Origin of the sequence: Pseudoalteromonas sp. SG41-5, assembly GCF_014164495.1 — a bacterium.
GTDB classification, from domain to species: Bacteria; Pseudomonadota; Gammaproteobacteria; order Enterobacterales; family Alteromonadaceae; genus Pseudoalteromonas; species Pseudoalteromonas rhizosphaerae.
In genome coordinates, this window is the sequence record NZ_JACJFH010000024.1 from 1 (window position 1) to 54,713 (window position 54,713).

At 40.5% G+C, this 54,713-nt stretch carries 46 protein-coding genes and 7 tRNA genes; 30 read left to right on the forward strand and 23 right to left on the reverse strand.

Annotated elements, in window-relative coordinates:
* Positions 1 to 314: 314 nt before the first annotated feature.
* The 4 genes from H5232_RS08430 to H5232_RS08445 all read right to left on the reverse strand — a co-directional run bounded on the left by H5232_RS08430 (position 315) and on the right by H5232_RS08445 (position 3,121).
* Positions 315 to 391, reverse strand: a tRNA-Val gene (locus tag H5232_RS08430).
* Between the two features lie 138 nt (positions 392 to 529).
* Positions 530 to 606 (reverse strand) — tRNA-Val (locus H5232_RS08435).
* A gap of 111 nt (positions 607 to 717) precedes the next feature.
* Positions 718 to 1,788 carry a DUF3080 family protein gene (locus tag H5232_RS08440; RefSeq protein ID WP_182793940.1) on the reverse strand — a complete coding sequence of 357 codons (1,071 nt, stop codon included), beginning with the start codon at positions 1,786 to 1,788 and terminating at the stop codon, positions 718 to 720.
* Positions 1,766 to 3,121 carry an MATE family efflux transporter gene (locus tag H5232_RS08445; RefSeq protein WP_182830774.1) on the reverse strand — a complete coding sequence of 452 codons (1,356 nt, stop codon included), beginning with the start codon at positions 3,119 to 3,121 and terminating at the stop codon, positions 1,766 to 1,768. The genes H5232_RS08440 and H5232_RS08445 overlap by 23 nt, the downstream gene beginning before the upstream one ends.
* 176 nt (positions 3,122 to 3,297) lie before the next feature.
* Here H5232_RS08445 and H5232_RS08450 point away from each other — a divergent pair, with 176 nt between their 5' ends.
* Entirely contained in the window at positions 3,298 to 3,927 is a 630-nt protein-coding gene (locus H5232_RS08450; protein ID WP_182739764.1) for a riboflavin synthase subunit alpha, read from the forward strand.
* 18 nt (positions 3,928 to 3,945) lie between these two features.
* Here the strand turns inward: H5232_RS08450 and H5232_RS08455 are convergent, their stop codons facing one another.
* Positions 3,946 to 4,149: a CPXCG motif-containing cysteine-rich protein gene (locus H5232_RS08455; RefSeq protein ID WP_145233067.1), complete on the reverse strand. Its 204-nt coding sequence runs from the start codon at positions 4,147 to 4,149 to the stop codon at positions 3,946 to 3,948.
* 183 nt (positions 4,150 to 4,332) lie between these two features.
* Entirely contained in the window at positions 4,333 to 5,193 is an 861-nt protein-coding gene (locus tag H5232_RS08460) for a fructosamine kinase family protein (RefSeq protein WP_182739765.1), read from the reverse strand.
* Positions 5,194 to 5,324: 131 nt separating this feature from the next.
* Here H5232_RS08460 and H5232_RS08465 point away from each other — a divergent pair, with 131 nt between their 5' ends.
* On the forward strand, positions 5,325 to 6,020 hold the full coding sequence (locus H5232_RS08465; RefSeq protein WP_182830784.1) for a DUF445 domain-containing protein: 696 nt from the start codon (positions 5,325 to 5,327) through the stop codon (positions 6,018 to 6,020).
* Positions 6,021 to 6,077: 57 nt separating this feature from the next.
* Here H5232_RS08465 and H5232_RS08470 read toward each other — a convergent pair whose 3' ends face one another.
* Positions 6,078 to 6,443, reverse strand: a complete 366-nt coding sequence (locus tag H5232_RS08470) for a DUF3718 domain-containing protein (RefSeq protein WP_149982345.1) — start codon at positions 6,441 to 6,443, stop codon at positions 6,078 to 6,080.
* A gap of 351 nt (positions 6,444 to 6,794) precedes the next feature.
* Between H5232_RS08470 and H5232_RS08475 the strand changes: the two genes are divergently transcribed.
* The 3 genes from H5232_RS08475 to H5232_RS08485 all read left to right on the forward strand — a co-directional run bounded on the left by H5232_RS08475 (position 6,795) and on the right by H5232_RS08485 (position 10,313).
* A complete protein-coding gene (locus H5232_RS08475; RefSeq protein WP_145233071.1) occupies positions 6,795 to 7,580 on the forward strand; it encodes a hypothetical protein in 786 nt (261 codons plus the stop codon).
* A gap of 96 nt (positions 7,581 to 7,676) precedes the next feature.
* Complete coding sequence (locus H5232_RS08480; RefSeq protein WP_182739777.1) at positions 7,677 to 9,059, forward strand: amidohydrolase; 1,383 nt, start codon at positions 7,677 to 7,679, stop codon at positions 9,057 to 9,059.
* A gap of 12 nt (positions 9,060 to 9,071) precedes the next feature.
* On the forward strand, positions 9,072 to 10,313 hold the full coding sequence (locus tag H5232_RS08485) for an amidohydrolase family protein (protein ID WP_145233072.1): 1,242 nt from the start codon (positions 9,072 to 9,074) through the stop codon (positions 10,311 to 10,313).
* Between the two features lie 148 nt (positions 10,314 to 10,461).
* Here the strand turns inward: H5232_RS08485 and H5232_RS08490 are convergent, their stop codons facing one another.
* Both H5232_RS08490 and cspD read right to left on the reverse strand, forming a co-directional pair.
* The gene (locus H5232_RS08490) at positions 10,462 to 12,684 is read right to left on the reverse strand and encodes an NADP-dependent isocitrate dehydrogenase (RefSeq protein WP_145233392.1); all 2,223 of its coding nucleotides are present in this window, start codon (positions 12,682 to 12,684) and stop codon (positions 10,462 to 10,464) included.
* A gap of 729 nt (positions 12,685 to 13,413) precedes the next feature.
* Positions 13,414 to 13,629, reverse strand: a complete 216-nt coding sequence (gene cspD / locus H5232_RS08495) for a cold shock domain-containing protein CspD (RefSeq protein WP_054204685.1) — start codon at positions 13,627 to 13,629, stop codon at positions 13,414 to 13,416.
* 209 nt (positions 13,630 to 13,838) lie between these two features.
* On the opposite strand from cspD, the gene clpS reads away from it, so the two are divergent.
* Positions 13,839 to 14,147 carry an ATP-dependent Clp protease adapter ClpS gene (gene clpS, locus H5232_RS08500; protein ID WP_179959204.1) on the forward strand — a complete coding sequence of 103 codons (309 nt, stop codon included), beginning with the start codon at positions 13,839 to 13,841 and terminating at the stop codon, positions 14,145 to 14,147.
* A 69-nt stretch (positions 14,148 to 14,216) separates the two neighbouring features.
* Entirely contained in the window at positions 14,217 to 16,481 is a 2,265-nt protein-coding gene (gene clpA / locus H5232_RS08505; protein WP_145233074.1) for an ATP-dependent Clp protease ATP-binding subunit ClpA, read from the forward strand.
* A 176-nt stretch (positions 16,482 to 16,657) separates the two neighbouring features.
* Here the strand turns inward: clpA and infA are convergent, their stop codons facing one another.
* From infA to trxB, 5 genes are all read right to left on the reverse strand, one after another.
* Entirely contained in the window at positions 16,658 to 16,876 is a 219-nt protein-coding gene (gene infA, locus H5232_RS08510) for a translation initiation factor IF-1 (protein WP_002962494.1), read from the reverse strand.
* 90 nt (positions 16,877 to 16,966) lie between these two features.
* Positions 16,967 to 17,671: an arginyltransferase gene (locus H5232_RS08515; protein WP_182830775.1), complete on the reverse strand. Its 705-nt coding sequence runs from the start codon at positions 17,669 to 17,671 to the stop codon at positions 16,967 to 16,969.
* The gene (aat, locus tag H5232_RS08520) at positions 17,664 to 18,380 is read right to left on the reverse strand and encodes a leucyl/phenylalanyl-tRNA--protein transferase (protein WP_145233076.1); all 717 of its coding nucleotides are present in this window, start codon (positions 18,378 to 18,380) and stop codon (positions 17,664 to 17,666) included. The genes H5232_RS08515 and aat overlap by 8 nt, the downstream gene beginning before the upstream one ends.
* A 178-nt stretch (positions 18,381 to 18,558) precedes the next feature.
* Positions 18,559 to 21,372, reverse strand: a complete 2,814-nt coding sequence (locus H5232_RS08525) for a bifunctional aconitate hydratase 2/2-methylisocitrate dehydratase (RefSeq protein ID WP_182717360.1) — start codon at positions 21,370 to 21,372, stop codon at positions 18,559 to 18,561.
* Between the two features lie 326 nt (positions 21,373 to 21,698).
* On the reverse strand, positions 21,699 to 22,649 hold the full coding sequence (trxB, locus tag H5232_RS08530; protein ID WP_138562378.1) for a thioredoxin-disulfide reductase: 951 nt from the start codon (positions 22,647 to 22,649) through the stop codon (positions 21,699 to 21,701).
* Between the two features lie 288 nt (positions 22,650 to 22,937).
* Between trxB and pssA the strand changes: the two genes are divergently transcribed.
* From pssA to H5232_RS08545, 3 genes are all read left to right on the forward strand, one after another.
* A complete protein-coding gene (pssA, locus tag H5232_RS08535; protein WP_182830776.1) occupies positions 22,938 to 24,263 on the forward strand; it encodes a CDP-diacylglycerol--serine O-phosphatidyltransferase in 1,326 nt (441 codons plus the stop codon).
* Between the two features lie 147 nt (positions 24,264 to 24,410).
* Complete coding sequence (locus H5232_RS08540) at positions 24,411 to 24,863, forward strand: GNAT family N-acetyltransferase (RefSeq protein WP_182830777.1); 453 nt, start codon at positions 24,411 to 24,413, stop codon at positions 24,861 to 24,863.
* Positions 24,864 to 25,394 (forward strand): GNAT family N-acetyltransferase, encoded by a 531-nt coding sequence (locus H5232_RS08545; RefSeq protein ID WP_182731288.1) that lies wholly within the window; start codon positions 24,864 to 24,866, stop codon positions 25,392 to 25,394.
* A 109-nt stretch (positions 25,395 to 25,503) separates the two neighbouring features.
* Here H5232_RS08545 and H5232_RS08550 read toward each other — a convergent pair whose 3' ends face one another.
* Together H5232_RS08550 and H5232_RS08555 are read right to left on the reverse strand one after the other, a co-directional pair.
* The gene (locus H5232_RS08550; RefSeq protein WP_182731289.1) at positions 25,504 to 26,286 is read right to left on the reverse strand and encodes a nucleoside-binding protein; all 783 of its coding nucleotides are present in this window, start codon (positions 26,284 to 26,286) and stop codon (positions 25,504 to 25,506) included.
* 75 nt (positions 26,287 to 26,361) lie between these two features.
* Entirely contained in the window at positions 26,362 to 27,675 is a 1,314-nt protein-coding gene (locus tag H5232_RS08555) for a Na+/H+ antiporter NhaC family protein (RefSeq protein ID WP_145233394.1), read from the reverse strand.
* A gap of 271 nt (positions 27,676 to 27,946) precedes the next feature.
* Between H5232_RS08555 and dapB the strand changes: the two genes are divergently transcribed.
* From dapB to H5232_RS08580, 5 genes are all read left to right on the forward strand, one after another.
* Positions 27,947 to 28,744 carry a 4-hydroxy-tetrahydrodipicolinate reductase gene (gene dapB, locus H5232_RS08560; protein ID WP_145233082.1) on the forward strand — a complete coding sequence of 266 codons (798 nt, stop codon included), beginning with the start codon at positions 27,947 to 27,949 and terminating at the stop codon, positions 28,742 to 28,744.
* Positions 28,745 to 28,951: 207 nt separating this feature from the next.
* Positions 28,952 to 30,088: a glutamine-hydrolyzing carbamoyl-phosphate synthase small subunit gene (gene carA, locus H5232_RS08565; RefSeq protein ID WP_145233083.1), complete on the forward strand. Its 1,137-nt coding sequence runs from the start codon at positions 28,952 to 28,954 to the stop codon at positions 30,086 to 30,088.
* Positions 30,089 to 30,104: 16 nt separating this feature from the next.
* Positions 30,105 to 33,323, forward strand: a complete 3,219-nt coding sequence (gene carB / locus H5232_RS08570; protein ID WP_149982336.1) for a carbamoyl-phosphate synthase large subunit — start codon at positions 30,105 to 30,107, stop codon at positions 33,321 to 33,323.
* Positions 33,324 to 33,372: 49 nt separating this feature from the next.
* On the forward strand, positions 33,373 to 33,849 hold the full coding sequence (greA, locus tag H5232_RS08575; RefSeq protein WP_145233085.1) for a transcription elongation factor GreA: 477 nt from the start codon (positions 33,373 to 33,375) through the stop codon (positions 33,847 to 33,849).
* A 128-nt stretch (positions 33,850 to 33,977) separates the two neighbouring features.
* Positions 33,978 to 35,024, forward strand: a complete 1,047-nt coding sequence (locus H5232_RS08580) for a S66 peptidase family protein (RefSeq protein ID WP_182830778.1) — start codon at positions 33,978 to 33,980, stop codon at positions 35,022 to 35,024.
* A 74-nt stretch (positions 35,025 to 35,098) separates the two neighbouring features.
* On the opposite strand, the gene H5232_RS08585 is transcribed toward H5232_RS08580, so the two are convergent.
* The 7 genes from H5232_RS08585 to H5232_RS08615 form a co-directional block, all read right to left on the reverse strand.
* On the reverse strand, positions 35,099 to 36,610 hold the full coding sequence (locus H5232_RS08585) for an OmpA family protein (RefSeq protein ID WP_182830779.1): 1,512 nt from the start codon (positions 36,608 to 36,610) through the stop codon (positions 35,099 to 35,101).
* 91 nt (positions 36,611 to 36,701) lie between these two features.
* Positions 36,702 to 37,106, reverse strand: a complete 405-nt coding sequence (locus tag H5232_RS08590; protein ID WP_182830780.1) for a hypothetical protein — start codon at positions 37,104 to 37,106, stop codon at positions 36,702 to 36,704.
* A gap of 1 nt (position 37,107) precedes the next feature.
* Positions 37,108 to 38,022 carry a zinc dependent phospholipase C family protein gene (locus H5232_RS08595; protein ID WP_182830781.1) on the reverse strand — a complete coding sequence of 305 codons (915 nt, stop codon included), beginning with the start codon at positions 38,020 to 38,022 and terminating at the stop codon, positions 37,108 to 37,110.
* A 389-nt stretch (positions 38,023 to 38,411) separates the two neighbouring features.
* Positions 38,412 to 40,034 carry a PKD domain-containing protein gene (locus H5232_RS08600; protein ID WP_182830782.1) on the reverse strand — a complete coding sequence of 541 codons (1,623 nt, stop codon included), beginning with the start codon at positions 40,032 to 40,034 and terminating at the stop codon, positions 38,412 to 38,414.
* Between the two features lie 463 nt (positions 40,035 to 40,497).
* Positions 40,498 to 41,403, reverse strand: coding sequence for a YbjQ family protein (locus H5232_RS24175; protein ID WP_259400117.1), 906 nt, complete (start codon positions 41,401 to 41,403; stop codon positions 40,498 to 40,500).
* 594 nt (positions 41,404 to 41,997) lie between these two features.
* Positions 41,998 to 42,074, reverse strand: a tRNA-Pro gene (locus H5232_RS08610).
* 106 nt (positions 42,075 to 42,180) lie between these two features.
* Entirely contained in the window at positions 42,181 to 42,801 is a 621-nt protein-coding gene (locus H5232_RS08615; RefSeq protein WP_145233087.1) for an arylesterase, read from the reverse strand.
* Between H5232_RS08615 and H5232_RS08620 the strand changes: the two genes are divergently transcribed.
* The 15 genes from H5232_RS08620 to H5232_RS08690 all read left to right on the forward strand — a co-directional run bounded on the left by H5232_RS08620 (position 42,802) and on the right by H5232_RS08690 (position 54,685).
* A complete protein-coding gene (locus tag H5232_RS08620; protein WP_145233088.1) occupies positions 42,802 to 43,515 on the forward strand; it encodes an ABC transporter ATP-binding protein in 714 nt (237 codons plus the stop codon).
* Positions 43,505 to 46,006, forward strand: coding sequence for an ABC transporter permease (locus H5232_RS08625; RefSeq protein WP_182830783.1), 2,502 nt, complete (start codon positions 43,505 to 43,507; stop codon positions 46,004 to 46,006). Before H5232_RS08620 ends, H5232_RS08625 begins: the two co-directional genes overlap by 11 nt.
* A 121-nt stretch (positions 46,007 to 46,127) precedes the next feature.
* Complete coding sequence (gene ruvC, locus H5232_RS08630) at positions 46,128 to 46,652, forward strand: crossover junction endodeoxyribonuclease RuvC (RefSeq protein ID WP_145233090.1); 525 nt, start codon at positions 46,128 to 46,130, stop codon at positions 46,650 to 46,652.
* A 1-nt stretch (position 46,653) separates the two neighbouring features.
* Positions 46,654 to 47,271, forward strand: coding sequence for a Holliday junction branch migration protein RuvA (ruvA, locus tag H5232_RS08635; RefSeq protein WP_145233091.1), 618 nt, complete (start codon positions 46,654 to 46,656; stop codon positions 47,269 to 47,271).
* Between the two features lie 7 nt (positions 47,272 to 47,278).
* Complete coding sequence (gene ruvB, locus H5232_RS08640) at positions 47,279 to 48,286, forward strand: Holliday junction branch migration DNA helicase RuvB (RefSeq protein ID WP_145233092.1); 1,008 nt, start codon at positions 47,279 to 47,281, stop codon at positions 48,284 to 48,286.
* Positions 48,287 to 49,233: 947 nt separating this feature from the next.
* Complete coding sequence (gene tolQ / locus H5232_RS08645; RefSeq protein ID WP_149982328.1) at positions 49,234 to 49,938, forward strand: protein TolQ; 705 nt, start codon at positions 49,234 to 49,236, stop codon at positions 49,936 to 49,938.
* Positions 49,925 to 50,359, forward strand: coding sequence for a protein TolR (gene tolR / locus H5232_RS08650; RefSeq protein ID WP_149982327.1), 435 nt, complete (start codon positions 49,925 to 49,927; stop codon positions 50,357 to 50,359). The genes tolQ and tolR overlap by 14 nt, the downstream gene beginning before the upstream one ends.
* A 1-nt stretch (position 50,360) precedes the next feature.
* Positions 50,361 to 51,287 (forward strand): cell envelope integrity protein TolA, encoded by a 927-nt coding sequence (gene tolA / locus H5232_RS08655; RefSeq protein ID WP_149982326.1) that lies wholly within the window; start codon positions 50,361 to 50,363, stop codon positions 51,285 to 51,287.
* A 9-nt stretch (positions 51,288 to 51,296) separates the two neighbouring features.
* Positions 51,297 to 52,655 carry a Tol-Pal system beta propeller repeat protein TolB gene (gene tolB / locus H5232_RS08660; protein ID WP_149982325.1) on the forward strand — a complete coding sequence of 453 codons (1,359 nt, stop codon included), beginning with the start codon at positions 51,297 to 51,299 and terminating at the stop codon, positions 52,653 to 52,655.
* 35 nt (positions 52,656 to 52,690) lie between these two features.
* Positions 52,691 to 53,233, forward strand: a complete 543-nt coding sequence (pal, locus tag H5232_RS08665; protein WP_149982324.1) for a peptidoglycan-associated lipoprotein Pal — start codon at positions 52,691 to 52,693, stop codon at positions 53,231 to 53,233.
* 12 nt (positions 53,234 to 53,245) lie between these two features.
* Positions 53,246 to 53,989, forward strand: a complete 744-nt coding sequence (gene ybgF, locus H5232_RS08670; RefSeq protein WP_149982323.1) for a tol-pal system protein YbgF — start codon at positions 53,246 to 53,248, stop codon at positions 53,987 to 53,989.
* A gap of 168 nt (positions 53,990 to 54,157) precedes the next feature.
* Positions 54,158 to 54,233, forward strand: a tRNA-Lys gene (locus tag H5232_RS08675).
* A gap of 81 nt (positions 54,234 to 54,314) precedes the next feature.
* Positions 54,315 to 54,390: transfer RNA gene (locus tag H5232_RS08680), tRNA-Lys, on the forward strand.
* A gap of 72 nt (positions 54,391 to 54,462) precedes the next feature.
* Positions 54,463 to 54,538: transfer RNA gene (locus tag H5232_RS08685), tRNA-Lys, on the forward strand.
* Between the two features lie 71 nt (positions 54,539 to 54,609).
* Positions 54,610 to 54,685: transfer RNA gene (locus tag H5232_RS08690), tRNA-Lys, on the forward strand.
* Positions 54,686 to 54,713 lie beyond the last annotated feature (28 nt).

Here is a 54,713-nt window from a genome sequence, read left to right on the forward strand (position 1 = left end):
TTAGTGATTAAGATTGGTACGACTGAGTGGATTCGAACCAGCGACCTGTGGACCGGGTGATTAAGAGTAGGTAGTGCTTTTTCTTGATATAATTTCTATTTATGAATTGGTACGACTGAGTGGATCCGAACCGCTGACCTTTGGACCGGGTGATCAAGAGTAGTTAGTGCGCTAATCAACTGAGCTAAGGTTTACGAATTGAGGATTTTAGTGATTAAGATTGGTACGACTGAGTGGATTCGAACCAGCGACCTGTGGACCGGGTGATTAAGAGTAGGTAGTGCTTTTTCTTGATATAATTTCTATTTATGAATTGGTACGACTGAGTGGATTCGAACCACCGACCCCTACCATGTCAAGGTAGTGCTCTAACCAACTGAGCTACAGTCGTACAATATATTTGAATGGGACTTTTACTTAAATTTGGTACGACCGAGTGGATTCGAACTACTGGCCTCCGGACCGGGTGATCAAGAGTGGGTAGTGCTTTTTCTTACGATAGTACTTTTATTTAAAATTTCCTTAAATTTGGTACGACCGAGTGGATTCGAACCACCGACCCCTACCATGTCAAGGTAGTGCTCTAACCAACTGAGCTACGGTCGTATCATAAATTTAAGTTTTGCTAATTGCTTAACAACGGTCGCTAATATATAGCGTGCGCTGAAGTGAATCAAGCGAGAAACGCTTTTTTTAGTTCGTTTGCCGTTTTTTTATTCATATTGGGCTGATTTCACACGTTTTATAAAATTTTTGCCACCAAATAACGTGTGTTTTGGTGGAGTCTTTAAATGCTGTGAGTATATTATTTGGCTGTGCTGGGCTTAGTAATGCCGTTAGTTGCGGTTGTATTGGGCTGGAGTCTTGCCATAATGCTTGATACAACGGCATTAGGCGCTCTAAAGCACCTGATAGTTGAGCCTGATAGGGTTGTAACTGCTGCAAGTAATACTTCTTGAATACGTTGCTGAGGATCTGTGCTTGGCGTTTATTTTTTAGCGGGTTGCATAGTGTGCTTAGCTCAATATTCGCTAAAAAGTTACTAGTACTATTATTTAGCTGTGTTTGTTGGCGTACTGCGCTTATTAAAGCTTGATTGAAGTTAAACTGGCGCAATTGCGCCAGTAGCGGATAGAGCGCTTTAGAGTCTATTTGTGCATATTGCTGCTGTATTATTTGCTGTTTTAAATTCACTAGGCTTTGCAGCGCAAGTTCGGTTTCTACAAGGCCGGCTAAGTTTGTATCAAGTGTATAGCCGGTTAGCTGCCATGTGCGTTTTAGTTCTGGGTCTTTATAAAGTAGCTGCTTGAACTGATCTAATAACTGTTGTTTTTTATTATGTAATTCGTTACTTATGGCTTGATAACTTTTTGAATCAGGTTCTAGACTATCTAAGCACTGTGGTGCAAATTGAATAAATTGAATCTGGTATATTAACTGGCTAGCAGGAGAGGCGAGTTTTCCTAGTTGACTATTATGTTCAGCAATAAGGGTATTGAGTTTACAGTGTGAAAGTTGTGCCAGTTGCAATATGCTCAACTGTTGTGCATTTGTTGGTTTATTGTTGCTAACAGCTGATAGCGCAACATTGGTAAGTTTTGCTGTATCAGGAGTTGGCTTGTCTAACGCATTCGCGAGCCGCTGCTGATATTCTAAATACACATCAGCGGGTTTATCTGTGCATGCACAAAGTAGCAGTAAACAGCAAAGTAAACTACAAAGGTAACCAAACCGTGACGTTTGGTTACCTTGTTGGTGCGATTTTTTAAGCGCTTTTAAGTGGTTCATGTTTGAATCTATTCGCGACAGTGAGCATTAATAACACTGCGGCTACACTTAAGCCGACGATGATACCTACCCAAAAACCATGCGGGCCCATTGCTGGCACTATTAAATCGGTGCGTGCTAAAACAAAACCCAGTGAAAAACCAATCAACCAGTAAGATATAAAGGTTATATACGAAATCGGTGCTGTGTGTTTTAAACCCCTTAATATACCGTTGGCAGCTACTTGTAAGGAATCAGGTAGTTGATAAATACACGCTAGAATCATGATTGACGTTGCTAAGGCAATAACACGTGCATCATCTGTATAAAGTTGACTGATCACGTCACGGCCAAAGAAGGTTATGGCAGCAAGTATAACGGCAATGATCATGGCTAGAATATAGCTTGTTGAAATAGCTTTTTTAAGCTGCTGAAAATGATGTTGGCCGTATAAATTGCCAATCCTAATACTGATCGCAATAGATAAACTCAGTGGCATCATAAACAGCAAGGTTGTGACACTTGCAGCAATCTGATGGCCGGCTACCGCAACCGCACCTAAGTGCGCAATAAATAACGGAATACAGGCAAATAAAGTGACTTCAAAAAATGTAGCAAGTGAGATTGGTATGCCCACCTTAGTAATTGCCCACATGGTTGGTAATTGCGGTGCTTGAAAGTTTGCTAATAGTGTTTTGGCATCTACTTTTTTACTTAACTGGCAATAAATAACTTGTGCGATGGCCATTGCAGTAAATACCAATGCGGTGGCAATCCCACAGCCTGCACCACCGAGTGCTGGCATACCAAACATACCGTGAATAAACACATAGTTGGCTGGGATATTGATGGCTAAACCAATTAAGCTGATATAAAAAGCCGGCTTTGTCATCCCCATGCCTTCGGTAATATTACGATAAACACTGAATACTAAAAATCCAATAATGCCCCATTTTACAGAATGAATATAGTCATAGGCCATATTGGCAATAGCAGGGCTGGTATCGAGTTTGAGAATAATAATATCGGCAAAATAGGCAATAGATAAACCGATAACACTCAATACACCAGCTAGGTACAAGCCTTGTTGAAAGTAATGGCTGATGCCGGTTTTATCGTTAGCGCCGGAAAATTGCGCAATTATGCCAGTCAGGGCTAATAATATGCCTTGCAGAGCCAACATGGCGGGGTTCCATACGCCGGTTGCAATTGACAATGCTGCTAAATCGGTAGGACTCACTTGTCCTGCCATGATGGTGTCGACCACTGACATTAAAACTAAGGTTACTTGTGCTAAAAAAACGGGGATTGCCAGAGAAACTAACCGTTTGGCTTCCCAACTACAAAAAGTCATATCACTTACTACGTAAACTGAAGAGGCAGATAGTGTAATCGATAAAGCACAGAATCAAAAATTATAGCGATGAGTCAATGTTATTGGTTACAGTAATAATAACGTGGATCGGGTAAACTAAAGCGTTAAATAATATGAATAGTATCTACTTTAGGTAATAAAAGGTGAATTGATTTATGTTTACAGGAATTGTGCAAACACAAGCGACGGTGATTTCGACTAACCAGCAGCAAGGTGTGATGCGTTTAGTGCTCGCTGTAGCAAAGCAATATGTTACAAAACTTGAGTTAGGTGCCAGCGTTGCCATTAATGGTTGCTGTTTAACGGTTGTTAAAGTAGAAAATATCTCTGATCAACCGCTTGCTCAGGTTCACTATGATGTAATTGACGAAACATTACAGTTAACTAACTTAGGAAAGCTTATTGCTGGCAGTACCGTTAACTATGAGCGCTCTATGACTTTTGGTACTGAGTTAGGTGGGCATATTGTATCTGGTCACATTCACTGCACCGCCCAGATTGAAAATATTATTCATACACAAGATAATTGTAAAATACAGTTGTGCTTACCAAGTAAATGGCAAAAGTATGTGATGTATAAAGGTTTTGTATCAGTCAATGGCGCTAGTCTCACGGTCGGTGAAACCGATGAGCAGGGCTTTTGGCTGCATTTGATCCCAGAGACATTAGCTATTACCAATATTGGTAAGGCTGTAATTGGTGATGCGCTAAATATCGAAGTTGATCAACAAACTTATACCATCATCAATACGGTCGAAAACTACTTACGGCAGCAGGCTTCGTAGTCAAATATAAATGCTAGGCTAAAATATTTGTTCGTCATCGCTGTCTATATGTAACTCTACCTTGCTGTTAGCATAGTCAATATGCATATTAAAATGGATAGGGTTACAGCATGCTGCGCAATCTTCGAAGTAATCTTGATCGCCATCACTAGCATCAAGGGTAATATGAATATGATGGCCACAATGTGGGCAGCAGATCCGTTGTGAGAGTTGGTTTTTCATAAATGATTCAACCTTACAAAGCAGAGCAATAAAAGGTAATTATTTATCGCTGCTGATAAATGGTTATGCCCCCCACAATTGAACGCTAGCGCCTGTCATTGCTGGGGTTGTTCAACATTAAGCGATACCTAAATATAGTCTGCTTTATTCATTTATGACATCTATTTGACAATAAAAACGACCTTATTTCAGTAGTAGTTCTATTTTTTGTTTAGCTTCAGTAAGATAGTGGCCGGCAAAGATATTTGCATGATTTAAAATAGGGTAAAGCTGGTAAATTAACTTACGTTGCTCATAGCCCTGTGTTAGTGGGTAATGCTTGTTATAGGCGATGTAAAAAGCGTCAGGTAAAGGAGCAAACAGCTCGCTCATGGCAATATCAACTTCCCGATCACCATAATAGCAGCTCGGATCAAATACACTCGGTACTGATTGAATAAATCCCATGTTGCCACGCCAAAAATCGCCATGCAACAATGATGGTTTTACGGTATGACCATGTAGCATGTCTTTTATCAGGGCGACAAAGTAATCTTTGTCAACGAGATCAATGCCTTTTTCATGCAGTAATTGGAGCTGCCAGCCAATGCGCTCTTCGGCAAAAAATATATTCCATTTTTTATGCCAGCGATTGGGCTGAGTTGTTGGGCCAATAAAATTATCCTGATCAAAACCAAACATGGCTTGGCGATGTTTCAGATGCAGGCTTGCAAGGTGGCTACCCATAATATGCCAGTTGGTATGAGGTTGTTGGTCAAGTTCAAGCCATTCTAAAACGATAAATGAAAACTCAATATTAGCACCTGTAGTGATACAATCTGGCACCATAAATAAGCTCTCTTTAGTGAGCAGTTGTAAATTGTGGGCTTCGTTTTCAAATCGCTCTAAGTCACTACGATGGGCTACTTTTACAAAATACTGGTGTATACCATCACTGAGTTGAAATAATTTATCGTTATTAGGGCTTTGCAGTTGGCGTTTTATAGTGTGTTTAAAGTCAAAATGCATAGCTTGGCTTATCTGTTCGTTAACCGTATTCCACATAGCATTGTTCACCTTTTATACAGATAGTTAAACTATGGCAAAAAGTAGTTAAATAAACAAACTCTTGAGAGTAAAATTAATATTTTGTAAGCGCGCGCTTAGATTTATGCAACAACCAAGTGGAGAGAATGATGAATAAAAGCCTTATTACCAATGTAATTGCCGGGATTTTAGTGGTGGCGGGTTTTCTATTTGACCAAGCAATTGTACTGTCAATCGGCTTATTTGCACTCTCAGGCGCAGTGACTAATTTACTCGCAGTGCATATGTTATTTGAAAAAGTACCTTTGTTATATGGGTCGGGCGTGATCCAGCTGAAGTTTGCAGGGTTTAAAGTGGCGATTAAAAATCTTATTTTAACCGAGTTCTTTTCAGAGCAAAAAATATCTCAATTGTTAGGCAACAAAAATATCAATGTTGATCTACAGCCAGTGATCAATGAAGTCGATTTAAATCCTGCTTTTGATAGCTTACTTGACGTTATTGAGCACTCCCAATTTGGTAGCATGTTAGCGATGTTTGGTGGTAGTGCCACGGTTGAGCCGATGCGCGAAGCATTTATTGACAAAATGCGTGGTTCATTACTTAATATGAGCGAAACCGATGAGTTTAAAAGCTTGGTGAATGAAAAATTAACGCAATCAGGACTCGCAAGTGATTCGTTGTTTAACACGGTTTCTGGCTTAGTTGATGAGCGTTTAGACGAGCTGACACCAAAAATGGTCAAAGATATTATACAAACTATGATCCGTGAGCATTTAGGCTGGTTAGTTGTATGGGGCGGGGTATTCGGTGGTTTGTTTGGCCTGATTGCTGCAATTATATAAATTAATTTTAAGCAGGCCAACGACTCGCCTGCTTAAATTTGATATTGCTTAGCCATACTACTTAGAACCGGCAACAACCATAATTGTTTGTTGGTCTAGTTTTGCTAAATCTTGAATTGAGGTACCCGTTGTCGTTTCAAGGTTTAGATACTTTGCCGTTTTATTAAAACCGTAAGTTCCCGCAAATTTTGCGATACTCAAGTTGTTACAACGTAGTTTATTGGTTACGGTTGTTTTGCTAATACGTAAGTCTTTCATTGTTGCATAAAGTTGCAAACGTTTATTGGAGCTCACAGCCATACAAATTTGAGTGCCAGGGCTATTATCAGCTGCAACAAATTGTGCTGCTTCAGTATTGGTTGTAGTAAGTGCTGCTGAGCTTAAAAGTAACGTTGTACAAAGTGTAGTTGTTAAAGTATTCATCATCATTCTCCAGTGGTTTGGTATGTCTGCTTGTTGACGAGTTAAATATTAGCTTTATTTTTAAATAAAGCTGTAAATGAAAATCGACAAGATGTAACACCGTGTGTGGATGTGTTTTATAATAACTAACTATCTGATAGTAAATGATTTAATGTGTGTTTTTTGACATGTTTCAAACAAATTATTTTTCACTTTTTTTATTGCTTTTGGTTGTTTTTCAATCTGCTTTCATAGGTTTTACATGCTATTTACTTTAGAGTCATTGCACTTTGTTGTGCAGCATTACTGACATATTTTTCAACCCTGTTATGATCGTCTTGATTATCAAATACCTGTCTATTAGGAGACTCTGTGAGTAAAACATTGGCGAGTTATTATCAGCAAGCATACGCCTGTGAACAGCATAATTTTAACCGTTGCTTTTATTGTGGCTGTGAAGCGACTGAGCGCGATCATTGCCCGCCATTGCATATGCTACAAAGCATTATTGATTTAGGTGAAGAAGCTGAGTTTATTAGTATTCCAGCGTGCTATGAATGCTATGCAATATTGCATAACGAGCGCTTAATGACGATTGATGAACGCTTTACTAAGTTAAAAAACAAACTCGGTGCCAAATATGCTAAACCACTGCGGGTTTATAATATGTGGCATGAGAATGAACTTAGCGATATGAGTGATGAGTTTGCACATAGCATTAAAGCGGGTATGGCGTTAGGAAAAGAAGCCGCAGAGCGCTTGGCGTTTAGTGGTTTTAGTTATGCAACCGAAGAAGCCAAGGTCACAGTGCGAGAAAAAACGGCTGAGTTTGATGTCGAAGGCGCCATTTTTACTGATTTTAAAGAAGCTTTAAATTATTGTATTAGCGAATTAAAAGTACAAAAAAGTGATTTTTATAAAATTTTAGTAGAAGACTACCAAGGTGATTTTAATAAAGCCTTGAGTCAGTATCGTCATCGTCACGATAAAGTGACTGCCGCTAAAGATGGCGATTGCCTAATTAAGGATTTTTCAAAATTGCATAAACAAAATTCAGACTTCGTAACTCGAACTGTTAAGCACTTTATTAGTAAAGATCCAAGTTTGACAACAGAAGCTGCACTTGAGCAACTGTATAACAATTATATTAAGAAATAACATTCATCTTATATAAATGCAGCTCTAGCTGATTTTTTAGCTTTATGTTGTGTGTTTATATAAAGTAACAAAAAAACAACAACAGAGACTAATATGATGCAAAAATTTGCTCCTTCATTGTTGGTTGTTGCACTTGGTGTGGCGATTGCCGGCTGCCAAGACAACGGCCCACAAGACGACAAAGTAACAATCAATAAAAATCCATATCCAAGTACCTATAAGGTACTTAAATCAACCACGACGCTTATCACCAATGCAACAGTACTAACAGGTACAGGTGAGCGTTTAGAAGAAGCCGATGTATTACTTGTTGACGGAAAAGTGCAACAAGTCGGTAAAGATCTAACTGCACAAGCTGATTTGACTATTGATGCACAAGGTAAATGGGTTACACCTGGGCTTATTGATGTACATTCACATTTAGGAGCATACCCAAGCCCTTCTGTTGAATCTCATCAGGACGGCAATGAAATGACCAGCCCAAATACTGCCGAAGTGTGGGTTGAGCATTCAATTTGGCCGCAAGACCCTGGCTTTAACCGCGCGCGTGAAGGCGGTATTACCGCATTACAAATTTTACCCGGCTCAGCTAATTTATTTGGTGGTCGTGGGGTTACTTTAAAAAATGTTCCATCGCACACGATGCAGGGTATGAAGTTCCCTGACGCACCGTATGGTTTAAAAATGGCCTGTGGTGAAAACCCTAAGCGTGTTTACGGGCGTAAAGGGGTATTACCATCAACACGAATGGGCAATATGGCCGGTTATCGTGAGGCTTGGATAGGCGCCGCTGAATATAAACGCGCGTGGGATAAATACGATGCTGATTATGCAGCAGGTAAAAATCCAGAGGTGCCGCATCGTGATATTAAATACGATACATTGCGTGGTGTATTAGAAGGCGAAGTTAGGATCCACAATCATTGTTACAAAGCAGAAGAAATGGCAATGATGATTGACCTTTCAAAAGAGTTTGGTTATCACGCGGGTACTTTCCATCACGGTATTGAAGCATACAAAATTGCTGATTTACTTGCAGATAACGGCTCATGTGCTGCGCTTTGGCCTGATTGGTGGGGCTTTAAAATGGAAGCTTACGACATGGTACAAGAGAACGTAGCGATTGTTGATGCGGTTAAAAATTCTTGTGCTGTTGTTCATTCAGACTCTGACACCACTATCCAGCGCTTGAATCAAGAAGCCGGTAAAGTAATGTACCGCGCTAACGATAATGGGTTTAATATTTCAGAACAGCACGCAATTAAATGGATCACTTCGAATGCTGCAAAATCGCTAGGTATAGCTGATAAAACCGGTTCACTCGAAGCTGGCAAACAGGCTGATGTGGTAATTTGGAATCAAAGTCCGTTTAGTGTTTATGCTAAAGCTGAGCAAGTATTTGTTGATGGTGCGAAAGTGTATGATCGCTACGATGATACATTCCAAGCACAAAGCGATTTTATGTTAGGTCAAAAATAAGGAGTAACTAGGATGACAAAATTAACACATTCATTTTCACTCTCGCTAGTTGCTGCTGGTTTGTTAGCAAGTACTGCGGTGAACGCCCAATCAGTCGCGATCATCAACGCCACTGTTCATACCTCAACTGAGCAAGGTATTTTACAAGGCGCTAGCATCATCATGGATGAAGGCAAAATTATTGCTATTAATCCTGCAACAGTCGAAGCTGATACGATTATTGATGCCAAAGGGCAAATTGTTACAGCTGGATTTATTGGCAGCATGAATCAGTTAGGTCTAGTTGAAGTGGGCGCTGTTGCTGGCTCTCGCGATGCTGGCGATGATAAAGCGGGGATCGATTTTGATCCAAGCCTAGCATTTAATGCTCACTCAAGCTTGATCCCGTATGCACGTAAAGGTGGCATCACCCGTGATGTGATCACCCCTCATGGCGGAGAAAGTATTTTTGCAGGCCTTGCCAGCGTAGTTGATTTAAGCGGTGAGTTTGACAGTGTTAAGCAAACGCAAGTCGCGCTGGTAGTTAATTTAGGTGAGAAAAGCAAAGGCTCGCGCGCAATGTCGCTGAAAAACTTGATTGATAAGTTAGCAGCACATCAACAAAAAGCCAGCAAAAAAGATAAAAAAGACGATGCTGTACCAAGCACTGAAGATAAAGTGCTCGATAAAGTATTAGCGGGTGAAATGCCACTATTAGTAACGGCTTCTCGCGCCGCAGATATTATTGAGCTAATCAAAGTAAAACAACAGTTTTCACTTAATTTAGTGATTGCAGGCGCACAAGATGCCGTGGTTGTAAAAGAGCAATTAGCGCAAGCAAATGTTCCAGTCATTGTAAGTTCTATGGAGAGCTTGCCAGGCAGTTTTGATTCGCTACATGCGAGTTTAGATAATGCAGGCAAACTCGAAAAAGCAGGCGTAAAGGTGTTGTTGTCGATCGCAGGCGATGCCAGTCACAATGTTTATCAATTGCGTTTTGACGCGGGTAATGCGGTTTCTTATGGCATGACACAAGCGGGTGCATTAAAAGCGATAACAGCGAATGTTGCTGATGTATTTGGAATTAATGCCGGTAGTGTGGCGGTAGGTAAAGCTGCTGACTTAGTGATGTGGAACGATGACCCATTTGATTTTACTAGTCACGTAACTAAAATGTTTATTAACGGCGAAGAAGTTTCAACTGAAGCACGCCAAGATAAACTTCGTAAGCGTTATACTACTGACTCAGATATGCCTCGCGCATATACTAAGTAACTACGTTCAGCTTAGTAACTTGAACAATTTAAAGGCTGCATTTGCGGCCTTTTTGCTTTTTGTATCAGTGAAAAATAAAACATTATTTAAAAGCCACAAAAAAGGCGCTCACTTTAACAGTGAGCGCCTTTTAAATTTAAATCGATACTTATACTAGTTTAGCTAAGATATCGTTAAATGTTGTGCTAGGGCGCATTGCTTTAAATGCTGCATCATCATTTGGTTGGAAATAACCACCGATGTTTACAGCTGGGCCTTGTGCATCGTTAAGTTCGTTAACGATTTGTTCTTTGTTGGTTTCTAAATCACTGGCGATTTGTGTGAACTGTGCTTTAAGTTCACTGTCATCGTTTTGCTTGGCAAGCTCTTGCGCCCAGAATAAAGATAGGAAGAAGTGAGAACCACGGTTATCAATTTCTTTCACTTTACGAGACGGTGATTTGTTTTCAGCAAGGAAAGTACCTGTTGCTTTATCAAGGGTATCAGCTAGCACTTGTGCTTTGTTGTTACCAGTATTTACAGCTAGGTGCTCAAGTGATGCCGCAAGTGCTAAAAACTCACCTAACGAATCCCAACGTAAGTGGTTTTCTTTTTCGAATTGTTGAACGTGCTTCGGTGCTGAACCACCCGCGCCAGTTTCAAATAAACCGCCGCCATTCATAAGTGGTACGATTGAAAGCATTTTTGCACTCGTACCAAGCTCAAGAATTGGGAATAAATCAGTTAGGTAATCACGTAATACGTTACCTGTTACTGAAATAGTATCTAGGCCATCTTTAATGCGTGCAAGAGAGAATAGGGTTGCTTCAAGTGGTGCAAGTATTTGAATATCAAGGCCAGATGTATCGTGGTCTGGCAAGTATGCGTTAACTTTTTTGATTAACTGTGCATCGTGCGCACGGTTTTCGTCAAGCCAGAAAATAGCAGGGTTACCGGTAGCGCGTGCACGGTTTACAGCTAATTTAACCCAATCTTGGATTGGTGCATCTTTAACTTGGCACATGCGCCATACATCGCCTTGCTCAACAGTGTGTTGTAGCAATACGTTGTCAGCACTATCAACAACACGGATCACACCGTTTGCTGGTGCTTCAAAGGTTTTGTCGTGTGAACCATATTCTTCAGCTTTTTGTGCCATTAGGCCAACGTTAGGAACGCTACCCATAGTGGTTGGATCAAATGCACCGTGTTCTTTACAGAAATCAATTGTTGCTTGATAAACACCAGAGTAACAACGATCAGGAATGACAAAGCTAGTATCTTGTAATTTACCTTCACTGTTCCACATTTGACCGCTTGAACGAATTGCAGCAGGCATAGACGCATCGATGATCACATCACTTGGTACGTGTAAGTTAGTGATACCACGATCAGAATCAACCATCGCAATTGCAGGGCGTGTAGCATATACAGCGTCAATATCAGCTTCGATTTCAGCGCGTTTAGCATCGTCTAATGTTTGGATTTTAGCGTAAACATCACCAAGACCATTATTAACATCAACACCTAGCTCAGCAAATAAAGCGCCGTGCTTAGCAAAAACGTCTTTATAGAATACTTTTACCGCATGACCAAAGATGATTGGATCAGATACTTTCATCATGGTTGCTTTCATATGTAATGAAAACAGAATGCCTTTTTCTTTTGCAGCATCGATTTCAGCCGCTAAGAAAGCTTGTAGTTTCGTAATACTGATTGAAGATGCGTCAATCACTTCACCAGCAAGTAATGGCGTGCTTGCTTTAAGAACAGATACGTCGCCATTTTCAGCAACGTGCTCAATACGTACATCAGTAGCAGTATCAAGCGTTACTGATTGCTCAGAGCCAAAGAAATCGCCTTCGCTCATGCTCGCAACATTTGAAGCAGAATCTTTGCTCCATGCACCCATTGAATGTGGGTTGTTACGTGCATATTCTTTTACAGAGCCAGGAGCACGACGATCAGAGTTACCTTCACGTAATACTGGGTTTACAGCACTACCTTTGATTTTGTCGTAAGTTGCTTGAATTGCTTTTTCTTCATCTGTTTTAGGTTCAGCAGGGTAGTCTGGCAGTGCGTAACCTTTTGCTTGTAATTCTTTGATAACAGCACGTAATTGTGGAACTGATGCACTGATATTTGGTAATTTAATGATGTTTGCTTCAGGTTTTTTAGCCAGCTCGCCTAATTCAGCAAGCGCATCACCAATACGTTGTTCTTCAGTTAAATACTCAGAAAAGTTAGCAATAACACGACCCGCTAAAGAGATGTCACGTGTTTCAACTTCAACGCCTGCGGCATTAGTGTATGCTTGGATGATCGGCAGCAAAGAGTATGTTGCTAGTGCCGGAGCTTCGTCTGTTTTAGTGTAGATAATTTTTGATGTCATCATCATTCCTAGATAGTAGGCGTAAGAGCCATATTCAACAATGCAAAGAAATATCATCGCCATCATGCGTGCACGACGTGACAATGATCAGTCAGTTAGGTGTTAATACTGTTGATTAAATAATCACACCTGACGAACTGTATTTAATTTTATGTTATTTATAAACTAAGTAAATTAGCCATTAGCCTAATTATTAGTGTTTAAAGGGCCTTTTGAGGCTGCTTTTAAGCACCTAAGAGTGTAACAAGCTTGGCAACAAAGGGCTAATAACAAATATATACCCAAACCATCTCAAGATGCGAGTTTCAGTTGGAATTAAAAGCGATTTAGGCAAGGCATTGATTGCAAATAATAGTGGTTCTATTGTTAAAATCAATAACGCAGTATAAATCGCTTTTAAACCAACCCGTTGGGCGTTTCACAGGCACTTACTCTCATCGTTGTTACTTCTTAAAAGGGACTGCCATTGTTGCAAAGTAACGCCTTGATATTAAGCCCCTGTGAAACGCTGGATTCTGCATCTTGAGGTGGTTTGGGTATAACATGGGGGTATTAAAAAAGAATTTCAAGAGGAAGGACAGTTTTTGTTCATTCTGTACGTTTAATTTCTAATAGATTAAAAATGCCAGCTTTGAATCTGAATGTACAATTTAGTTGGGATTAAATAAATTTAGAGGAATTAAGCGAGGATCTTTATAGGTCGCTCGCTTTAGTCGAACGTCTAAACAACTACACTAACTCTTCGTTAGGCGCTATATTAGTCGCATGCATGCCTTTAGGGCCTTGCTGCAATTCGAATGTTACATCTTGACCAGCTTTAAGTGTTTTATAACCGTCCATTACAATCGTTGAGTAATGGGCGAATATATCATTCTCGCAGCCGTCTTCTACGATGAAACCAAAACCTTTGGCATTATTGAACCATTTGACTTTACCACAAGCCATACTTCTACATCCTTCTATAAGTTGACTAATTTAGTTATTCTAAACCGTATAGTTTGATAGACTGACTAAGGTTTAATCAATCTACAACTGACTGTAGTTTATTTCGCCGATCAGTCAAGTGTTTTAAACTATTTTTTTAACATTTAATTTATTTTTTATTCAAGTTTGCTTGAGTTCCAAAGACAAGACTATATTTAATTATGAGTGGCATGAAAGATTCAGGTGTTTTAGATACGGTTCGCGATAGTGAGAAGCAAAAACTGCAACCACCGCGAAAATACAAAGTCATTTTAAATAATGATGATTACACGCCAATGGACTTTGTGATAGAAGTACTAACGACGTTTTTTAATATGGATAGCGATAGAGCAACAGATGTGATGCTGCAAGTTCATCAAAATGGTCGCGCAATTTGCGGTGTTTATACCGCAGATGTAGCGTATACCAAAGTTGAACAAGTAAACCGTTATGCACGAGATAACGAGCATCCACTGCTATGTAGTTGTGAGCAGGAATAATACCAAGGTAGGGTGATCAAAATACCCATCACAACGGTATAAAAATATTATCTCAGTAAGGGGTTGCTAATGCTAAACAAAGATTTAGAACTAACTTTAAACGCGGCGTTTCGCGAAGCGCGTACACGTCGCCATGAATTTATGACTGTAGAGCACCTATTACTTGCCCTACTTGATAATCCATCGGCTGGAGAAGCGCTACACGCCTGCGGGATTGATATGGCAGCATTAAAAGCTGAGCTATCAGAGTTTATTAATGAGACCACTCCAGTCATTCCTGATTTAGAAGAAGAACGTGAAACTCAACCAACACTTGGTTTTCAGCGGGTATTGCAACGCGCAGTATTTCATGTGCAATCATCGGGTAAAAACGAAGTAACAGGCGTCAATGTGCTGGTTGCCATTTTTTCAGAACAAGAAAGCCAAGCGGTTTACTTGCTGAAAAAAGCTGATATCTCGCGACTAGATATTGTGAACTTTATATCTCATGGTATCTCTAAAGCAGACGATGACATGGGCGGTGAAGATGCTGATGACATCCATGAAGAAGTACAAGCCGTTCAAGGCGAAGAGCCAAGTAAATTAGAAAACTTCACGTCTAATTTGAATGTACTCGCCCGTGAAGGGAATATCGACCCATTGGTGGGCCGTGATAGTGAAGTAGAGCGCACGGTACAAGTACTGTGTCGTCGTAAAAAGAATAATCCGTTATTAGTTGGCGAAGCTGGGGTAGGTAAAACTGCTATTGCTGAAGGTCTAGCGTATCGCATAGTGCATGAACAAGTACCCGAAGTGATTGCCGATGCTGTGGTGTACTCGTTAGATATGGGGGCATTACTTGCTGGTACTAAATACCGCGGTGATTTTGAAAAGCGCTTTAAAGCATTACTAAAAGAGCTTCAGGCGAAACCTGGCGCTATTTTGTTTATTGATGAGATCCATACCATAATTGGTGCCGGCGCAGCCTCTGGTGGCGTTATGGACGCATCTAACCTGCTTAAACCACTGCTTTCGAGCGGTAAGTTACGTTGTATGGGCTCAACTACCTATAACGAGTATAAAAATATCTTTGAAAAAGACCGTGCGTTAGTGCGCCGTTTTCAGAAAATTGATGTACTTGAACCAAGTGTCGCTGATACCACTAAAATACTTAATGGTTTAAAAGAACGTTACGAAGAGCATCATGGCATTCGCTATACGCAAAAAGCGTTAAAAGCGGCGGCAGAGCTCAGTGCTAAGTACATTAATGAGCGTCACTTACCTGATAAAGCCATTGATGTTATTGATGAAGCGGGTGCTAGCCAACGATTACAACCGATCTCTAAACGCAAAAAAACCATTGGTGTGGCAGATATCGAATTGATCGTGGCAAAAATGGCGCGTATTCCGCAGCAAAGTGTGTCATCAAGCGATAAAGAGACTCTTAAAAATCTTGATCGTAACTTGAAGATGTTGGTATTTGGCCAAGATCAATCAATCGATGCACTAACCTCGGCCATTCGCTTATCACGTTCAGGCTTATCAAATGAAGATAAACCAGTCGGTTCGTTTTTGTTTGCAGGACCAACGGGTGTAGGTAAAACGGAGGTAACTAAACAGCTTGCAAAATGTATGGGTGTTGAGTTTATCCGTTTTGATATGTCTGAGTATGTTGAGCGCCACGCGGTAAGCCGTTTAATTGGTGCGCCTCCAGGCTACGTTGGTTTTGAACAAGGTGGTTTGTTAACTGAGGCTGTGATTAAAAATCCACATTCGGTTGTATTACTGGATGAGATTGAGAAAGCTCACTCAGATATTTACAATATCTTACTGCAAGTGATGGATCATGGCACGCTGACCGATAATAACGGCCGTAAAGCTGACTTTAGAAACGTTGTGGTGGTGATGACTACTAATGCGGGCGTACAAGAAACAGTACGTAAATCAATAGGCTTTACTGATCAAGATCATTCTCATGATGCGATGAGCGAAATCAATAAAGTATTTTCGCCAGAATTTAGAAACCGCCTAGATAACATCATTTGGTTTAACCACCTTGATCGTGATGTAACTTTACTGGTTGTTGATAAATTTATTGTTGAGTTACAAGCGCAGCTGGATAAAAAGTCAGTTAATCTTGAGCTTACTAATAAAGCGCGGGAATGGTTGGCAGATAAAGGCTACGATAAAGCTATGGGCGCACGTCCAATGGGCCGCGTGATCCAAGAGCAATTGAAAAAGCCGCTGGCAAACGAGATCTTATTTGGGCAACTTATCGACGGTGGCACAGTGAAAGTGTCTATCAAAGATAAAAAATTGCGTTTTGATTATGAAACGAATTTAACACCTGCATAATTGCAGCGTTAAATAGAAAACAAAAAGCCCAGCAATTGCTGGGCTTTTTGTTTATTAAATGTAATTGTTAGTTTAGCTATCAATTACATTTAATAAACGCTTCAAGCTAATGTAGAAAGTAACTAAGTTACTCAGACAACTTAGCTAAAAACTTGATATTTCGTTAACGCACTAACTTAGCGAGCACGGAATACGATGCGACCTTTTGATAAATCGTATGGGGTCATTTCTACGGTAACTTTATCGCCGGTTAAAATGCGGATATAGTTTTTACGCATTTTACCTGAAATGTGAGCCACAACTACGTGACCATTTTCAAGCTCAACTCGGAACATTGTATTTGGTAAAGTATCAAGGACCGTCCCTTGCATTTCGATTACGTCTTCTTTCGCCATGTTTAGCGTAACACCTCTTTAATAGTTAAACGATGCAGATTCTGCCGAAAATACACCAATAAGTAAAGCCGCAGTAGGCATTTTTGTAAATTAAATAGCCAGCCACTGGTCTGCAACCCTATTTTGGGCAGGTAAAAATTGGGTTTTGTAACGCATTTTTGCACATTCATCAATTTGATAACCTAAATAGACAAATTCTTTATCGTATTGTTTGGCGAATTTGAGCTGCTCTAAAATCATAATTGTGCCCACACTGAAGTGCTCATAATCAGGATCAAAAAAAGTGTAAATAGCAGAAACAGCGTTGTGCATACAATCAGTTACCGCCACTGCAACCAGTTTCTCTTGGTCCCATAATTCAATAAAAGTAATTGGTAACCAGTGACAAAATATAAAGCTGTTGAACTGACTTTGTTCTGGTGGGTACATAGAACCGTCTTGGTGACGCTCGGTAATGTATTTACTGTATAACGGAAAGTATTCAGGGCGTTGTTGGTCTGAATATTTCACACTAAAGGCATTTTTTGCTTTATTAAGTTTACGTTTTTGTGATTTTGTCGGTAAAAATGCCTTAGCTAATACACGCACAGACTTACATGCGCTGCAAACAGGGCAGTGTGGTCGGTAAATTTGGTCACCACTACGGCGAAAACCGAGGGCCAGTAATTGCTCAAATTTGCCCGGGGTATAACAACTTGGATCCAAAATGACTAATAATTGCTCTCGGCGATCGGCTAGGTAGCTACAATCAAATTGTTGGCTTAAACCTAAACGAGCAGGTAAGTGTTCAGTCATAAATAGCGATAAGCTCCTGAGGTTGCCACATTGTTGTTGGAATAATAAACTCTTCTGCTTGTTTTAGTTTAGTTAAAAATTCTGAGCGCGGTAGCACTTTTTCACCTAAAGTGACTAAATAAGGATTCTCAAGCTGACAGTCAATAAAATGCGCATGGTGACGTTTCAACCAATTGACCAATGCCCACATGGCTAATTTTGAACAATTAGCTTGATGATGGAACATTGATTCGCCGCAAAATACGCCATGCTGCATAATACCGTACAAGCCACCAACAAGTTTGTCGTCTGACCAGATTTCTAAACTATGCGCTAAGCCTGCTTTATGTGCATCTTTATAAGCGTTGAGCATTTTTTTTGTGATCCAGGTGCCATCTGTTTCTAAGCGTTGTTGGCGACAGGCTTCAATCACCTGAGTAAATTCGGTATTAATAGTCACTTTAACCGGATTTTTTTTCAGATGCTTGCGTAAGCTTCGGCTAATATGAAATTCATCGAGTTCAATGATGCCGCGCATACTTGGCGACCACCACATAATTGGCTCGTATTCACTAAACCATGGAAAAATACCGTAGCGATAGGCATTTTTTAATCGCGTTACAGATAAGCATCCACCAATGGCAAGTAAACCATCTGGATCATCTAATGCATGGGTGGGATCAGGAAAAGCAAAGTGGCTTTTAGCGAGTTGATAAAGTTGTTTAGTCATAACACCGATTGAATAACTGAATGATCAAGATAAAGTGTAACCTGTTGCTTTAAATTCACAAACCACAAATTATTGTGTTATCCATAGCGTTGTACAGCGCTTACTTATGATAGGCAAATTGTAGGCATAAAAAAAGCGCGTTAAAAAACGCGCTTAATTGAACCATTAACTAATCGAATTAGCTAACCACTTTTACGGGTACTGCTTGACCTGCGTTGAACTTAGTTGTCATCGCTTCTTCAACAGGTACAAACGATGTAAGGTCAATACCTTCAACTGCAGACTTATACTCTTCGATAGTCGGGAAACGACCAAGAACAGAAGAAAGTACTACAACTGGCGTTGAACCCAGTAGTGACTCACCTTTTTTCTCAGATGTATCAGCTACTACACGGCCTTGGAACAGACGTGTTGACGTTGCGATAACAGTGTCACCAGGTTCAGCTTTTTCTTGGTTACCCATACATAGGTTACAACCAGGGCGTTCTAGGTATAAGATATTTTCATACTTAGTACGTGCGGCCGTTTTTGGTTTTGCATCGTCAAATTCAAACCCTGCGTATTTAGCAAGGATATCCCAATCGCCTTCCGCTTTAAGCTCATCAACAATGTTATATGTTGGTGGCGCAACGACTAATGGCGCTTTGAATGAGATAGAACCGTTTTTCTTCTCAAGGTTACGTAGCATGTGAGCAATAATTTTCATATCGCCTTTATGAACCATACACGAACCAACAAAAGCTAAATCAACAGGCTTATCGTTGTAAAAAGAAACAGGGCGGATCACATCGTGAGTATAACGCTTAGAAACATCATCGTTATTTACGTCTGGATCGGCAATCATTGGCTCAACGATTTGGTCCAAATCAACCACAACTTCTGCGTGGTATTTAGCGTTGTCGTCTGGAGAAAGTGCTGGCTCTTCACCAGATTGAATACCTGCAATACGTTTGTCAGCTAAGTCGATTAGACCTTGTAGCGTTTGCGCTTCGTTATCCATACCTTTGTTGATCATGATTTGGATACGTGATTTAGCAAGTTCAATTGACTTAATTAGCGTTTCATCATTTGAAATACAGATTGACGCTTTCGCTTTCATTTCTGCAGTCCAGTCAGTGAAAGTAAACGCTTGGTCAGCCATTAGGGTACCAATATGCACTTCAATGATACGACCTTGGAATACGTTTTCGCCACCAAATTGCTTAAGCATTTGCGCTTGCGTTGCATGTACAACATCGCGGAAATCCATGTGCTTAGCCATTTTGCCTTTAAACGTCACTTTAACTGAATCAGGAATCGGCATCGCTGATTCACCGGTTGCAAGTGCAACAGCAACAGTACCTGAATCGGCACCAAAGGCAACGCCTTTAGACATACGAGTATGCGAGTCACCACCGATGATGATAGCGCGATCATCAATTGTAATGTCGTTCAATACTTTGTGAATAACGTCAGTCATTGCATGGTAAACGCCTTTCGGGTCACGTGCAGTGATCAAACCAAACTTATTCATGAACGCCATTAGTTTAGGAATGTTTGCTTGCGCTTTGCTATCCCATACTGATGCAGTGTGACAACCAGACTGATAAGCACCATCAACAAGTGGTGAAATCGTTGAAGCCGCCATCGCTTCTAATTCTTGTGCTGTCATTGGACCGGTTGTATCTTGCGAACCAACGATGTTCACTTTAACGCGAACATTTGAGCCTGCGTGAAGTGGCGTATCTGATAGTACACCTACTGCATTACGGTTAAAGATTTTTTCAACCGCTGTTAAGCCTTGGCCTTCATGTGAAATTTCTTTTGAAGGTGCATACACAAGTGGAGTTTCAATGCCGAGTGTTTCAGCAGCAAACGTTTGTAGTTTTTTACCGAATACAACAGCGTAAGAACCACCGGCTCTCATGAATTCAACTTTTTGCGGTGTGAATGCTGACGAAATATCAACAAGTTCTTTATCACCGTTATAAAGCTTTTTCTCTTTAGTATTAATTGTTAACACAGTACCGGTAGCAACAGAGTACGCTTCTTCAAGCACTGCATCACCATTGTCATCAGTCACTGTATTGCCGTTTGCGTCTACTTTTTTAACCCAGTTTTTAAGGTCAAGACCAATACCGCCAGTTACATCAACGGTTGTTAAGAAGATTGGCGCAATACCATTAGTACCTGCAACAACAGGGGCAATGTTGATGAAAGGAACGTATGGGCTTGCTTGTTTACCCGCCCAAAGTGCTACGTTATTCACACCAGACATACGAGATGAACCAACGCCCATCGTGCCTTTTTCAGCAATAAGCATTACTTTAGCGTTAGGGTGTTTCTTTTGAAGTGCAACAATTTCTTGCTGTGCTTCTTCAGTGATCATGCATTTACCGTGTAATTCACGGTCAGCACGTGAATGTGCTTGGTTACCTGGAGATAGTAAATCAGTTGAGATGTCGCCTTCACCGGCAATATAGGTTACTACATCGATTTTTTCTTCGATGTCAGGTAATTTTGTGAAGAATTCAGCTTGTGCGAAACTCTCTAGTAACTCTTTAGCAATAGCATTGCCTGCTTCGTATGCCGCTTTTATGCGAGCCATATCTGCATCGTATAAGAATACTTGAGTCTTAAGTACTTCAGCCGCTTGTGCTGCGATTGTTGCGTCATCAGCAAATACTAAATCAATTAGCATTTCAATTGACGGGCCGCCTTTCATGTGTGAAAGCAGTTCAAATGCGAATTCTGGAGTGATCTCTGCAACTTGCTCTTCACCCAAAATAATTTCTTTTAGAAACTGTGCTTTAACGCCCGCAGCACTGGTTGTTCCTGGTAATGTATTAAAGATAAAGAAATGCAGTGAATCTTTACGGTGCTCGTTATTAGTATCTTTAATTTGATTAATGATTTCTGATACTAGTTCAGCGCTATCGATTGGTTGTGGGTTTAATCCAAGCTCCGTTTTACGGGTTTGGATTTCTTCCATATATTTTGTATACAAACTCATAGAAAACTCTCGGTATTTTACTTGATATGAAGTTAAGCATTTTAACTGATTTTACAGTCTCTAGTAATGCCTAAATGAATAAAGCTTTTCTGCCTAACTATAATTATAGCTAGTTTTACTTACTATACTTTGACGATATTCATTGCTCGGACTTAGATCCTATCGCACCTAAGCCATTAATTGTATAAATATGATTGATTCCGAGTATAAGTGTGGTGAATGTTGATGCGACTGCAATGAGTACTTTTCGGTGTTGGATGAGCCTTTATAATTTTTGGCCAAAAAAAAGGGCTGAAAATTCAGCCCTTACTATATGTTGTGTAAACTTATAGGTTATCTAAGAAACGCTCAGCATCAAGTGCTGCCATACAGCCAGTACCAGCAGAAGTGATTGCTTGACGGTAGATATGATCAGACACATCACCGGCAGCAAAAACACCTGGTACACTTGTTTGTGTTGCATTACCGTTAAGACCAGACTCAACCACTAAGTAGCCGTCTTTCATTTCAAGTTGGCCAACAAACATATCAGTATTTGGTTTATGACCAATTGCAATAAATACGCCCGCTAAATCAATTTCTTCAGTGGCTTCTGAGTTTGCATCCTTGATACGAACACCGGTAACACCCATTTGGTCGCCCAGTACTTCATCAAGCGTACGGTTATAATGCATGACTACGTTACCGTTTGCTGCTTTTTCAGCGAGGCGATCGGCTAAGATTTTTTCACTGCGGAAGCTATCACGACGGTGAATTACATGTACTTCATCAGCAATGTTCGATAAATAAAGCGCTTCTTCAACCGCAGTATTACCACCACCAACAACCGCAACTTTTTGACCTTTATAGAAAAAACCATCACAGGTTGCACAGGCAGACACACCACGGCCTTGGAAGTTAGTTTCAGACTCTAGGCCCAAGTACTTAGCAGATGCACCCGTTGCAATGATCAGCGCATCACACGTGTAAGTACCTTGGTCGCCAGTTAGCGTGAAAGGGCGCTTAGATACATCAACAGTGTGTATGTGATCAAAGACAATTTCAGTTTCAAAACGCTCGGCATGCTCTTTCATACGATCCATTAATGCTGGACCTGTTAAACCGTGAGCATCGCCCGGCCAGTTTTCAACTTCAGTCGTTGTTGTAAGTTGACCGCCTTGTTGCATACCGGTGATCAATACCGGGTTTAAATTTGCGCGTGCTGCGTAAACTGCTGCAGTGTAACCCGCAGGTCCAGATCCTAAAATTAGCAACTTACAATGTTTTACTTCACTCATGTTTTTATATCCTAAACGTTTAATAGCGTATTAATGCGCTCGATTTTAAGAGAAACAAGAGGGAAGTAAATAAAAGCGGCGATTATTTTTTTTTCTAAATCACAAAGCTGTCAAATATTGTGTACTAGAATCATGATAAGTGTACGATTTGTATGATATCTGAGCTATTAATTCAGTATTAACTCAGCATGCGACGTTAATTCATGACCAAACTGTGTTTTTTTGATATGTTTTAACTAATTTTGATTTGTGACCCTGATTAAGGGTGACCTAAGTGAATAGGCAATTATGTTATTTTGGCAGGAAAAACCCGCGTACGGGTTGACTTCAAAAGACGTTAACGTCTTAACCAATGCACAAGAATATCGCACGCATTTACTAGCACTGATTGCGCAGGCAAAAAAACGTATTTATATTACGACACTTTATCTGCAAGATGATGAAGCAGGGCGTGAAGTGTTAGCAGCGTTACATCAGGCTTCATTAGCAAACTCCGCATTAGATGTAAAAGTGTTGGTTGACTTTCATCGTGCCCAACGCGGTTTAATTGGTGCGGCAAAGTCAGATGGTAACGCCAGTTTATATTGTGAATATCAAGAAAAATATCAATCAAATGTACAAATTTTTGGCGTACCAGTAAAAGCAAAAGAACTTTTTGGGGTGCTGCATTTAAAAGGTTTTGTAATTGATGATACGCTGCTTTACAGCGGTGCGAGTTTAAATAATGTGTATTTGCAGTATCAAGAGCGCTACCGGTTAGATCGCTATTTTTTAGTCGAGCAGGCCTCACTATGTGATTCTGTGATTGACTTTATTGAACATGAATTGTTGAGTTCTGAAGCCGTTCCACGCATTGATGTGCGGCCTTTAACAAAGTTTAATGATATTAAAATCGCACAAAAACAATTGATGCGTTCATTAAAGCAAGCTAACTACGCTCACAGTGTGGAGCAAAATGAGCAAGCACTTGGCGTGCGACTATTTTTAGGACTGGGACGACGTAATAACGAGCTTAATCGTGTGATCAAATCCTTATTTGATGCCACCGAGCAAGAGTTAGTGCTGTATACCCCATACTTTAATTTTCCTGCACCGTTAATGCGTTCCTTGCGCCGCTTACTAAAACAGGGCAAGCAAGTAACAATCGTAGTAGGCGATAAAACGGCGAATGATTTTTACCTGCCACCAAGTGAACCATTTAGTAAAATAGGGGCTTTGCCATACTTGTATGAAACGATTTTGCATAAATTTTTAAAATCGCAAAAGCGCCATATTATTAACGGTAATTTAAATGTGTATTTGTGGCAGCATGAAAGTAACTCATTTCATTTGAAAGGTATTTGTGCTGATCGCAAATATCATTTATTGAGTGGTCATAATTTAAATCCTCGTGCCTGGGGATTAGATATCGAAAATGGCATTTTATTAGAAGATCCTGAGCAAAGTCTCATGCCAGCAATCGACAATGAAAGAGCCGAGATATTACAACACTGTCGTCGTTTAAACGGTGCCGAAGATTTAGAAACCATGGACGATTACCCGCCAGCGGTTAAAAAATTGCTGGGGCAAGCTAAGCGTGTCAAAGTTGATTTTATTATTAAGCGTTTTATTTAACGCAAAGTTAGAGACTAAAATGTAAGTACTATAAAAGCAGCGGTTACGCTGCTTTTTGTTGATTTAGCCTCGGAGCTGTTGCCCAACTCCGCTACAATATTTTTGCAAAACTGATGATGGTTATTTTAATATTCAAAGGAACTAACAATGCTTATTAAATCCGCCGAGCAAAAAGATTACGCCTCTTTAATTGAGATCTGGGAAGCTTGCGTTTCTCATACCCATGACTTTTTAACCCAACAACACATAGATGAACTGAAACCATTGATTTTGACACATTATTTTGATGCTGTTAGTCTTTTTTGTTGTAAAGACAACAGTGGAAAAATAATCGGGTTTATTGGCGTTGCTGGCGGCAATATTGAAATGCTGTTTGTTGAGCCGACTTTCTTTGCGAAGGGGGTTGGCACGTTATTAATTAATTACGCGATTGATAATTTAGCGGCAACTCATGTTGATGTTAACGAGCAAAACCCTAAAGCCCAAGGTTTTTATTTAAGTAGAGGGTTTGAGCAAATAGGGCGCTCTGAATTAGATGGTCAAGGAAAGCCGTTTCCGCTGCTACATATGCGTTTAGCAAAAGTAACTGAGGCTGACTAAATGGAACTGGTGATTTCAGATTCAATAACTTTAAAGCCATTAGATATTAGTCACGCAGTTGAACTTTACCAAGTTATCGCCGATAGTCGGGAAAATCTTAGTCAATTTTTACCTTGGGTGGATGACGTAATAGATGTTAATTCAACTAAACGTTATATATATGAACGACTACACAGCGGTAAAGCAGGTTCTCAGTGGTTTGCGGTATATATAGAGGATCGCTTAAGCGGTGTATTTGGTATTAAACACATTGATCCTGACAGTAAAGGTGCTGAATGCGGTTATTGGTTAGCTGATTTTGCACGCGGGCAAAGAGCCATGAATCAAGTGCTTACTAAAATAGTGCCTTATATAAAAAATAATAGTCATGCAAAAGTGATTGAGTTTTGTTGTTTAGAGGAAAACTTAGCGAGTATAAAGGTTGTGCAACGCGCAGGCGCACAATTTAAATATTATCAAAAAGAGACATCAATCTTCCTTGCTAATCAGCAACAGCAGCGTTTAGGTGTTTATGAAATAAAGCTAACGTGATCTGTGTTCATGGAAAGTAAAAAAAGCGCAATACAATTAATATCGCGCTTTATTATTCTCGCTAACTCGCTAACTCGCTAACTCGCTAACTCGCTAACTCGCTAACTCGCTAAAACGTCCACTCAACATGAAATTGCGGTACCGACTCAGTGGTATCGGTCCCTAGCTTATTGTGCCAATATTGCCACTCAAGGCCAAGTAGTAAGGTATTTTCTTTCATGCTGATGGCATTACCCAAGTCCCAAGTAATGATAGGCTGCGCTAAGATCCACGCCTTAACATCTTCACCAAATTCATTTTCGCGCTCAGCAATATATTCAACATGGCCAGTTATATTAAATTTTTGTGAACCAATCGAAAACGGGTAACCCCATGCAACATCTAGCATCCAGCTGTTAGTTTCAATAGGCGCGCCGCCACGCGCAACACCCTCGTTATCATCTATATAGGCCGTAACTAGGGTTGATAAAAAACTAAATCCTGGCGCTTGCCAATTTACTTTAACACCGGGTAAATACTTCAATACCTTAGCATCACCTGCGGCGTTAAAGCCCGCTGTTAATCCAACGTCAGCAATAGCGCCAAACGAAAAGTCATTACCGGTTATTTTAGAAAGGCTAAAAGTTGAATACCATTCGCCATAAAAGTCACGGTCTTGATAGCCATCATCAACATTATCATTAATGTAATCTATGAAGAAAAAGTTATCACCATAGTCATAGCCAGAGGCGTGTTGCAGTGAAGCGATTGATGTACCTGCTTCTTGTTCAGTAAATGGGTTTTTAAAATCGCCGTAGTTTAAATGTAGTTGCGTTGTGCTCCAATTTGCAGCAAAGCTAGATGTACTAACTGCACAAAGGGCGAATAAAGATAATGTTGATTTTATATTCATAACTATATGTTTAATGGGGAGTAAAGTGCAAAGTATAGCAGATACGCCCAAACGTGAGCGCATCTGCTTAAGTATTTATGCCTTATTTCGGCGTAGGCAAATTACAGCTATAGCAGTAAATGCCAATATAAAGCAGTAGTAAGATGAGGTTGATACTTGCCACGGGCTAATTTTAAATGTTGCGCCAAGTAGTAACGCTTGTGCACCATAAGGGAGAGATCCTTGCGTAACACAGGCGAAAATATCCAGTAAGCTTGCTGAACGCTTACCGCTGATCTCACCATCATCGGCAAGTTTTTTGGCGATAGGACCGGCAACAATAATCGACACGGTATTATTCGCTATACATACGTTGCTGGTCATAACTAACGCGGCAATACCAAGTTGATCTGCCACTTTCCGGTGCCATTTTGCAATGACTTTAGTAATGGCTTGAATCTTTTGCGCGATATAATCAAGGCCACCGTTAATACGAATAAACTCTGATAAGCCACCAATAAACATCGACAGCAAGAATATTTCTTGCATATCAGTAAAGCCCTTATAAATGTCTTTTACAAAGCTGGCACCTTCATAACTGCCAGTAAAGCCCATCAGTGCCGCAAATATAATACCGCTGAACAGCACCACAAATACATTAAAGCCCATCACCGCTAGTACTAAAATAAATGCATAAGGTAGTACTAATAGAATATCGTAATCTTTAGTTTCTACTGCTTGAGCCGCAGGAGTTAAAAAGAATAATAAACCAATAGTGAGGATAGCTGCTGGCAATGCGATTTTTAAATTCTCACGGAATTTATCTTTCATCTCACAGCCTTGGGTACGCGTTGCAGCAATGGTGGTATCAGAAATAATTGATAAGTTATCGCCAAACATCGCACCTGACACAATCGTACCGGCCATTAATGCTGGATCAATACCGGTTTTAATAGAGACCGCATACGCAATCGGGCCAATCGCCCCGATAGTACCCATTGAAGTACCCATGGCCGTAGATACTACCGCTGCAATTAAAAATAAGCCCGGTAAAAGTAATGCTGGTGGAATAAGTGATAAACCGGCGTTAACAACCGCATCCACGCCGCCTGTTGCACCTGCGACGGCAGAAAATGCCCCAGCAAGTAAATAAATTAAGCACATAGTAATGATGTTGTTGTGACCGGCACCTTTTATAAAGGTTTCTACACTGTGGTTAATGGTGTTTTTATTTAACATAAACGCCAGCATAATCGCCGGTAAAATAGCAACAGGGGCAGGGAGCTGATAAAAAGCGTAATCGACCCCTTGTGATTGCAGGTATAAACCCGCGCCTAAAAATAAGGCCACAAAGGTTAATAGGGGGAGCAAAGATAGTTTTGCTGTTGTTTTATTAAATGATGGCTGCATCATATTCCTCGTTAGATAACTTCTTGCACAACTAACACAGCCAAAACATCCCTCTTTTAGCTGAATTTAGTTGTCATACCTACCACAATGATAAGTACCTCAACAGCGCCCGCAAGCCAAAGACCAAATCGGCGCAAAGAAAGAAGTTTAAATGTATAGATGGCTAAAGTCTATGGGTATCTGTTATTATTATTTTTTAAAAGGCTTACCTGACTATTACACGAGTTTTAGATAAAATCTAGCCAACTCAAAAAATGCATAGGTTATTAATATGAATCGAATAGGCGTATTTGGCGCAAACGGAAGAATGGGCTTGGCATTAATTGAAGCCGCTCACAAAAATAATCATACCGAGCTTAGTGCAGCCTATGTACGCAGCAGTTCTCCCTTATTAAATATTGCCGTTAATCAATTAAATAGCGCAGCACCTGCGACAATTAATTTTAGTGATGAACGCAACGTTGACAATACCGACGTACTGATTGATTTTACGCTCCCAGCGGGTATGCGTGAGCATTTAAAAACAGCTGTTGCACAAAATATCCCGATGGTGATTGGCACCACCGGTTTAAATGACGACGATATGCTGGCGTTACAAACGGCTGCCAAGCAGATTCCAATTGTGTTTGCGCGAAATTACAGCGTAGGCGTAAATTTACTGTTGAATTTAGTGCAAACCGCCGCCACTAAATTTGGTGATGATTTAGATATCGAAATTTTTGAAGCGCATCATCGCCATAAAATAGATGCGCCATCAGGCACTGCACTTGCCATTGGTGAAGCAATTGCCGATGCAAAAGGGTGGGTGCATGATGAGGTTGCGGTATTTGATCGCAGCCGAGTAGAAACAGAAAAATCGCAAAATGAAATTGGTTATTCGGTGCTCCGAGGCGGAGATATAGTTGGTGAACATACCGCATATTTCGCAACTTCTGGCGAAAGGCTTGAATTAACTCATAAAGCAAGTTCTCGAATGACCTTTGCATTAGGCGCAGTAAGAGCTGCGGGCTGGTTGAAAAATAAGCCTGCAGGACTTTATGACATGCAAGATGTCCTCGACTTGAAGTAGTTTAGTTACTTTTTTGGGTGTTTGGTGGCTTTTTTGGCTTATAGGGCTTATTTTTACTGATTATTGAAATAGGGTTAGACCTAAAAGGCAAATTACTATAAAATAGCGCTAATTTGCCAAAAATTCATAATTGCGTGTTTCCAATCGCTATAAACGGGTAGTAAAGCAAATGACTTTACTCCCGTTTTTTACTGTTAGGAGGTTAACTTGACTAAATCCGCTCTGTTAGTTCTAGAAGACGGCACAGTGTTTCGCGGTACTGCAATCGGCGCTGACGGCATGTCTGTCGGTGAAGTAGTATTCAATACATCAATGACTGGTTATCAGGAAATTCTGACTGACCCTTCATACGCGGAACAAATCGTAACTTTGACGTACCCACACATAGGTAATACGGGTACTAACAGCGAAGACGAAGAAGCGAGTCACATTTGGGCTAAAGGCCTAGTGATCCGTGATTTGCCACTGCTAGCAAGTAATTTCCGTAACGAGCAATCGTTAGATGATTACTTAAAAGAACGTAATATCTTAGGTATTGCAGACATCGACACCCGTAAGCTTACCCGTATTTTGCGCGATAAAGGCGCTCAAAACGGTTGTATTATTGCAGGTGACGAATTAGATGAAAACCAAGCGCTCGCAGCTGCGCAAGCCTTCCCAGGCTTAAAAGGTATGGATTTAGCGAAAGTAGTATCAACCAAGGAAAATTTCGAGTGGCGTGAATCAAGCTGGACATTAGGCGCAGGGTTCAAAACTCTAAACGCAGCCGATGAAAAGTTTCACGTTGTTGCTTATGATTTCGGTGTGAAGCGTAATATTCTCCGTATGCTTGTAGACCGTGGTTGTAAATTAACCGTTGTACCTGCACAAACCTCGGCAGCTGACGTGTTAGCACTTAACCCAGATGGTATCTTTTTATCGAATGGCCCGGGCGATCCTGAACCGTGTACTTACGCCATTGAAGCAATTAAAGCCTTTTTAGAAACTGAAATTCCTATTTTTGGTATCTGTTTAGGTCACCAATTGTTAGCCCTTGCCTCGGGTGCAAAAACAGTGAAAATGAAGTTTGGTCATCACGGTGGTAACCACCCAGTGAAAGATTTAGACCGTAACGTAGTAATGATCACTGCGCAAAACCATGGTTTTGCTGCCGATGAAACAACGTTACCAGATAACCTTCGTGCTACGCATAAATCGTTATTTGACGGAACGTTGCAAGGTATTCACCGCACCGACAAACCTGCTTTTAGCTTCCAAGGTCACCCTGAAGCAAGCCCAGGTCCACACGATGCAGCCCCATTATTTGACCACTTCATCGATTTGATGCAAGCGCGTAACAACTAATTAAACCGGAGTAACAATGCCAAAACGTACCGACATAAAAAGCATTCTTATCCTAGGCGCAGGCCCGATTGTAATCGGCCAAGCCTGTGAATTTGACTACTCTGGTGCTCAAGCGTGTAAAGCACTTAGAGAAGAAGGCTATCGAGTTATTTTAGTTAACTCAAACCCTGCAACAATTATGACCGATCCTGATATGGCTGATGCGACCTACATCGAGCCAATTCATTGGGAAGTGGTAGAAAAAATCATTGAAAAAGAAAAGCCAGATGCAGTGCTACCTACAATGGGTGGTCAAACCGCATTAAACTGTGCGCTAGAACTAGACAAGCACGGTGTATTGGCAAAGCATGGTGTTGAGCTAATTGGCGCAACAGCTGATGCAATCGATAAAGCAGAAAACCGCGAACGTTTCGATATCGCAATGAGAAATATCGGTTTAGAATGCCCGCGTGCTGAAATTGCTCATTCAATGGATGAAGCAAAAGACATCATCAAACGCATTGGTTTACCGTGTATTATTCGACCTTCTTTCACTATGGGCGGCACCGGCGGCGGTGTGGCGTATAACTTAGAAGAGTTTGAAGAAATTTGTGAACGCGGTTTAGACCTTTCTCCAACCAGCGAGCTATTGATTGATGAATCATTGATCGGTTGGAAAGAGTACGAAATGGAAGTTGTGCGTGACAAAAACGACAACTGCATTATCGTTTGTGCAATTGAAAACTTTGACCCAATGGGTGTTCATACTGGCGATTCAATCACCGTTGCTCCTGCGCAAACATTAACTGACAAAGAATACCAATTAATGCGTAATGCCTCTATGGCAGTACTGCGTGAAATTGGTGTTGAAACAGGTGGCTCAAACGTACAGTTTGGTGTTAATCCTGATGACGGCCGTATGGTTATTATCGAGATGAACCCACGTGTATCACGTTCATCAGCACTTGCTTCAAAAGCAACCGGTTTCCCGATTGCTAAAATCGCGGCTAAGCTAGCGGTAGGCTACACACTTGATGAACTACAAAACGACATCACCGGTGGTAAAACACCTGCGTCGTTCGAGCCATCAATCGACTATGTAGTAACAAAAATTCCTCGCTTTAACTTTGAAAAATTTGCTGGTGCAAACGACCGTTTAACCACGCAAATGAAATCTGTAGGCGAAGTAATGGCGATTGGTCGTAACCAACAAGAGTCGTTACAAAAAGCATTACGTGGTCTGGAAGTTGGCGCAACGGGTTTCAACCCAATCGTGGCACTTGACGATCCGAAAGCGAAAGAGAAAATCATCCGTGAATTACGTGAGCCAGGCGCTGAGCGTATTTGGTATATTGCTGATGCAATGCGTCACGGCATGAGCGTTGAAGAAGTGTTTCAGTTAACCAAAGTTGACCGTTGGTACTTAGTACAGATTGAAGATATCTTAAAAGACGAAGCTAAAATTGCCGAAGTGGGCATGGCTGGCTTAAGCGCTGATTTCCTTCGTAAGTTAAAACGTAAAGGTTTTGCTGATCCTCGTATCGCTGAAATTGCCGGTGTGTCTGAAGCTGAAATTCGTAAAAAGCGTCACTTATTAAACATCGTGCCAGTATACAAGCGCGTTGATACGTGCGCTGCAGAATTTAGCTCTGATACTGCATACATGTACTCAACGTACGATGAAGAGTGTGAAGCTAACCCATCTGATCGTGATAAAATCATGGTGATTGGTGGCGGTCCTAACCGTATCGGTCAAGGTATTGAATTTGATTACTGTTGTGTTCACGCAGCCCTTGCACTACGTGAAGACGGTTACGAAACTATCATGGTTAACTGTAACCCTGAAACGGTTTCTACCGACTACGATACGTCAGACCGTTTATACTTTGAACCAATTACCCTTGAAGACGTACTTGAAATCGTACGTGTAGAAAAGCCTGTTGGTGTAATCGTGCAATACGGTGGTCAAACACCACTTAAACTTGCCCGTGAACTTGAAGCTAACGGCGTGCCAGTAATTGGTACTTCACCAGATGCGATTGACCGTGCAGAAGACCGTGAGCGTTTCCAACAACTTGTTGAGCGTTTAAACCTGCTTCAGCCTGAAAATGCCACTGTGACTTCAACTGAAGAAGCGATTTTAAAATCAGCTGAAATTGGTTTCCCACTGGTTGTACGTCCTTCGTATGTACTAGGTGGTCGCGCAATGGAAATTGTGTATGACGAGCAAGACTTACGTCGTTACATGACCGAAGCCGTATCTGCATCAAATGAAGCACCAGTACTACTTGACCGTTTCTTAGATAATGCGATTGAAGTTGACGTTGACGCAATTTGCGACGGCGAGCAAGTGATCATCGGCGGCATCATGGAACACATTGAACAAGCGGGTGTTCACTCAGGTGACTCAGCCTGTTCATTACCAGCCCATTCGTTATCACAAGAAGTGCAAGACGTAATGCGCAAGCAAGTAACTGACATGGCACTGGAGCTTGGCGTGGTTGGTTTGATGAATACACAGTTTGCTGTTAAAGATGGCAAAGTGTACTTAATCGAAGTAAACCCACGTGCAGCGCGTACGGTACCGTTCGTATCAAAAGCGACCGGTGTGGCACTTGCAAAAGTAGCGGCACGTTGTATGGCGGGTCAATCTTTAGCAAGCCAAGGCATTACTAAAGAAGTGATACCACCTTACTACAGCGTAAAAGAAGTGGTATTGCCATTTGCTAAGTTCCAAGGTGTGGATCCTATCCGTGGCCCTGAAATGCGCTCTACTGGTGAAGTAATGGGTGTCGGTGATACATTCGCCGAAGCCTTTGCAAAAGCACAATTAGGTGCAAGCAACACTTTACCACGCGGTGGCCGCGCGTTACTATCTGTGCGTAATAGCGATAAGCCACGTATTGTTGAACTAGCTAAAACCATGACAGACCTAGGTTTTGAACTAGATGCAACAGGTGGCACAGCCGCTGCACTTGAAGATGCTGGTATTGCAGTACGTCGTGTAAACAAAGTATTTGAAGGTCGCCCGCACATTCTTGATAGAATCAAAAATGGCGAGTATAGCTATATCGTTAATACTACCGAAGGTCGCCAAGCGATCGAAGATTCGAAGGTGTTACGTCGTGGTGCATTGCAACACAAAACTAACTATACAACGACCTTGAATGCGGCATTTGCTAACTGTACTGCTAACCAAGCAGACGACCGCAGCAAAGTGACGTCAGTTCAAGAACTACACCTGCGATTGAACTAAGGAAATGTGCCAAGGCCGTTTATCGGCCTTGGGATTAAGTGAGAAAAGTATGCAAACAATTCCGATGACAGTTCGTGGCGCAGATTTAATGCGCAAAGAACTTAACGAATTAAAAACAGTTACCCGTCCAAAAATTGTATCTGATATTGCAGTTGCACGTGAACATGGTGACTTAAAAGAAAACGCTGAATATCATGCAGCGCGTGAGCAACAGGGTTTTTGCGAAGGCCGTATTCAAGAAATTGAAGCTAAGCTTTCAAATGTACAAATCATTGATGTGACTAAACTACCAAATACGGGTAAAGTTATTTTTGGTACCACAGTAACAATCGTTAATGTTGAGACTGATGCTGAAGTTAAATACCAAATTGTTGGTGATGATGAAGCAAGTATTAAAGATAACCGTATTTCGGTTAATTCACCGATTGCCCGTGGTTTAATTGGTAAACAAGCAGATGATGCTGTGATCATTAAAACCCCGAAAGGCGACGTGGAATACGAAATCATTGAGGTTGAGTACATTTAATTACTTTACTCATTTTCACGTTTTTAAAAACCGATGCTTGCATCGGTTTTTTTATGCCATAAACAATCTCGACATTTCTTAATAAATTGGGTACGTTAAGCTAACGTATTGATAATTTGCAGATGTTGATGACAGCAATTACTTTTCCTGACGCATTAAAAAACGGCGATAAAATTGCCATTTGCGCATTTTCATCCGGTGTTAAGAGTATCTTTCACCCACGCCTGGAACGCGTACTTTCTGGCTTAACACGCCGTGGCTACCAAGTAGTCGAAGGTAAATGCTTAAGACAACAAAGTAGCCCAGCAAAACAACGCGCTGATGAGCTAATGGCATTCTTACTTGATGACAGCATTGCCGCAATTATGCCGCCGTGGGGTGGTGAGCTTGCCATGGAAATACTTCAGTATATTGATTTTAATGCGGTTAAATCTGCCAAGCCAAAGTGGTTAGTAGGTTTTTCAGATGTGAGCACGTTTGCCTGTATGCTTACAGTGCGATGTGGTTGGGTAACACTTCATGCTGCAAATCTAATGCAATTACATCCTAACGAGAAAGACAATTACTGCTTGCAAGTTTTTGATGTTCTGGCGCTTGAGAAAAATGGCTATTTCGAACAGGTGCCTGCCAAGTATTATCAGACTAAAGTGATTGATTACGCAAAAGAGCCAGATGCATTATTTGATTATACTCAGCCGAGTCAATGGCGCTGCCTAAACTATCAAGACTCAAGGCAAGTAGAGCTGACGGGGCGGTTATTTGGTGGCTGTTTAGACTCACTTAACGTGTTACTGGCTTCTCCATATCTTGATCTGCATAACTTTAAGCAAACATATGCGCCAGAAGGTTTACTACTTTATTTAGAAAATGCAGAGCTTTCACCTACAGCAGTGGCCCGTACTTTAATGGCGTTGCGGTTAAATGGTGTGTTTGCTGATATTAACGGTATTATTCTGGGGCGTAGTGCTTTGCTTAGCTCTCCAGAGCAAGACATTGATTATTACCAAGCCCTTGAGCTTGCGTTAGGTAATTGTTTATTCCCAGTTATCATCGACGCTGATATCGGACATGTTGCACCCAATTTATGTTTAGTGAATGGCGCGTTTTGCAGTTTTAAAGCCACTATAGATAAAGGCTTAGTTTACAATGCGAGCCTAGTGACCACTTTGCAATAGAACTTCGTACCTAATTGGTGATAAAAATGCATATTAAGGCAATGGCGTTAATATGCATTTTTCGCGATACGTAATTATTTTGAATCAGATAACCTTTCGACTAACTCAACACGTCGATTCAGCTCTCGACCTAATTCGTTTTTGTTAGTGGCTGCGGGAGCATAGGGGCCAACACCTTGAGGTATTAACCTTGTTTTAGCGATACCATAGTCAGCAATTAAAGCTTTAACGACCGCATCAGCCCGACGTTTAGAAAGGTCTAAATTATATTCAGCAGAGCCTTTATCATCTGTGTGACCAACAACATACAAACTCAATGCCTTATTTTTTTCTAAAACTTGCGCAATGACATCCAATGATTGTTTAGATTCAGGCTTTATGACCGCTTTATCGTAGTCAAATAACACCCCATAGATTGAGGCTTTACCTTTTTGCTTAAGTTGCTCTAACACTTTATCGCTATTTGTCTCTATTAACCCAGTTAATAATGGCTCGCTCTGCATCACTACAAGCTGAATACGAGAATCGCCTTCATAGTTACCGATGAAAAAAGCTACATAGGTAGTTTGGCCCTCAACAGTACTCTTCATAACTTGGTATCGAGGTTGGCGCCAGTAATTATAAGCTTGTTTTACAGCGAGCTTATCCCCTAACTTTTGTAAATCCTCACGGATTAACCTATCTCTGGTGTTACCACTGCATGCATCCTTTTGACAAGAGAATACCGTTTCAAACCCTTCTTTTACTAAAGCACTTAGATAATTATGATAAATTTTTAGCGTTGACACCCTGTTTACGACATAAGTAATTTGGGTTAAGTCTCCGGTAACGTCTAGCATTGGGAGTGTCTTTGTTTTTGTATCAACAATACCAACAGGAATGCTGAATTCTTCATAATCAACCTGTTTGTAATCTTCAATATAACTACTAGGGTAGCGACTTATTAATGGATGATCTGCTGAGCCCCCTTTATCTTTACGCGGTGCCTTGGTTATCTGTTTACTATTGTGTTTGGTAAATGCGTCAAAATTGGCAGTGACAAGTCCTGATTCAATGTCTTTTATATCCACTGTGGTTAATAATACTCGCGTCGTATTTTTATACTGACCAACAAATAACGAAATAGCAGCATCGAGGGACTCATCCCCTTTTGTGGCGAAAATATAGTGAGGTTGTTGGAATTGATTACTAGGGTTAAAGTAGCTAGACTTTTCAGCTAATAATTTTCTTTGTTCACGTTTATCTCCTGAATAACAATCACTTAAAGAACATGTATAAACCACTTTAAAACCAGCATCACTTAACGCACTTTCATAATTTTTTGTTACCTTTAACGAAGCAACATTTTTTATCGTATAAGCGTAATGGCCTGTATCACCAATGAATTTTTTATACTCAAATTGTTGAGACTTTTCAGCTGTAGCAACAAACTTTGTAACAAGGCGAGTTTCTTCACCCGCTAAAATAACGGAGTTCTCCAGCTTGGCACTTGGATAGGGGGAAAGCAAAAGCTCTGCGTGTAGGTTAAATACACATATTAGGGGGGCGATACAAAATATAAGTACCTTGGTTATTTTGTTATTCATTGAAATTCCTTTTATTAATGAAGGTAAACATTGTATTTAAAAAATAAGTTGGCCTAATTAAACTTTATAAAAAAGAATAAATCGCAATTTTTTAACGCTTACAAATTTTGCTGGCGTTGATAGTAACTTTACAGGCTTGAGTGTCAGTTGATTGCCAATGCTGGATATCGGATGGCGCAGTACAGCCAGCATCTTCAATAAGTAAAATGTCATCCTCACACAGTAATAAAATGGCATTTTTATCTTGAATGAAAACTTTTAACTGATAGCCCTCAAAAGGGGTGAGTTTGTTTTTATTGCTGTTGATAGCAGCCATTAGTAATGCTTGCGGATCAGTATAGGTTTTGGTGCTGAACTTTAATGTGCCATCAACCGCGGCTGAAATATCTTTTAGTTGTGATGCAAGATCAGCCATCTTTTCTGGATCATGTGCATTAGCTAGGCTAGAGCAGCCCACAGATAAAACAATTACTAAGATTAGAGTTAAGTATTTCATTTTAAATATTCCACGCGGTTAAGTTGCCATTTTCGTCTTTACCGTTGTCTAAATTCCAATTACAAATTTGCCAGCACTCTCCATCATTAAAAATAGCATTAGCAATAATCGATATAAAATACTGTATATTTTCAACCGCTAAATTAAAAATGTCGTCGTAGTGCATTGGGCCATTTGGAGTATTAAGCTGCTCAATGTAAGTGTAATCAATCTCATCTTGGCGAGGGTAGAGTAGCCCATTGTTTGCCGCAACATGCCTTGCCCATGGGAAGAGTCGATATCCTTCTTCAGCATGATCAACAACCAGTTGAAAGCCTGAATGCCACGCATCAAAGTCAGGAGCTGCTGATTGTGTGTAATCTGGGTGGATATGCGATAAAACATGCTGCCACAGTTGTTTAATATCTTCATCAAGGCAGTTATTTTGGCTGCTACATGAGCCGATATTAAGCCGAACGCGATCAGCAAGGCCAATTTCACCCAAGTTTAACCTTGGCCAAATGTAAGCGTCTTGATTCATTTCACAAGTGCGGTGGTCAGTTTGGTTTTGCTCATACGGGCCCACTTTAAGCTCGACCACCGGATGAATGGTGATATCAGCTGCAACATGCGACATATAACCACACAGCCAAGCAAAGCATTTCTCTTGCGCTGATCCCTCTAGATTTTTGCAATACTTTACTGCTTCTTTAATTACATCACCGGTATTGTGATAATGCATTAAATCAGCCCATTTATTTTGCTCTGAATTACCCACAGCTAAATAAGGGTAGTCAGGCGATACACAGCCTAACTCAAGGTATTTTTGATTTTGACTTAAGATCAGCTTTGCTTTGGTAGGAATATTCATTCCAATCAGGGCGTTATTCTCAGTAGCTAAGTTAGCCGCAGTAATGTGTGCAAAGGCACCTGGCATCAGTAAATCCTTCTACTTAGTAGTTTTGTTAATATATTTGCAATTGATCCAAGTTGCAATGGTTAAGTAATTAGTCAAATAGGCTTATTAGTTAGCTTTAAAATGGACTGCGTAATTTTAGTTATCAATAAACGTAACTTGAGCTTAAATCCATCGAGCTCACAGGCTACTGCCAAGCTCTAAAATGGCTATCTATTTTAGTAGGAGTTTAGTTGCCAAGAAGCGGAGACAAAACTAGCTGAGTTGGGCATAACTCAAGCATATCTTTTAGAGGAATCGGCTTATGGTGAGTGTTGACTCGTTTATTCACAGGGTAAAGGAGTTTATGATGGAGCTAAAAAAGACAGTGAGCGGGTCAGCGGCACGAGCTAAGCGTGCCGCATCAGTTGTTACTCAACGATAAATGTAATGCGTTTATGACTCGAATAAGGAGCTATATCATCTTTTGCATAAACAAGCACTTGATAGTTACCTGAGGAAACTAAAGGCAATATTGCTGTATCACTTGTTTCGTTACCAATAGATGCAGCCCTGCCATTTGGCAATAATACGAGCCATGTGTAGGTAATGGGATCTGTTTCTTTGTCATAGGCGTGTGCTTTGAGTGTTAAATTACTGCCTTTGATTTTATTCCCGAACATCTCAACATCGATAATGGTCGGCGCGGAGTTATCGGGATCTTCTACTTTGATTGCGACAAACCTGTTCGTGGTGTTTTCTCCGTCAGAGGCGGCGACTTGTAAAATGTAAAAGCCAGCAACATCAAAACGAACTCTAGCGCGGCTACCTGTTTCAGCAATAATATCTGCTTGGCTATTCGCTGGCCTATTTAGCCACTTCCAGCTCAACTCTACTTGCGCGCCCTCAGGATCTTGTACTTCAGCGTAGAATAATTGCTCTGATAGGGTAAAGGTATTAAGCAATGGGCTTGGCAAGACGTTAAGTGCTGGTGGTGCATTTTGGTCGGAACTAAATGAAATTGCTGTTTTACCAGCATCGCTCTGTTTCTCTGAGACCGTTATCGTTTTTACGACTGATTCCGTACGGTCACTATTTCTATCTTTGAGTGTAAAACGAACCTTGTATTCACCGGCAACATCTGGAATAAAGAAGGAGATATACGACATAGTATAAGCTAATGTTACCTTGCTGGTAGCAGGAACACTGTCGAAGCTAAACATAGGAGTCGCAAAATTGTATTGCATGCTGTCTTTTGCATCAAGGTTAATAAACTCGTTCACTTCAGCGGTTTCAGGTGCGTCAAATGATGCTATGAGCTCTGGTCTATCATCATATACTTCTATCTGTTTAGTTACCGTTTCTGAATAGGCTTTACCATCATGTACCGTTAAGCTGATCGTGAATATGCCATAGTCTCTTCCTTCAAAACTAGCACTTTGTCCTTCAGGGTTGGTGAGAAAGAAGTCTAATGCATTGTTAGCACTGGTAACTTGCCACTTATAATAAATATTATCGCCATCAGCATCTGAGCTATTTTTTCCACTTAGTGTTACTTGCTTATTTTTACCCGCTTTTTCCTCAAAAGGAGTAATAACAGCTGTTGGGGCATGATTTTTTGGCTCAATCGGTTTATCTGAAATGCTCACTGACGCTGTAGCAATAGACTCTGTTGAACCTGACTTAATGATTAGCTGAATTTGATATGTACCAGCTATATCGGCAACAAACTCGCTCATTAGGCTGCTATTATTTGCTATTTTTGCAGAGCTATTATCAGGCTTTTCATTAATTGACCAATCCACACTTGAAATGGCAGGAACAATGCTACTTGTTCCTACTAATCTGACCGTTGAACCGGTGTATACCGATTGGATCGGATTGATTTTAGCAGTAATGGCACCTGAGCCGGTTGAACTATCGGTAGATGTATCTTTATCGCTATCACTGAGATTATTATTTTCTACTTGTGGCTTAGTTGAACTACCTGAACCGCCGCACGCAGTTAGTGTTACCCCAAGAAATAAAGCCAATAATATTAATTTTTTATTCATTTTAATGTCCCTATACTTTATCCTAGCAAACAAAATACATGCTTTAGAATATTTAATCTAGTTAAAATTTGTTCATCACAAAGGTCAGCTTGTGCAAATATAGAAGTTAAGTTAAAAGCCCTCATTAAAAAGTTAAAACTGCAATTGTGCAGTCATTTTCGTGCGCGCAATTTAGGTTTAAGCGGATTAATAACTTATTAAATAGAAAAAATGAAAGTAACCTTGTAGTAAAAGATTAACTCTTAATCTAAAAAGTAAATGTGGTGGAACAGCTTTGTTTGTTCAATTAGAGTGGCTGTCTAGTTTTATAATTTCGCATTCAAGATATATAGGCTTTGCGAAAGCACCTATAGAAAATAAAAGTGTTTTAATAACAATATATTAAAGGGATATTTTAACTTCTTTGAATAGAATTTTGATATGGCTTTTCGGGCATTATAGAGCACATATAATATAGTTATGTTTAATTCTCGATAATTACAGCTGTGCCCGAAGCAACGATAAATAACATACCTGATTTACCACCGCCAGATATCTCACTGTAATCTAAATCAATACCTATTACGGCATTAGCACCTAGAGAATAGGCTTCTTTTCTAAGTTCATTTAGTGCTGTTTTACGGGCATCTCTAAGCGTGTTTTGTATGCTGTTACTGCGACCTCCAAAAGTATCACTAAAACTTGCAAAAATATCTTTAAAAATGTTCATGCCATAAGCGCATTCGGCAGTAATAACATCAATACGTTTTGTAATATTTAAGTTTGGCGCTGTTTCGGTTGTCAGTAGTACGTCTTTTGCTTCAACTTTGTTTAGTTTACTTGCAATAGCGTGTTCTATTTTCTGTTTATCATAGTCTTGTTTGGCTTTACTGCCATTAACACCATATTTTCTGGTTAGGTGGATATCTTTAGCTTTCTCTATTGTGTTAGCTACAGACTCTGAAATTTGTGTTAAGTATTTACCATAATAGAGCACATCGTAATGGTTTTGGTTTTGCTGGGTTCTGATTCCCGCTAATCCAAATTCTTTTTTCATGAATTTAAGGTAAGGCAAAGATATTTCGATTTCATTGCTGTTTAGGTCAGCTAGGTTTGTATCGTCGAAGCCTTCTATGAAAGCATCGCATTCTTTCATACCATGATTTTTATAAATACCAGATTGACTGTAGATCGTTGTTAAGTTGCATAAAAATTGGCCTTTATACCAAATGGCTGCAATAGCATTATGCCCGTCTTTCTTTAATGCGTATGCTAAGTCTGATGTATTATATGTGTTACCAGTTATATTATTTATTAGCTCTTTATCTTTTAAGCTCCAGTCAGGCTTAGTATTTGATGGTGTTGATTTATCACTTTTAGAAAAAAACATATCTCTCCTTAGAAACTTTAATAGTAAAAAGTAGCTTGATTGTAGAATTGAACTTCAAGCATATGTTGATAGCTATACAAACATGCTTTAACTCTGCCAACCAAACATTAGCATATAAAGGGTATAATATGACTTAATAAAGGGGAGTTATGCAAAATTCACATCGAATAGAAAACGATAAACTAATTTTTAAAGCGCTGGTGGAATTGCTCAATCAATCTAGCCGATACAAAAATCCTAGTTGTTATGCTTTAGTAAATCACCTTAATAATAAAGGTATTAAGACAAGCTGGGGGCACAATTGGACTCGGAAAAGCTTATTTAGGTATCTACAAAGAAACGGCTTTCTGGTGTGTGGGGCTTACGCAATAGCTTAGATCAATACACGAAACTAGCTAAGTTTATTTAGGGTATTTTCAGACATCGTAAAACGGGAGTTTCGTAACCAGTACGCACGAACAGCTAAATGAAGTAAGCTTTATTTCCCAGCTATAAAATGAGTAGAGTGGCTACAGATTGGCTACAGATTGGCTACACGAAAGGCTTTTAAAGAAAACAACTTATATATAAATGAGGTTAAGTTGTTGAATTAAATGGTCGGTATGGAGAGATTCGAACTCTCGACCCCTGCCACCCCATGACAGTGCGCTACCAAGCTGCGCTACATACCGACGTTGCAAGCAATAGTACGTATATTTTTTCAAAAATCAATAAGCTTTTGTTTGTTTGAACATTTATTGCACGTACTGAGTGAAATAAATCATTTTATGAGGATGTTTAGTTATTTATCCAGTCATTGATCGATTTATACATCACATCTCGTAGTATAGGTTGAGCAGTTTTGTTAGGGTGTATGTTGTCGTTTTGCATCAGGCTATTATCAGCAGCGACATTCAAGATAAAAAATGGCATTAAATGGCTGTTTGTGGCACCAGCAACCTCAGCAAAACTAGCGGTAAATAATCCGGTATAACGTGGCCCATAGTTAGGCGGGATGTGTACTTCCATAATCGCTACTTTGGCATCAGCTTGTTTGCTCTTGCTCACTAAACTGGCTAGGTTTTCTTTTAGGCGTTTAATTGGAAAGCCACGCAGGCCGTCGTTACCACCAAGCTCTATAAGTACATGGCTCGGTTGAAACTCATTAAGTAGGGCGTCTAAACGACGCAGTGCGCCACCGGTGGTTTCGCCACTGATACTGGCATTGATAAGTTGGATCGGCGCTTGCTCGTTGTCGTACTTATCTTGTAACAGTTTAACCCAGCCTTGCTCTTGTTTTAAGCCGTAGGCGGCGCTTAAACTATCACCTAAAATTAAAATTGTGTTGTCAGCTGCCGCACTAAGTGGTTTGATTACTAATAGTAAAACGAAAATAAAACGTAGGATTGAATACATCATATGTCAGCGCTATCTCAATTAAATATCATTCAGGTTAAAGGTCTTTCTAAAACGGTTAATACCCTTGAAGGGGATTTGCCCATCCTCAGTGACATCACCTTTAATGTCAAGTCTGGAGACTCAGTTGCTGTAGTTGGTACCTCAGGTTCAGGTAAATCAACTTTATTAAGTTTGCTCGCAGGGCTTGACCAATCGACTCAGGGATCAATTTATTTAGATGGTGAGCCGCTGCATGAACTTGATGAAGAAGCGCGTGCGGCATTAAGAGCTGCAAAAGTCGGTTTTGTATTTCAATCATTTATGTTGGTACAGAGTTTAACAGCACTTGAGAATGTGATGTTACCGGCAGAGCTTGCTGGTGAAAAAAATGCCAAGCAACAAGCACTCGATCTTCTGGAAAAAGTAGGTTTAAGTCATCGTATTGAGCATTATCCGTCGCAATTGTCTGGTGGTGAGCAGCAGCGTGTAGCGATTGCTCGCGCATTTATTGGCACACCAAAGATTTTATTCGCCGATGAGCCATCAGCAAATCTTGATAGCAAAAATGGTAAGTTAATTGAGTCACTGTTATTCGAGCTTAATCAGCTTCATGGCACGACGTTGATTTTAGTCACACATGATGAGGCGTTAGCAGCAAAGTGTCAGCATGTGTTACAAATTGAAGCGGGTCAATTAGTTAAAAATACCAATGAGGCTGTGGCGAATGTGGGTTAAATTAGCATTAAAATTATTTAGCCGTGAATTTCGCCGTGGTGAACTCACGGTGATTTGTGCGGCCATAGCGTTGGCGGTATTGACGGTTTTAACGCTTTCTATGGTGACTGATCGCATAGGGCAAAGCATCGCACAAAAAAGCAGTGCCTTTATTGCCGCTGATCGCGTACTGGCAAGCAACCATGAATTACCGGGTGAATATTTAACAACAGCAAGCGAATACAACTTACAAACCGCACAGCTCACTTACTTTGATACTATGTTGTTTGCTAATGACGAAATGCAATTAAGCTCAGTAAAGGCGGTGTCGGAGCATTATCCACTTAAGGGCGAACTAAAAGTTAAAAGCAGTTTAACCGGAGAGGTTGAAGTGGCCACGCAAGGGCCAACTGTTGGTAATGTGTGGTTTAGTGAATCGGTATTTTATGCACTAAATGTAAAAGTAGGTGATACGGTTGAGCTAGGCGCTGCGCAATTTAATATTGAAAAAGTATTGGTGGAAGAGCCAGATGCGCCATTTAATATTTTTTCAAGTAGTCGTCGTGTGTTGTTAAATAACCAAGATGTAGACAAAACTGAAGTGATCCAGCCGGGCAGCCGTGTTTTTTACCGCCAGTTGTATGCAGGGGATGAGAGTAACCTTACTGACTTTTATAGCTGGCTAAAACCACAAATGAAAGAAAACCAGCAATGGTATGGTGTTAAAGACAGACAGTCGCCGATTGCAAATAGCTTAAACCGCGCTGAAAGCTTTTTATTATTAGCGGGGTTATTGGGCATTATTTTAGCGGCGGTGGCGATTGCCGTGTCTGCAAAGCGTTATTGCGAACGCCAATATGACCCAGTTGCGATGATGAAAACCTTAGGTGGTAGCCGATCGACAATTCGCAAAATTTACTTACTGCATTTATCACTGGTGTGTGCTTTGTCGGTCATACTTGGCTTAGCCATTGGCTATGGTTTACAAGAGATAGCCACTAGTTATTTAGCTAAATCAATGAACAATACTCTTCCTGCAGCGGGTATAAAACCGTGGTTTGTGGCGATTAGTACTGGCGTTATCTGTGCCGTGATGTTTTCAATCAAGCCGTTATTAGATTTATTTGATATTCCACCGCTTAGGGTATTACGCCGTAACTTAGGCGATAAGCTACTAGTAAGTAAAGTGCATTTAGCGATGTCGGGCTTAACAGTCTTTTTATTAATGTGGTTGTTTAGTAATAACCTTAAAATTACCGCTATTTTGTTTGTCTCTACTTTAATTTTGATTGCAATACTGTTTGTATTATCTCGGTTAATTTTTGGCAGCGGACGTAAACTAGGATTGCGCCCGGGGAATAGTTGGTCATTAGCGATTGCTTCGTTGCAAAAACGTGCCAATGCTAATGCGGTACAGTTGATCAGTTTTTCGTTGGCAATAAAGCTATTGTTATTTTTAGTGGTGCTGAAAAACGATATGATCGCAGATTGGCAATCGCAACTTCCAAGCGACGCGCCGAATGCTTTTTTAGTAAATATAACCGAAACTGAATTGCCAGACGTAACAAGCTTTTTAGAGCAAAAAAATATTCAAGTATCTGAGTTCTATCCGACTATTCGTGGTCGCGTAAACGCTGTTAATGGTGAATTAGTTGCTCGCGAAGTCTCATTGCAAGACAACGAGAAGAAAGACGAAGAAGCACGCGCAGGTATTGGCCGTGAACTAAATCTTACATGGTTAGAGCAAGTCCCTGTGCAAAATGAGATCATAGACGGGCAGTGGTTTGCCGACAATGCCACCGCTGAAGCATCGATCGAAGAATCTATGCTAGAGCGTTTAGATGTGAAACTGGGTGATACGCTAACATTTTTGATTGGCGCCCAGTCATTTGATGCCAAAATCACCAGTGTTCGTAAAGTTAATTGGGCTACTTTAAAGCCTAATTTCTTTATTATATTAAGTCCTGATGTACTGGCTGATTTTCCTGCGACGTATATTTCATCGGTGCGTATCGAAGCCGATCAAAAACGCGACTTTAGTGAGCTACTACGTGCCTACCCGACAATCAACGCCATCGACGTTGACAGCTTTGTCAAACAAATACGTTCTACTATTTCGCAAGTATCGCTGGCAATTGGATTTGTACTGGCGATAGTGGTGATGTGTGGTGGCTTAGTTTTAATTTCGCAAGTGCAAGCAAGCCTTGGTGAACGGATGCAGGAAATTGTCATATTGCGTACCTTAGGCGCCAAAGGGCGGCTAATAAAAAATGCCACTTTATATGAGTTTTTATTGCTGGGCAGCGCTGCTGGTTTTGTCGCTGCACTGGTTAGTGATGTGGCTTTATTTATAGTGCAACGTGAGATGTTTGATTTAGCAGGTAAGTTACACCCGCACATTTGGTTAATAGGGCCATTAGTGGGGGGTGTGTTTGTGGCATCACTAGGCTACTTTATGATAGCTAGAACCATGCGTAAAAATACCCAAGGGTTACTACGCTCTTTAGCCTAAAAGGTTAGCAATTAAACAAGCCCGTTTTTACGGGCTTTTTTATGCCAATAATGCACTGGTAATTTATACAGTGCTCTGGCATTATTAGCGTACTTAACTATTTACACTGATTGGGCAAGTATTGGCTATTATTTTAGGGATTGATCCTGGCTCACGATTAACCGGTTATGGGGTGATTGCCCATCAAGGTGCTAAATTTACTTATTTAGGCAGCGGTTGTATAAAACTGGCCGACCACGAGTTTCCTATTCGATTAAAAATGATTTATCAGGGGATCAGTCAACTAATCGAACAATTCTCTCCCGATCATTTTGCCATTGAAAAAGTATTTATGGCGCATAATCCTGATTCAGCTCTTAAATTAGGCCAAGCCAGAGGGGCTGCAATTGTTGGTGCGGCAATGGCTGAGTTACCGGTGTTTGAATACTCGGCGCGGCAAATTAAACAAGCGGTGGTAGGGCACGGTGGTGCCGATAAATCGCAAGTGCAGCATATGGTTAAAAATATTTTAAAATTACCAGGCACACCGCAAGCGGATGCAGCAGATGCATTAGCCATTGCGATATGCCATGCTCATTCCGATCAAAATTTAATAAAACTAGCGGGCAGTGCCAGTAAAACCGTTAGAGGACGATTAAGGAAATAACATGATAGGTCGCTTAAATGGCATCTTAGTAGAAAAACAACCGCCAGAAATTTTGCTTGAAGTAAGCGGTGTTGGTTACGAAGTTAACATGCCGATGACGTGTTTTTATGATTTACCAAACATTGGCGAAAATGCCATTGTGTATACTCATTTTGTAGTAAGAGAAGACGCCCAGTTATTATTTGGCTTTAATAATAAAATAGAGCGAGCATTATTTAGAGAGCTATTAAAAGCCAATGGCGTTGGGCCAAAGCTCGGATTAGCAATACTTTCAGGGATGTCGGCTAAGCAATTTGTTAGCTGTGTGAATAACGAAGATGCCACCAGTTTAGTGAAACTGCCAGGTGTAGGTAAAAAAACCGCAGAGCGCCTGGTACTTGAAATGAAAGACCGATTAAAAGATTGGGGTAATGACTTATTCACGCCATTTAGTGATAATGCAGTTATAGAGCCCGCCTCTGACGCACTTATTGCTAATAATGCGGCAGATGATGCAATCTCTGCGTTAGTGTCATTAGGTTATAAATTGGCGCAAGCACAAAAAACAGTAAAATCAGTGGCCAAGCCTGGTATGTCTACAGAGGTTCTGATCAAAGAATCTCTAAAATCAATGTTGTGAGTAAACCATGATTGAAGCGGATCGTTTAATAGATGCGACTGAACAAAGTAATGAAGATGTAGTCGATCGCGCGATTAGACCAAAACTATTAGCCGATTATACTGGTCAGCCCCATGTTAAACAGCAAATGGAAATATTTATAGAAGCTGCACGGAGTCGGGGTGAAGCGCTTGATCATTTATTAATATTTGGTCCGCCGGGTTTGGGTAAAACCACACTAGCAAACATTGTTGCCAATGAGCTGAATGTCAGTATTAAAACAACCTCGGGTCCAGTGCTTGAAAAAGCCGGTGATTTAGCCGCACTACTGACCAATTTAGAAGAAGGCGATGTACTTTTTATTGATGAAATACATAGGCTAAGCCCGCAAGTTGAAGAAATACTCTATCCTGCAATGGAAGATTATCAACTCGATTTAATGATTGGTGAAGGGCCCGCAGCTCGTTCCATTAAGCTCGATTTACCCGCTTTTACCTTAATTGGCGCAACCACTCGCGCAGGCTCGTTAACTTCACCACTTAGAGACCGTTTTGGTATTGTGCAGCGTTTAGAGTTTTATTCGGTGGCAGATTTATCGACTATAGTGGGGCGCTCTGCTCATTATTTAAATTTAGCCATGTGTGATGAAGGTGCCATTGAAATTGCTAAACGCTCTCGTGGTACGCCACGTATCGCTAATCGATTATTACGCCGGGTACGAGATTACACGCAAGTTAAATCAGACGGTACTGTAAATGCCGAAGTGGCAGAGCTGGCACTTAATATGATTGATGTCGATAAAAGCGGCTTTGATTATATGGACCGTAAATATTTACTCGCGATCATTGAAAAGTTTATGGGGGGGCCGGTAGGGTTAGACAACTTAGCCGCCGCCATCGGTGAAGAAAAAGAAACCATTGAAGATGTGATCGAGCCTTACCTCATCCAGCAAGGATTTATCCAACGTACGCCAAGAGGGCGTATTGTGTCTGATAACGCCTATCATCACTTTGGCTTATTACCCAAACAAGAATAAAGTACATTTATTGTAGCTGTATGCGTGCGTATGGCTGCAAACCCACCTCATACATCTTCTATACTGTTCTTTTAGCCACTATTCAAATGTCTATTTTGCTGTGTTTAAGTTAATCGCGTGATTAGCATATTACTTAAAGTTTAGATTATTTAGTTATTTGGGCTAATGCAATTCACATACTGTTAAGTTTGTAAACGATATTGTATGCGCCATAGCGAGGTAGTGCTGTGCGTGATTTGCAGGCAAAAAAAAGCCCGCATAAAATGCGGGCAAACAACAAGTTGAAGGAAGTAATCTAAGTAACACTGCTTAAATTCATCAAGTTTTATCAAGAAGACTTTAAGCGTAGCAATACGAAAAATCAGAATCATATTGCAAAGAACTGGGCTGAATGAAGTATTCATTGCTGCGCTAGCTCGGTATGGGAGAATAATACGCAATAGTTGGTTTTTGTTCAAACTAGAAAAATTTAATTTTCAGATAAAAAAAACTAATAGCAAGATTTTTATGAGCGCTTTATTTTTGTTCATAAAATTCACGGTCGTATATTAATCTATTGAATTTGTGATGTTTTATTTGTTTGAATGATTTTTTTATAGATTAGTTAAACTGTTGCAATGACTATGCTTATAGTCAATTATGCTTGTTTATTCATTAAGAGTGAATAAAGAGGGTGTTTTACACAGTTTTTGTTTATAAATAAGCACCCCAGCATGTATTTACCTCGGCAGTACAATCTTAAATTGTTGCGTCAAGATTGCCGAACAAGGCTATAAAACTGGAGTCAGCCTGCTCTTCAACGTTTTTTGTTGCTAATTCACAGCAATAGCGTTGTCAGTACTGAGCTGAATAGATACACTAGTTGCAACTTTTGGCCATTTTTTCGGTCATATACCTAGCGTATAATGAAATGTTATTTATACAAGAAATCTTATTAGGAGTTTAATGTGGGTTCAGGGCTTAATTTTTTAGATTTAATTCTAGAAGCAAGTTTTCTTGTGCAATTAGTTATGCTGGCATTATTAGCTATGTCAGTGATGTCATGGGCAATTATTTTTCAGCGTAAAAAAGCAATTTCGGATGCATTATCCAATACTAAGCGATTTGAGCAAAAATTTTGGTCAGGCATTGATTTAAGTAAACTCTACAATGAGATCTCATCGCGTAGCGGTAGCTCAACCGGCGTTGAAGCATTATTTATAGCAGGTTTTAAAGAGTTTGCTCGTCATAAGAAAAACTCTTTTCAAAGTGCTAGCATTGTAATGGAAGGGACGCATCGTTCAATGCGAGTTGCGTTATCTCGCGAAATCGAAAAATTAGAATCAAGTTTATCGTTTTTAGCAACAGTGGGGTCTATCAGCCCTTACATTGGTTTGTTTGGTACTGTATGGGGCATTATGAATGCTTTTATCGCGTTAGGCGAAGTTAAGCAAGCAACCTTACAAATGGTTGCCCCAGGTATAGCTGAAGCGCTTATTGCAACAGCTATGGGTTTATTCGCTGCTATTCCAGCGGTTATTGCATACAACCGTTTTGCTAATAGAGTTGAAAAGCTAGAATCTAACTACATTAACTTTATGGAAGAGTTTGCAAATATTTTACACCGTCAAGCAGCTACCCAAATAGAGGCAAAAGCGAATGTATCAGCGTAAGAAGCGTCGTCCTGTTGCAGAGATAAACGTAGTTCCTTACATTGATGTAATGCTGGTGCTACTGATTATTTTTATGGCCACTGCGCCTTTGATCACTCATGGCGTTAAAGTTGATTTGCCAAAAATGGAAGAATCAGATTTAGTTGATACTAAAGATACGCCACCGATCATTGCTTCAATTGATGCACAAGGTAAGTACTATGTCAGTATCGGTACTGATCCAGAAGAACCGATGGAAGCATTAGATGTTGCCGCTGTTATCAAGTTGCAACTGATGAAAAACCCAGAAACCCCAGTGATGATCAAAGGCTCAGGTAAAGTATCGTATCAAGAAGTACTATTATTGATGGATTTCTTAAAAAATGCCGGTGTACCTTCAGTTGGATTAATGACTGAATCGTTTGAAGGGAATAAAAGCTAATATGGGTCCTTCAGTATTAAAATCAGTGCTATTGCACCTCGCTATAGTTGGCGTTTTGATTGGAACCGCGAGTTTTCATACTTCACCGCCTACAGTAATGGAAGTTACCTTGAACAAGGCTATGCCTGATGCTGAAAATGCTGTTTCAGCGGTGACTGTTGACCAGAAAATGGTTGAACAAAAAATTGCTGAGTTGAAACGCAAAGAAGATGATAAAAAACGTGCTGAAGATAAGCGCATTCGTGATTTAGAGCGTCGAGCATCTGATGCACGTAAACAGCGTGAATCTGAAGACCGCCGGATCAAAAAGTTAGAGCAAGAGCGTCGCGCGAAAGAGAAAGAAACCGCACAAGCCCAAGCTCAAGCTAAAAAAGCGCGTGAAATAGAGCAAAAAGAACGTGAAAAAGCGCAGCAGGCTGAAAAGCAAAAAGAACAAGCTGAACTTGCTGCTAAAGCTGCTGCTGAAAAACGTAAAGCAGAAGAAGAGGCTTTAAAGAAAGCTGAAGACGACCGTAAACGCGAAGAGTTAGCTGCTAAAAAACGTGCAGAAGCTGCTGAAGAGGCACGTCAAAAAGCGTTACAAGAGCAAATGCTGCAAGAGCAACTAGCTACAGAGCAAGCTGCACGTAATAAAATACGTCAGCAACAGGTAGGCACTGAGGTTGATAAATATAAAGCATTAATTATGGCGCGTATTCAGCAAAATTTATTAATTGATGAAAAGATGAAAAATCAACAATGCCGTGTGAATATTCGCTTAGGTTTTAATGGTCTGGTCACACAAGTTACATCTTTAGGTGGTGATAAGTTAGTATGTGAAGCGGCGCTTAGAGCTGTTCGTATGGCTGATACACTGCCAGTTTCTAAAGATAAAGATGTGTTTGAGCAATTAAAAAATATTAACTTAACAATTAAGCCACAATTTTAAAGGAATGGTATGTTCAACAAGTTGAAAACAGTTTGTTTAATTTTCGTTTTAGGCTTTACCAGTGTTGCAAATGCGGCACTTGAAATAGTCATAACCGAAGGCATTGATGGCGCGCGGCCTATTGCGATCGTGCCATTTAAGTATAAAGGTGTGGGGCCAATTCCACAAAAGCTCAGTGATGTGATTGCTGCGGATTTAATGCGTAGCGGTAAATTTAAACCCATTGACGTTAATGCCATGCCACAGTTACCTAGTAAAGACGCAGACGTAGACTATGGCGCTTGGGTAAATAAAGGTGTTGAAGCGATTTTAGTTGGTGAAGTCGAACAACAAACTGATGGCCGTTACTTAGTACGCTATGAGCTTATTGATGTTATCCGAGGCCAAATCACTGGCGGTGAAACGCAAATGATGAGTAACGGAAAACTCATTAAAAACCAAGATCATATTCAAGAAGCACGCGAAAGTGTGATCAGTGATACCGGTTTTAGACGTTATGCACACCGCATCAGTGATGTTATTTATGAAAAACTCACCGGTGAGCGCGGCGCATTTTTAACTAAAATTGCTTATGTGATTGTACGTGATGATGAACCAAAGCCTTACCAGTTAGTAGTTGCAGATTATGATGGTTTCAATGAGCAGGTTTTATTACGCTCGCAAGAGCCGCTTATGTCACCAGCATGGTCACCAGATGGCACTAAACTAGCGTATGTAACCTTTGAAAATCGTCAAAGCCAAATTTATATCCAAGATTTATACACTGGTAAGCGTGAACTCATAACAAGTCACCAAGGTATTAATGGTGCGCCACAATTCTCACCCGATGGTAAAAAACTACTATTGGTGCTATCAAAAGACAGAAACGGCGCTACAGAAGTGTATATGCTAGACTTAGCAACGCGTAAAGAAACCCGATTGACTAACCACCGTAGTATAGATACTGAACCGTCTTGGCATCCGAATGGTCAAGATATAGTGTTTACTTCTGAAAGGGGTGGTAATGCTCAGATTTATAAGTTAAATTTACAAACAGGTAGGTCACAACGAATGACCTTTGATGGTGATATGAATCTAGCTGGTTCTATTACCCCTGACGGCAAAGAATTAGTGATGGTTAACCGTACCAACGGGCAGTACCATCTTGCTAAGAAAGAGCTGGCTACAGGCGCATTTCAAGTGTTAACACGAACGCGCCTAGATGAGTCACCGAGCGTAGCACCAAATGGTTCGATGATCATCTATAGCACGCTACATAATAATAAGCAGGTACTAGCGCTAGTATCAATGGACGGTCGCTTTAAAGCACGGTTACCTGTGCTAAATGGACAAGTAAAGGCACCCGCGTGGTCGCCTTATTTACAGTAATTTTTGCTGGTTTACTCAATATAGGAATCTACTCAATGCAACTTAATAAAATACTTAAAGGCCTGCTAATTGCTGTGCCAGTTATGACACTAGCAGCTTGTAGCTCATCTTCGGATATCGATGAAGGTGCAGCTAATCAATCAAATCAAGCGACTGTTGAGCAAACAACTGATAATGACACTGTCGAAGTTGCGACATTAACGCCAGAGCAGCAAGCACAAGAAGAACTTCGTCAGAAGTATGACGAATTGCGTCAAGAACAAGTGATTTACTTTGGTTTTGATACTGCGACTATTCAAGGTCAGTATGGCGAATTACTTCGTGCACATGCTGAGTTTTTAGTTAAAAACCCATCTGTTAAAGTATTAATTGAAGGTCATGCTGATGAGCGTGGCACTCCTGAGTACAATATTGCACTGGGTGAGCACCGTGGCCAAGCAGTTGAAAAATACCTACAAAGTTTAGGTGTTTCTGCAAGCCAAATGTCAGTAGTGAGCTACGGTGAAGAAAAGCCGATGGTTAAATCACGTACTGAATCTGCTTTCGCTAAAAACCGCCGTGCGGTACTAGTTTACTAAATTAGAGACATTATGAAGCCGAAAATTATTTTGGCAGCCATGATATTGAGCGGGAGCACCCATGTTTGGGCTGCTCCCGCTCCTGTTTCAGAAGCTGCGAGTTCACAATCGAGTATAGAAAAACGCCTTGCTGCCCTTGAAAGTATGATGCAGTCGAGAAATTTATTACAAGTTGAGTTACAGCAACAGTTAAATAGACTGCAAGATGAAGTGAGCCAGGTTCGCGGGATCACTGAAGAGCAGACCTATAAGCTTGAAAAAGTACTGCAACGTCAACGTGAGCTGTATCAAGAAATTGAAAATCGCGTTAGCCAAGCTTACTCGCAACCTAGTGCAGAGCAACACGCAGAGCCTGTTGCATCGCAAGCTATTAGTTCTGATCTGTCTGAGAATGAGGCATACGAGCGTGCAGTGGCATTAATCATGAAGGACAAGCGCTATGATCAGGCAATTCCAGAGTTTCAAACGTTTTTAACAACGTATCCAAATTCTGTGTATGCGTCTAACGCTCATTATTGGTTAGGACAATTATTAACAATTAAAAATGATCCAGTAAAAGCATCGGAACATTTTAAAGTTGTTGTAAATGAATTTCCAAATTCAAATAAGCGTCCAGATGCCATGTTAAAGCTTGGTACTTTATTACAAGAGCAAGGTTTAGCCGAACAAGCGTCAAAAACCTTTAATGATTTACTTAACCAATACCCAAGTACAACTGCTGCAAAATTGGCCACTGATCGCCTTTCAAAAATGTAGAATCAGTTTGATTAGACTGCTTTTTGTCATAAGCGGTCTAAAATTGGTCAACTAGACATAAAAACTTAAAAAAAGAGACATTTTCTGTTGCACTCATTTTTTAAATAAGTATTATAAGCGCCCGCAGCAAACGAATGGTTCAACCACTCGAATTGCGACAAAAAGAGCGGGTCATTAGCTCAGTTGGTAGAGCAGTGGACTTTTAATCCATTGGTCGATGGTTCAAGTCCATCATGACCCACCATTCATTATTTAATAATAGAATGGTCTTTATCGGCGGATTTACGTATTAATGTTTTGTTGCATTTTGTTGCAGCAGCAGAGCGGGTCATTAGCTCAGTTGGTAGAGCAGTGGACTTTTAATCCATTGGTCGATGGTTCAAGTCCATCATGACCCACCATTCTTTATTCGTTGAATAGTAGAGTGGTTTATAATCGGCGGATCTACGCAGCGTGCTTAGGCACATCAGAGCGGGTCATTAGCTCAGTTGGTAGAGCAGTGGACTTTTAATCCATTGGTCGATGGTTCAAGTCCATCATGACCCACCATTCTTTATTCGTTGAATAGTAGAGTGGTTATAATCGGCGGATTCACGCACCGTGCTTAGGCACATCAGAGCGGGTCATTAGCTCAGTTGGTAGAGCAGTGGACTTTTAATCCATTGGTCGATGGTTCAAGTCCATCATGACCCACCATTCTTTATTCGTTGAATAGTAGAGTGGT

What these genes read in the sequence shown, in the direction of transcription:
- H5232_RS08440 (WP_182793940.1), bottom strand. Translation starts at nt 1,788, where the DNA reads ATGAACCACTTAAAAGCGCTTAAAAAATCGCACCAACAAGGTAACCAA.
- H5232_RS08445 (WP_182830774.1), bottom strand. Translation starts at nt 3,121, where the DNA reads ATGACTTTTTGTAGTTGGGAAGCCAAACGGTTAGTTTCTCTGGCAATC.
- H5232_RS08450 (WP_182739764.1), top strand. Translation starts at nt 3,298, where the DNA reads ATGTTTACAGGAATTGTGCAAACACAAGCGACGGTGATTTCGACTAAC.
- H5232_RS08455 (WP_145233067.1), bottom strand. Translation starts at nt 4,149, where the DNA reads ATGAAAAACCAACTCTCACAACGGATCTGCTGCCCACATTGTGGCCAT.
- H5232_RS08460 (WP_182739765.1), bottom strand. Translation starts at nt 5,193, where the DNA reads ATGTGGAATACGGTTAACGAACAGATAAGCCAAGCTATGCATTTTGAC.
- H5232_RS08465 (WP_182830784.1), top strand. Translation starts at nt 5,325, where the DNA reads ATGAATAAAAGCCTTATTACCAATGTAATTGCCGGGATTTTAGTGGTG.
- H5232_RS08470 (WP_149982345.1), bottom strand. Translation starts at nt 6,443, where the DNA reads ATGAATACTTTAACAACTACACTTTGTACAACGTTACTTTTAAGCTCA.
- H5232_RS08480 (WP_182739777.1), top strand. Translation starts at nt 7,677, where the DNA reads ATGCAAAAATTTGCTCCTTCATTGTTGGTTGTTGCACTTGGTGTGGCG.
- H5232_RS08485 (WP_145233072.1), top strand. Translation starts at nt 9,072, where the DNA reads ATGACAAAATTAACACATTCATTTTCACTCTCGCTAGTTGCTGCTGGT.
- H5232_RS08490 (WP_145233392.1), bottom strand. Translation starts at nt 12,684, where the DNA reads ATGACATCAAAAATTATCTACACTAAAACAGACGAAGCTCCGGCACTA.
- cspD (WP_054204685.1), bottom strand. Translation starts at nt 13,629, where the DNA reads ATGGCTTGTGGTAAAGTCAAATGGTTCAATAATGCCAAAGGTTTTGGT.
- clpS (WP_179959204.1), top strand. Translation starts at nt 13,839, where the DNA reads ATGAAAGATTCAGGTGTTTTAGATACGGTTCGCGATAGTGAGAAGCAA.
- clpA (WP_145233074.1), top strand. Translation starts at nt 14,217, where the DNA reads ATGCTAAACAAAGATTTAGAACTAACTTTAAACGCGGCGTTTCGCGAA.
- infA (WP_002962494.1), bottom strand. Translation starts at nt 16,876, where the DNA reads ATGGCGAAAGAAGACGTAATCGAAATGCAAGGGACGGTCCTTGATACT.
- H5232_RS08515 (WP_182830775.1), bottom strand. Translation starts at nt 17,671, where the DNA reads ATGACTGAACACTTACCTGCTCGTTTAGGTTTAAGCCAACAATTTGAT.
- aat (WP_145233076.1), bottom strand. Translation starts at nt 18,380, where the DNA reads ATGACTAAACAACTTTATCAACTCGCTAAAAGCCACTTTGCTTTTCCT.
- H5232_RS08525 (WP_182717360.1), bottom strand. Translation starts at nt 21,372, where the DNA reads ATGAGTTTGTATACAAAATATATGGAAGAAATCCAAACCCGTAAAACG.
- trxB (WP_138562378.1), bottom strand. Translation starts at nt 22,649, where the DNA reads ATGAGTGAAGTAAAACATTGTAAGTTGCTAATTTTAGGATCTGGACCT.
- pssA (WP_182830776.1), top strand. Translation starts at nt 22,938, where the DNA reads ATGTTATTTTGGCAGGAAAAACCCGCGTACGGGTTGACTTCAAAAGAC.
- H5232_RS08540 (WP_182830777.1), top strand. Translation starts at nt 24,411, where the DNA reads ATGCTTATTAAATCCGCCGAGCAAAAAGATTACGCCTCTTTAATTGAG.
- H5232_RS08545 (WP_182731288.1), top strand. Translation starts at nt 24,864, where the DNA reads ATGGAACTGGTGATTTCAGATTCAATAACTTTAAAGCCATTAGATATT.
- H5232_RS08550 (WP_182731289.1), bottom strand. Translation starts at nt 26,286, where the DNA reads ATGAATATAAAATCAACATTATCTTTATTCGCCCTTTGTGCAGTTAGT.
- H5232_RS08555 (WP_145233394.1), bottom strand. Translation starts at nt 27,675, where the DNA reads ATGCAGCCATCATTTAATAAAACAACAGCAAAACTATCTTTGCTCCCC.
- dapB (WP_145233082.1), top strand. Translation starts at nt 27,947, where the DNA reads ATGAATCGAATAGGCGTATTTGGCGCAAACGGAAGAATGGGCTTGGCA.
- carB (WP_149982336.1), top strand. Translation starts at nt 30,105, where the DNA reads ATGCCAAAACGTACCGACATAAAAAGCATTCTTATCCTAGGCGCAGGC.
- greA (WP_145233085.1), top strand. Translation starts at nt 33,373, where the DNA reads ATGCAAACAATTCCGATGACAGTTCGTGGCGCAGATTTAATGCGCAAA.
- H5232_RS08580 (WP_182830778.1), top strand. Translation starts at nt 33,978, where the DNA reads ATGACAGCAATTACTTTTCCTGACGCATTAAAAAACGGCGATAAAATT.
- H5232_RS08585 (WP_182830779.1), bottom strand. Translation starts at nt 36,610, where the DNA reads ATGAATAACAAAATAACCAAGGTACTTATATTTTGTATCGCCCCCCTA.
- H5232_RS08590 (WP_182830780.1), bottom strand. Translation starts at nt 37,106, where the DNA reads ATGAAATACTTAACTCTAATCTTAGTAATTGTTTTATCTGTGGGCTGC.
- H5232_RS08595 (WP_182830781.1), bottom strand. Translation starts at nt 38,022, where the DNA reads ATGCCAGGTGCCTTTGCACACATTACTGCGGCTAACTTAGCTACTGAG.
- H5232_RS08600 (WP_182830782.1), bottom strand. Translation starts at nt 40,034, where the DNA reads ATGAATAAAAAATTAATATTATTGGCTTTATTTCTTGGGGTAACACTA.
- H5232_RS24175 (WP_259400117.1), bottom strand. Translation starts at nt 41,403, where the DNA reads ATGTTTTTTTCTAAAAGTGATAAATCAACACCATCAAATACTAAGCCT.
- H5232_RS08615 (WP_145233087.1), bottom strand. Translation starts at nt 42,801, where the DNA reads ATGATGTATTCAATCCTACGTTTTATTTTCGTTTTACTATTAGTAATC.
- H5232_RS08620 (WP_145233088.1), top strand. Translation starts at nt 42,802, where the DNA reads ATGTCAGCGCTATCTCAATTAAATATCATTCAGGTTAAAGGTCTTTCT.
- H5232_RS08625 (WP_182830783.1), top strand. Translation starts at nt 43,505, where the DNA reads ATGTGGGTTAAATTAGCATTAAAATTATTTAGCCGTGAATTTCGCCGT.
- ruvA (WP_145233091.1), top strand. Translation starts at nt 46,654, where the DNA reads ATGATAGGTCGCTTAAATGGCATCTTAGTAGAAAAACAACCGCCAGAA.
- ruvB (WP_145233092.1), top strand. Translation starts at nt 47,279, where the DNA reads ATGATTGAAGCGGATCGTTTAATAGATGCGACTGAACAAAGTAATGAA.
- tolR (WP_149982327.1), top strand. Translation starts at nt 49,925, where the DNA reads ATGTATCAGCGTAAGAAGCGTCGTCCTGTTGCAGAGATAAACGTAGTT.
- tolA (WP_149982326.1), top strand. Translation starts at nt 50,361, where the DNA reads ATGGGTCCTTCAGTATTAAAATCAGTGCTATTGCACCTCGCTATAGTT.
- tolB (WP_149982325.1), top strand. Translation starts at nt 51,297, where the DNA reads ATGTTCAACAAGTTGAAAACAGTTTGTTTAATTTTCGTTTTAGGCTTT.
- pal (WP_149982324.1), top strand. Translation starts at nt 52,691, where the DNA reads ATGCAACTTAATAAAATACTTAAAGGCCTGCTAATTGCTGTGCCAGTT.
- ybgF (WP_149982323.1), top strand. Translation starts at nt 53,246, where the DNA reads ATGAAGCCGAAAATTATTTTGGCAGCCATGATATTGAGCGGGAGCACC.